The following is a 56,361-nucleotide window of genomic DNA, read 5'->3' as shown; positions in this document are numbered from 1 at the left end:
CGCGGCCGCGGTCGATCACGGCGATGCGGTCGGCGAGCTGGTCGGCCTCGTCGAGGTACTGCGTGGTGAGCAGCACGGTCGAGCCCGTCGCGACGAGGCGGCGGATGGTCTCCCACATCTGGGCGCGGGTGCGGGGGTCGAGGCCGGTGGTCGGCTCGTCCAGGAAGAGGAGCGGGGGCTGCGCGATGAGGCTCGCCGCCAGGTCGAGGCGACGCCGCATGCCGCCGGAGAAGTTCTTCAGCGGGCGCGCGGCGGCGTCGGTGAGGCTGAACTCCTCGAGCAGGTCACGGGTGCGTCGCGTCGCGGCGGCGCCCTTGAGCCCGTTGAGCCGGCAGAACAGCAGCAGGTTCTCGGTGGCGCTGAGCGTCTCGTCGACCGAGGCGTACTGGCCCGTGACGCCGATGAGCTGGCGGACGACGAACGGCTCGCGCGACACGTCGTGGCCGAAGACGGACGCCCGGCCGGCGTCGGGCCGCAGGAGCGTCGCGAGCATGCGGATCGTGGTGGTCTTCCCGGCACCGTTCGGGCCGAGGACGCCGTAGACGGAGCCGGTGGCGACCTCGAGGTCGACCCCGTCCACGGCGCGGTGGTCGCCGAAGGTCTTGACGAGGCCCTCGGCCTCGATAGCGGTGGTGGTCATGGGACCACCGTGCGGGGCGGCGCTCGCAGCGCGCTGTCACGGCGCTGTCACGCCCACCGTCACGACGCCGCGGCCTCCGTCACAGGTCAGGAGGCCGCCGACGTGGCGACGAGGACGAGTTACGGAGCCTCCCAGGGGAGCGCGGCGACCCGGCGCCGGATCTCGTCCACGCGCGTCGTCGCGTGGGGGAGGGCGGCCCCGTCGACGGACGCGACGGCGACGATGCCGATCGAGTTGACGAGGAACGCCCCGGCGAACGTCGGCACGTCGTCCAGGTGCACGGCGCCGGTCCGGGTCGACGTCGTCTCCTCGACGAGGGCGAGCCCGGTGCCGCGCAGGCGCGGCGCGTCGGGCCAGACCACGTCGCCGTCCGCCCCGAGGAAGCCGATGTTCGCGACCGTCGACTCCGCGACGGCGCCGCCGGGACCGACGAGGAGCGCGTCGTCGTACCCCTCGCGCCCGACCTGCCGCGCCCACTGCGCCTGCGCGAAGCCGCCCAGGTGCTTGAGGTGCGCGAACGGTCGCAGGTACGGCACGGAGCGCAGGCGCTGCGGGGACCGGGGCGGGAGCCGGGGCTCGCCCACCTGGACGGCGACGCGCTCCGGGTCGCGCAGCACGATGCGGACCGAGGCGTCGTCCTGACCGGCGAGCGCGTGCCGAAGGAGCCTGCGGACCCGGTCGCCGTCGAGCGGCTGCCCGAAGATCTCGCGGTGCGCGGCCTCCAGCCGCGTCAGGTGGTGGCCCAGTCCCTGAACGCCGCCGCCACGCACCTGCATGGCGGTGAAGTGGCCGTCCGTGGACGCGACCTGCTCGGCCGTCGCGGGGCGGCCGTCGACCTCGATACGCACGCCTGCACCGTAGCGCGGGCGGGCGACGGCGTCAGGCGCGGGTGCGCAGCTTCAGGACGGCGTTCGCAGTGGCCCAGGCGAGGCAGCCGGCGCCCACGAGGTGGATGCCGACGAGCAGCTCCGGCAGCCCGGTGAAGTACTGCACGTAGCCGACGAGGCCCTGCGACAGGGTGACCGCCAGCAGCAGCCACGCGGCCTTGCGTGCAGCCGCGATCCGGGGCCCGGCGGGTGCCCGGTGCAGCAGGACCAGCAGCGCCACCAGCGTGAGCAGGAACAGCCACACGCTCGCGGAGTGGGCGCGGGTCATCGTCAGCGGGTCGAGCGCGAGGCGGTAGCCGACCTCCGTGTCGCCGGAATGCGGGCCGGAGCCCGTCACGAGGACGCCGAGCGTGACGACGGGGATCAGCAGCAGGCCGAGCAGGGCTCCCGCGGTCGCGACGCCGCGACCCGCGACGCGCTGCGGAGGCCCGTCGCCCTCGCCGTGCCGGTGCAGCAGGTACGCGCTGAACCACACGAGCGCCACCGAGACGCCGAAGTGGAGGGAGACCCAGCCCGGGTGCAGGTGCAGCAGCACGACGATGCCGCCGATGACCGCCTGGGTGAGCACGCCCGCCAGGGGCACGATGCCCAGGGCCCGGTACGACTCGGACCGGCGCCGGTCGGTCCACACCAGGACCAGCACCATGACGCCGATGACGCTCAGCACGCCCGTCATGGTCCGGTTGCCGAACTCGACGAAGGAGTGGATCGAGGACGCCTCGTGGAAGACGGGCGTGAAGTGCCCCGGCTCGCACATCGGCCAGGTGGAGCAGCCGAGCCCGGAGTCGGTGAGGCGGACCGCGCCGCCCGTGCCGATGATGAGGATCTGCCCGATGACGTTCGCCAGCAGCACGCCGCGGGTCCAGGGGCGGAACCGGGCGAGACGGTCGGGGCGGTCGGTCCGGTCGGGCGTGGCGCCCGCGCCAGCCTCGGGGGCGGGCACGGCGGGGCTCGGCGAGGTCACGTGTCCACGGTATCGCCAGCCGCACGCCGCTCCGGCGCCTCCGGCGGCCTCGCGGTGTGACCTTGGCCCGGGTCGCGCAGCCGTCAGGGCGACGGCGTCACTGCCAGCGGAAGAAGCGGGCGGCGGCCCAGGAGAACAGCGCGGTCCAGGCGGCGAGCACGCCCAGCGCGAGCGCGGGCACACCGGTCCCGAGCAGCGCGCCGCGCATCGCCTCGCCGAGGGCGCCCGAGGGCAGGAAGGTCGCGAGGTGCTCGAGCGGGCCGGGGAGCTGCTCCGGGGGCACCAGCAGCCCGCCTCCCACGACCAGCAGCACGAGGACGAGGTTGGCGAGCGCCAGCACGCCCTCGGCGCGCAGCGTGCCAGCCAGCAGGAGCGCGAGCGCGGTGAAGCACGCCGTGCCGAGCAGGCCCACGCCGATCGCCGGCAGGATCCCGCCCGTGGCGGGCTGCCAGCCCAGCGCGAGGGCGACCGCGCCGACGACGACGACCTGCACCACCTCGACCGCCAGGACGCCGAGCAGCTTGCCGGCGAGCAGACCGCCGCGACCGAGCGGCGTCGTCGCCAGGAGGCGCAGCACGCCGTTGCGGCGGTCGAACGCGGTGGCGATGGCCTGCGAGGTGAACGCCGTCGAGACGCAGGCGAGGGCGAGCACGCCCGGCGTGACGAAGTCGATGCGGGCCAGGCCGCCGGTGTCGATCTCGACGACGCTCGTGCGCGTGAGGCCGAGCAGCACCAGGACCGGCAGCACGATCGTGACGAGCAGCTGCTCGCCGTTGCGCAGCACGGCCCGCGTCTCGAAGCCGGTCTGGGAGAGCACGCGCCGCCACGCCGGGGCGGCGAGGGCAGGGGCGGGGGCGCTGGCCCCCGTGGTGGTGGTCATCGCAGGTGGCGTCCCGTCAGGTCGAGGAAGACGTCCTCCAGCGTGCGCCGGCCCACGGTCAGCCGGCTCGCGAGGACGTCGTGGTCGGCGAGCCACGCGGTGAGCACCGCCAGGGTGCGCGGCCCGACAGGGCCGGCGACGACGTAGGAACCGGGCTGCGGCTCGGTGACCGTCCAGGGCCCGCGCTCGGCCGTGGCGTCGGGGGCTGTGGCGTCGAGGGCTGCTACGACGGCGGCGGGGTCGAGGCCCGCGGCGGCGTCGAAGCGCAGCGTGCGGTCGTCCTGGGCGTCGGGGTTGAGGAGCTCGGGCACCGAGCCGCTGGCGATGACGCGGCCGTGGTCGACGACGTGCACGCGGTCGGCCAGGTCCTCCGCCTCGTCCATGAGGTGCGTCGTGAGGACGACGGCGGTGCCCTCGTCGCGCAGCTCGCGCACGAGGTCCCACACGGCGTGCCGGCTCTGCGGGTCCATGCCCGCGCTCGGCTCGTCGAGGAAGACGACCTCGGGCCGCCCGACGACCGCCGTCGCGAGGGACAGCCGCTGGCGCTGGCCGCCCGACAGGCGCCGCACCGTGGTCCGGGCGAACGAGCCGAGGCCGAGACGCTCCCCGAGCTCTCCGAGGTCCCGCGGCGCCGCGTACATGGAGGCCACGTGGCGCAGCACCTCGCCGGCACGGGCGCCGGTGGGCAGCCCGCCGTCCTGCAGCATGACGCCGACCCGGGGGCGCAGGTCGCGGGCGTCGGCGACCGGGTCGAGGCCGAGCACGCGCACCGTCCCGGCGTCGGGGGAGCGCAGGCCCTCGCAGCACTCGACGGTGGTGGTCTTGCCCGCGCCGTTCGGGCCGAGCACCGCCGTGACCGCGCCCGCGTCGGCGACGAGGTCCAGACCTGCGACGACGTCGCGCCCGTCGTAGCGTTTGACCAGGCCCTGCACGTGGACGGCGGCACGGCCGGATGGCGCGATCGAGGTGGGCACCGGAAGATTCTACGGACGTCGCCCGGCCGGGCGGCGCACGGTCCTTCGACCCGAGGAGCACGACGGAGATGACCTTCTACGCGTTCACGCCGCCCCAGGACGTCGCCGCCCTGGCGCGGCGGCTCTGGTACTGGCCGGTGGTGCGGGGCGTGCTCGCGCTGCTGTTCGGTCTGCTGGCGATCTTCTGGCCGGACAAGACCCCGACGGTGCTGGTCCAGGTCTTCGGGGTGTTCGTGCTGGTGGACGGCCTCGTGAGCATCGTCGACGGGATCCGCCGCCGCGGCACGTCCGCAGGCTCGGTCAACACGGGCATCGGCATCGTGGCGCTGGTCTTCGGCGCCCTCCTGCTGCTCCTGCCGAAGGTGTTCCTCGGCGTCGTGCTCATCCTCGTGGCGATCTGGGCGCTGATCTTCGGGCTGCTGCAGCTGTTCGTCGTGCCGGCCATGCGCCGCCGCGGCGGGGCGTCGTGGGTGTGGAACCTGCTCGCCGGCCTGCTGCTGATCGCGCTCGCGGTGGTGTGCTTCGCGAACCCGTCCGACGCGATCGTGGGCCTGTCCATCGTCATCGGCGTGTTCGCTGTGGTCATCGGGATCGTGATGATCGCCCTCGGGATCAAGCTGCGCCAGCTCGGGCAGCAGGGACCCGGCGGCGGCGCAGGCGGCCGCCCGGGCGAGGTCATCGAGGGGCGCATCGTCACCGACGAGTGACGTTCGCGACATCTGCCCGGCGACACCGCCCCGTGGGCCCCCGGTGAGGCATGCCTTGCTTGACATCCTGGATTACGCAACAAGGATGTTCTCTATATCGACGTCACCGGTGGCTGAGCCATGCAGCGAGGCCCGCCCCGGCCGTCCACGAGCCGCACGGGGGTGAACGCATGCCGACGAGCACGACCGACCGCACCCCCGCGCCCCGCGCCGTCGTCGCCCCGATGGCCCTCGACGGCGCCACCGAGGCAGACGGCACCACGCGCCGCCGCGTCCTCGAGCTCGTCGCCGGCGAGGGCCCCGTGACCGCCGGCGAGCTGGCCGAGCGGCTCGGGCTCACGCCCGCGGCCGTCCGCCGGCACCTGGCGTGTCTCGAGGACGACGGCACCATCGCGGTGCACGAGGCCGGACCGTCGTCCGGCCGACGCGGGCGCCCCGCCCGGCGGTACGTCGTCAGCGCGCGCGGGCAGTCCGACCTCGCCGGGGGCTACTCCGAGCTCGCGGCCCAGGTCATGCGCTACCTGCGCGCGTCGGGCGGCACGGAAGCCGTGGCGCGGTTCGCCGCCGACCGGTACGACGCCGTCGTGGCGCGGTACGCGCCCCGTCTCACGGCCGCCGACCCGCAGGAGCGGGCGGCGCAGCTCGCCGAGCTGCTCTCGGCCGACGGCTACGCGGCCTCGGTCCGGCCGGTGAGCGGCCCGCTGCTGCCGACCGTCCAGCTGTGCCAGGGTCACTGCCCGGTGCAGCACGTCGCCGAGGAGTTCACCGAGCTGTGCGAGGCCGAGGCCCGCGCGTTCTCCGAGCTGCTCGGCACGCACGTCCAGCGCCTCGCCACGATCGCGGGAGGCGCGCATGCGTGCGTCACGAACGTCCCGATCGTCTCCAGCCCGACCTCCCCCCAGAACCTCCCCACCCCGGCCCACCGCACCCGCGGCACGCAGGAAGGAACACGATGAGCGCTCCCACCCAGGACGCCGCCCAGGCGGCATCGGTGCAGGGCACCGAGAAGCGGTCCGATGACGAGATCATCGACTCGATCGGTGCGTACGAGTACGGCTGGCGCGACAGCGACGCCGCGGGCGAGGCTGCGCAGCGCGGCCTGAACGAGGACGTCGTCAAGAACATCTCCGAGCTCAAGAACGAGCCCGAGTGGATGCGCAAGGCGCGCCTGAAGGCGCTGCGCCTCTTCGACAAGAAGCCGATGCCGAACTGGGGCGCCGACCTCACCGGGATCGACTTCGACCGGATCAAGTACTTCGTGCGCTCCACGGAGAAGCAGGCCGCCAGCTGGGAGGACCTGCCCGAGGACATCCGCGCCACCTACGACCGGCTCGGCATCCCCGAGGCGGAGAAGCAGCGCCTCGTGGCCGGAGTCGCCGCGCAGTACGAGTCCGAGGTCGTGTACCACCAGATCCGCGAGGACCTCGAGGCCCAGGGCGTCATCTTCGTGGACACGGACACGGGCCTGCGCGACTACCCGGAGCTGTTCCAGGAGTACTTCGGCACGGTCATCCCGGCGGGCGACAACAAGTTCGCCGCGCTGAACTCGGCCGTGTGGTCGGGCGGCTCGTTCGTCTACGTGCCGCCGGGCGTGCACGTGGAGATCCCGCTGCAGGCCTACTTCCGCATCAACACGGAGAACATGGGCCAGTTCGAGCGGACGCTGATCATCGCGGACGAGGGCTCCTACGTGCACTACGTCGAGGGCTGCACCGCGCCGATCTACTCGAGCGACTCGCTGCACTCCGCGGTCGTCGAGATCGTCGTGAAGAAGAACGCCCGCGTGCGCTACACGACCATCCAGAACTGGTCGAACAACGTGTACAACCTGGTGACCAAGCGCGCCACGGCCGCCGAGGGCGCCACCATGGAGTGGGTCGACGGCAACATCGGCTCCAAGGTCACGATGAAGTACCCGGCGATCTACCTGCTGGGCGAGCACGCCCGCGGCGAGACGCTGTCCATCGCCTTCGCGGGCGAGGGCCAGCACCAGGACGCCGGCTGCAAGATGGTGCACGCCGCGCCGCGCACGTCGTCGTCGATCGTGTCGAAGTCCGTCGCCCGCGGCGGCGGCCGCACGTCGTACCGCGGCCTGGTGCAGGTGCTCGAGGGCGCCAAGCACTCCGCGTCGACCGTGCTCTGCGACGCGCTGCTCGTCGACCAGATCTCCCGGTCCGACACCTACCCGTACGTCGACGTCCGCGAGGACGACGTGTCCATGGGGCACGAGGCGACGGTCTCGCGGGTGAGCGAGGACCAGCTGTTCTACCTCATGTCCCGAGGCATGGAGGAGACCGAGGCGATGGCCATGATCGTGCGCGGGTTCGTCGAGCCCATCGCGCGCGAGCTGCCCATGGAGTACGCGCTCGAGCTCAACCGCCTCATCGAGCTGCAGATGGAAGGGTCCGTCGGCTAAATGACTGCGCAGACCATGACTACCGATCACTCCCGCGCCGTGGCCGACGGCGCCCACTCCCACGGCGTCGTCCCGGCGGGCTCGCGCGCCGAGCGCAAGACGTCGTTCGACCTCGCCGACATCCCCGTGCCCACCGGGCGCGAGGAGGAGTGGCGCTTCTCGCCGGTGGCGCGGCTGCAGCCGCTGTTCGGCGAGGAGCACGGCGTCGGCGGTGTCCTCACGGGCGTCGTCGAGGCCCCCGAGGCCAAGGTCGAGATCGTCGGCAAGGACGACCCGCGCCTGGGGACGACGGGCAAGCCGGGCGACCGCACCGCCGTCACCGCGTGGAACGCCGCGACCGAGGCGACCGTCATCACCCTGCCCGCGGAGGCCGTCGCCAGCGACGGGACCTCGGTGCGCGTCGAGGGCGCGACGAAGGACCTCACGGCCCAGCACCTCCTGGTGCACGCCGAGCACCACGCCGAGGGCGTCGTCGTCATCGACCACCGCGGCGACGCGACGCTCAACCAGACCGTCGAGATCGTCGTGGACGAGGGGGCGCACCTCACGGTCGTCTCGGTCCAGGACTGGGCCGACGGCGCCGTGCACGCCTCCAGCCACCGCGCCCGCATCGGCCGTGACGCGAAGCTCAAGCACGTCGTCGTGACCTTCGGCGGCGACGTCGTGCGCATCACGCCGGACGCGACGTTCACGGGCGAGGGCGGCGAGGTCGAGATGGTCGGCCTGTACTTCGCGGACGCGGACCAGCACCAGGAGCACCGCCTGTTCGTGGACCACGCCGTGCCGCGCTGCAAGTCGCGCGTCACCTACAAGGGCGCCCTGCAGGGCGCCGGCGCGCACGTGGTGTGGGTCGGTGACGTGCTCATCCAGGCCGAGGCCGAGGGCACCGACACGTACGAGCTCAACCGCAACCTGGTCCTCACCGACGGCGCCCGCGCCGACTCGGTGCCGAACCTGGAGATCGAGACGGGCGAGATCGAGGGCGCGGGGCACGCGTCGGCGACCGGCCGCTTCGACGACGAGCAGCTCTTCTACCTCATGGCCCGCGGCATCCCCGAGGTCGACGCCCGTCGTCTCGTCGTGCGCGGCTTCTTCGCCGAGCTGATCGACGAGATCGGCGTCCCGTCGGTCGAGGAGCGCCTGCTCGCGTCGATCGAGGCCGAGCTGGAGAAGTCGATGAGCGCCATCACCGGCGTCGCGGAGTGACACGGCGATGACCTCTCAGCTGGCCTGCATGGCCGACGACCTCGCCCCCGAGGAGGCCATGCTCGTGGAGCTCGACGGCGCGGACGGGGCCCCGGTCCCGGTCGCCGTCGTGCGCGACGCCGACGGCGACTGGCACGCCCTCTCGGACATCTGCTCGCACGGACAGGTCTCCCTGTCCGACGGGGAGGTCGAGGGCTGCCTGGTCGAGTGCTGGCTGCACGGCTCGCAGTTCGACCTGCGCACCGGCAAGCCGGTCCAGCTCCCCGCGACGCAGCCCGTGCCGGTGTACCCGGTGACCGTGGACGGCGACCGCATCCTCGTGGACGTCGACGAGCGGCTCGCCGTCGCGTCCTGACCTGCCTCAGACTTTCGCAACACAGACCTGGAGACACGAAGCATGCCCACCCTGGAGATCCGCGACCTGCACGTCAGCGTCGAGACCAAGGAAGGCGCCAAGCCGATCCTGCGCGGCGTCGACCTGACCATCAACTCCGGCGAGACGCACGCCATCATGGGGCCGAACGGCTCCGGCAAGTCGACCCTCGCCTCGGCCCTCGCCGGCCACCCGAAGTACACGGTGACCTCGGGCACCGTCACGCTCGACGGCGAGGACCTCCTCGCGATGACCGTCGACGAGCGCGCCCGCGCTGGCCTGTTCCTCGCCATGCAGTACCCGGTCGAGGTGCCCGGCGTGTCCGTGGCGAACTTCCTGCGCACCGCCAAGACCGCCATCGCCGGCGAGGCCCCCGCCCTGCGCACGTGGGGCAAGGAGGTCAAGGGTGCGATGGAGAACCTCCGCATCGACTCGACCTTCGCCGAGCGCTCCGTCAACGAAGGCTTCTCCGGCGGTGAGAAGAAGCGCCACGAGATCCTGCAGATGGAGCTCTTCAAGCCGCACTTCGCGATCCTCGACGAGACCGACTCCGGCCTTGACGTCGACGCCCTGCGCGTCGTCTCGGAGGGCGTGAACCGCGCCAAGTCGAACACCGACGTCGGCGTGCTGCTCATCACGCACTACACGCGCATCCTGCGCTACATCAAGCCGGACTTCGTGCACGTCTTCGTCGACGGCAAGATCGCCGAGGAGGGCGGCCCCGAGCTCGCGGAGCAGCTCGAGGAGAACGGCTACGACAAGTACGTCGGCACCGGCGCGACGATGGCCTGACCTCCTCTCGGGGAAGTCACCAGGAGCCGTCACCAGGAGGACAGCATGACCACCACCGACACCGTGCGCCCGTCGCTCACCGCGGCGGAGCTCGCGGCCGTGCGGGCGGACTTCCCGCTGCTCGGGCGCACGGTTCGGGGCGGTCGGCCGCTCGTCTACCTGGACTCGGCCGCGACGTCGCAGAAGCCGAACGTGGTGCTCGAGGCCGAGGTCGACTTCTACGAGCAGCGCAACGCCGCCGTGCACCGCGGCGCGCACCAGCTCGCCGAGGAGGCGACCGAGGCGTTCGAGGGCGCCCGGGCCGCTGTCGCGGGCTTCGTCGGGGCCGACGAGGGCGAGATCGTCTGGACGCCGGGCGCGACCGCCGCGATCAACCTCGTGGCCTATGCGTTCTCCAACGCGACGGCCGGGCGCGGGGGAGCGGCGGCCGAGCGGTTCCGCCTGGCGCCGGGAGACGAGATCGTCGTCACCGAGGCGGAGCACCACGCCAACCTCGTGCCGTGGCAGGAGCTGTGCGCCCGCACCGGCGCCGTCCTGCGCTGGTTCGGGGTCGACGACGAGGGACGGATCGACCTGTCCGACGTCGCGAGCGTGATCACCGACCGCACCCGAGTGGTGGCGTTCGGCCACGTGTCGAACGTGACCGGAGCGATCGCCCCCGTGGTGGAGCTGGTCGCCGCCGCGAAGCGAGTCGGCGCGCTCACGGTGCTCGACGCCTGCCAGTCCGTGCCGCACCTGCCCGTGGACCTGCACGCCCTGGACGTCGACTTCGCGGCCTTCAGCGCGCACAAGATGCTCGGCCCCACGGGCGTCGGCGCGCTCTACGGCCGGCGGGAGCTGCTCGAGGCGATGCCGCCGGTCACGACCGGCGGGTCGATGGTCGAGCTGGTCACCATGGCCGAGACCACCTACGCCCCGCCGCCGCAGCGGTTCGAGGCCGGTACGCAGATGGTCGCCCAGGCCGTGGGCATGGGCTGTGCGGCGCAGTGGCTCGACGAGCTGGGCATGAACCGCGTGGCCGAGCACGAGCGCGAGCTCGCAGCCGAGCTGGTGCGCATCGAGGAGATCCCCGGCGTGCGGATCATCGGCCCGGCCGACGCGCGCGACCGGCTCGCCGTCGTGTCGTTCGTCGTCGACGGCGTGCACGCGCACGACGTCGGGCAGGTGCTCGACGACAAGGGCATCGCGGTCCGCGTGGGGCACCACTGCGCGCAGCCGCTGCACCGCCGGTTCGGCGTGGCGGCGACGGCGCGCGCGTCGGCCTCCGTGTACACGACGGCCGAGGAGATCGCGGCATTCCGGGAAGCATTGGCGGGCGTGCGCGCGTTCTTCGGTGTGGACTGACGTAGGCGGAGAGGACAGCAGTGAGCTCGCTCGAGCAGATGTACCAGCAGGTGATCCTGGACCACGCGAAGCGCCCGCACGGGCGGGGCCTCGTGGACGCGCCCGCCGACCACCGGTCGGGGGAGTCGCACCAGGTGAACCCGACCTGCGGCGACGAGATCACGCTGCGTGTGGACGTCGACGGCACCACCGTGTCCGGCGTGTCCTGGGAGGGTCAGGGCTGCTCCATCTCGCAGGCGTCCGCCTCCGTGATGACCGAGCTGGTCACCGGGCACGACCTGGCCGACGTCGCCCGCCTGGACGGCGTCTTCCACGACCTCATGGCGTCGCGGGGCAAGGGCCTCGACGACGACGAGGCGCTGGACGCCATCGGCGACGCGAGCGCGTTCACCGGCGTCTCGCAGTACCCCGCCCGCATCAAGTGCGCGCTGCTCGGCTGGGCCGCGCTCAAGGACTCGCTGGCGCGCAGCGGCGCGCTGAGCTGAAGCCGACCTGAACCTGAGCCTGAACCTGAGAGGACACGATGACCGAGAACACGACCGACGCGGCCGCCCCGCCCGCCGCGGCGCCGACGCCCACCACGGCCGCCGACGTCGAGGAGGCCCTGCGCGACGTCATCGACCCTGAGCTGGGCATCAACGTCGTCGACCTGGGCCTCGTCTACGGCATCCAGGTGGACCAGAACAACATGGCCACCATCGACATGACGCTCACGTCGGCGGCCTGCCCGCTCACGGACGTCATCGAGGACCAGGCCGGCACCGCGCTGGAGGGTCTCGTCGACGGCTTCCGCATCAACTGGGTCTGGATGCCGCCGTGGGGCCCGGAGAAGATCACCGACGACGGGCGTGAGCAGCTGCGGATGCTGGGCTTCAACGTCTGATCGCGAGTCCGCCGTGTCGGATCGGCGAAGGTCTCGCCCTACCGGGCGAGACCTTCGTGCTTTCGTCAGGCCGGCGGGTCTTGCTGGCGGGCCGACCGGTGCCGGGAGCCGACTCTGCTTCAGGCGCCGGGTCGGCGCAGCCCGCGACGGAACGTCACGGCATGGCAGGTGCGTACCCGCGATCCGTTGCTGCGGCGGGTGGACACGCCGGCAGTGAGGCCAGCCCACGGGCGAGCAGCGTCACTTCGGTCCCGACGACGACGAACGACGCGCCCGCCTCGCGGCAGGCCTCGGCGACGAGGGGGTCCGACGCGTCGACGCCGACGACGCCTCCTGCCGCGCGCACCTCGCGGACGGTCCGGAGCGCCGCAGCCACGACGTCCGGGTGGGCGTGACCAGGCCGCCCCAGGGCGGCGGCGAGGTCGGGCGCGTCGAGGAGGACGCCGGACACACCGTCCAGGGCGACGAGGTCGGCGACCGCTGCCGCGACGGCGGGGGTGCCGACCTGGACGAGCACGGTGCCGCGCCCGCCGGTCGCACGCCGTACGACGCCCGCGACCTGCTGCGCGCCGTCGACCGAGCCGACCGGGACGACGAGGTCATGGACGCCGGCCTCCAGCAGTGCGCGCAGCGTCGCGTCGTCGGCCGCCCGGACCGCCGTCGTCACCGGGTAGCCGCGCGTCGCGCGGACCTGCACGACCGCGGACTGGACCGCCGCCCTGGTGCCGCGCGGGTCGTACTCGGTGTCGACGAGCAGCAGGTCGAGGCCGGAGTCCGCGCACGTCTCGGCGAGCAGTGGGCTCCCGCCTGCCAGCCACAGCCCGGTGAGGGCACCTTCGGCTCCTGCGGCGGCGAGGCCGCCCGCACCGCCGCGGCCGTCGTCGCGCATCAGTGCAGGCCCAGGAAGGCTTCGAGGGTGGGCGGCGTGGCGTGCAGCAGCGGCTCCTGCACGGGCTCGCCCGGGAACTCGCTCGCCTCGAAGAACCAGCGTTCCGATGCCGGCATGCCCCACTGCTGCGCGCGGCGCGGGTCGCTCACGTCCCACCGGATGGCCTCGCTCTCCAGGTCGATGAACTGGTAGTGCGTGGTGAACAGCTCGATGCGGTGCTGGTCGGGATCGCGCACGTAGAGGAACAGGGCGTTGCTGATGCCGTGGCGGCCGGGGCCGCGGTCGATCTCGTGCCCCAGGCCGAGCGATCCGGTGACGTCGGCGGCGTGGATGAGCGACGTCGCGTCCGGCACCGTGTACGCGAAGTGGTGCAGGCGCGGCCCGCGCCCATTGGTGAACACGAGGTCGTGCGTGTTGCCCTTCACCTCCATCCAGGTGCCCCAGAGCTCGTCGGTGCCGTCCTCGCGGTACTGGCCCGTGTACTCCGACATCCGCATCCCCAGCCCGGTCCAGAACGCGGTGGCGCCGCGCACGTCGTGGGTGACGGCCTGGAAGTGGTCGATGCGCTGCGGTGCGCCGGCGCGGAAGTCGTGGAAGTCCGCCATCTTGCGCGGCACCAGGTCCATCGACAACGTGAGCTCGACGTGCGTGCCGACGGCGTCGCGGAAGCGCAGCGTGGGCCCCTGGTGCGGGCGCTCGACGCGCTCGTGCTCGACGCCGGTCGCGGCGAAGTGCCGCTCGGCGGCGACGACGTCGGCGTCGGTGCGCACGCGCAGGCCCAGGCAGACAGCCTTCGCCTCGGCGGCCTGCTCGAGCACGAGGCTGTGGTGGGCGTCCTCCTCGAGCCCGCGGAGGTAGACGGCGTCGTCGGTCTCCGCGGTGACGACGAGGCCGATGACGTCGCGGTAGAAGTCGCGGCTCGCGGCGAGGTCGGTGACGGCCAGCACGACGTGGCTGGCGCGCGTCAGCGTGAACGGGGGAGCGGGGGCTGCGGTCGGAAGCATGCCTCCGAGTCTGGTGACGCGAGGCGGCCGGCGGAACTACCGATGTCCTGTGGGAGGCATACACCGGACATATGACGGGATGCTCGCCTACCATCAGAGGCTATGGAGCTGCGTCACCTGCGGTACTTCACCGCCGTCGTGGAGGCCGGGTCGATCACGGCCGCGGCGGCGCGCCTGCACCTGTCGCAGCCCCCGCTGAGCGTCGCGATCTCGAAGCTCGAGGCGGACGTCGGCGTCCCGCTGCTGGTGCGCACGCCGCGCGGCGTGGAGCCCACGAGTGCGGGCCGCTACCTGCTGGACGCGGCGTCGCGCGTGCTGGGGGAGGTGGACGACATCGTCGCGGCGCTGGGCCGGTTCGGTGCGGGCACCGCGGGATCGCTGACCGTGGCCGCCGTGCCGGTGCTGATGTGGCACCGCCTGCCCGCGCTGGTGCGGGCGCACGCCGCGGCCGCGCCCGACGTCGAGGTGCGCCTCGTCGACCCGCCCCCGTGGACGGCGATCGACATGCTCCAGCAGCGCACCGTCGACGTCGCAGCGGTCATGGTCGCGGACCCGCGCCGGTTCGTCGCCCGGCACGGCGGCGTGCTCGACGTCGTCGACTGGGGCGAGGTACCGCTCGTGGCGGCGCTGCCGCCGGACACGCCCGATGCCGGCGCCGAGGGCGAGGTGCTCCCGCTGCGCGCGTTCGACGGTGAGCTCCTGCTGCTGCCGCGCCGTACCGCCGCCGTGCCCAGCCTGCCCGAGGCGGTGGAGGCGGCGCTGCGCCGGTGGGGGGTGACGCCGTCGTCGATCCGGACGGTGGAGACGATCCAGTCGGGGATCCCGCTGATCGAGGCGGGGGTGGCCCGCGCGATCCTGCCCGACCCGGACCAGGCGAGCCTCGCGCGGTTCGACCTCACCGTGCGTCCGATCGAGCCCGAGCCCGCGGGATTGCGCGCACTGGTGCTCACGCGGCCCGGCGCCGCGGCGCGCGACCCCAAGGTGGCACGCTTGCTGGAGACCATCCGCGGAACCCTGCCGGATCCTGTGTGATCTCCGATATGATTCCCGGGACGACTGACGACGGGGCGGTCCGCCCGCGCGACGACGCGACAGGGCACCGCCGACCCACCGAGGAGGCACCTGTGGCCGTGGCCGTGAGCAAGGCCGAGCAGTGCTACGAGATCCTGCGCAAGGGGATCATGGAAGGCACGTTCGCGCCCGGGCACCGGCTGGTGATCGACCAGCTCGTGCGCGACTACGGCATCAGCTCCGTGCCTTGGCGCGAGGCGGTACGCCGGTTGGAGGCCGAGGGCTGGGTCGACATCGTGCGGAACGCCGGCGCCGTCGTGAAGACGTTCGACACGGGGTCCTGGGAGCGCACCATGCAGCTGCTCGCCCGGCTCGAGGGCTACGCCACCGCGCTCTCCGCCCCGAACCTGTCGGCCGAGGACCTGGAGCGCGCCCGCATCCTCAACAAGGAGATGGCGGCCGCCCTGGCGAACTTCGAGCCCGCCCGGTTCGGTGCCCTCAACCGCGAGTTCCACCAGCTGCTGTGCTCCCGCTGCGACGACGAGCGCCTCGCCGGCCTGGTCGAGGACGAGTGGACGCGGCTCGAGCTCATCCGGCGCTCCGCGTTCTGGTACGCGCCCGGCCGCGCGCACGCGTCGCTCGCCGAGCACGACGGCCTCGTCGACCTCATCGAGGGCGGCGCCGACCCGGACATGATCGAGACCGCCGCCCGCCGGCACGAGCTCAACACCGTCGTGGCCATCGCCGAGCACGAGGCGCAGCTGGCCGAGTCCTGAGGCGCGAGATCGAGGTAGCAGACGCGAGGTCGACCCACCGTGGGTCGACCTCGCGACGGGTACCTCGATCTCGGCGCGGCGCTCAGCCGGCGTGCTGCGTGACGTAGGCGCGGCCGTAGTCGTTGCCGTGCGGGATGCGCAGGGTGGTGTGCACGTGGAAGCGCGCGGGCCGCTGGTTGCTGAGCCAGACGCCGGCGTGGTGGTCCAGCTCGGTGAGCACGACGGGGCTGTGCACGCGGAGGTAGAACGGCTGCGTCCCGTCCGTCGCGCCGTACCAGGACACGAACGTCTCGGCGCGGTGCGCGTCGACGTCGGCCATGGTCAGCGCGCGCTGCGGGGCCGCGAGCAGGAGGAAGGCGTCCTCGACGATCGCGCGGAGCGTGCCCCACTGGTCGTCGGTCAGGGCGTCGGCGCGCAGGCCCTCGTACGGCACCACCCGGTTGTCGCGGAAGGCGCCGGCGACGTGCCGCTCGTCCGCGGGGTGCAGGCGGCCCTCGGGCATCGCCGGGTCCAGCACGGACGCGTAGACGACGGCCTCGGCACGCTGGTCCGCCGTCCACGACGCCGCCAGCTCCAGTGCGAGCCGCCGGCGCACCGCGAAGAGCGGGGGGCGGGCGCCGTCGGACTCCGCGGGCTCGGCCCCGAGGAACACGGGCGCGACGACGTGCCGGCCCGCCACTGACACGAAGCTCACCGCCACGTGGTGGCCGAAGAGCTGCCAGCCCCACGCGCCGTCGGGCGAGGGCTCGCCAAACAGCGCCACCCAGTAGCTGCGCTCGTTCATGAGGTCGGGCAGGCCCACGAGGTCGCCGAGGAACGCGTTGAGACCCATCGCCTCGCGGACGCGCGCGTACCCCTCCGGGCTGAGCGAGGCCGCCACCATCGCGAGGGCGGCGTCGGCCGTCTCAGCGGGGAGCTCCTCCAGCCGCAGCCCCGTGCGGTGGATGACGAACTCCGGGTTGCTCCACGCCCGCCACTCCCGGGCGTCGACCGCGTGCGAGACGGCGTCCCGCTGCCCGTCGTCGAGCAGGCCCAGGAACCGTCGCGCGGCCGCGGAGGGCGCGGGGTCGACGTCGGCCACGGGCTCGAGGCGGTGCACGTCGCGGACCGCGCCGTCGGTGGTGATGCCGACGAACGGCGCGTCGTACAGCGCGCGCCACGACGCCAGCAGCTCCTGCACGAAGCCGGGTTCCCGCTTGCGGGCCGAGAACTCCTCGTAGCCCAGGCCGCGCCACTGCGCGAGCACCGGGTCGTCGAGCTCGTACAGGTGGTCGCGGTAGCTCTCCGTGCCGAACGTGGGCGCGTCGGCGCCCGTCGTGACGCGGGCGGTGGAGAAGAAGTCGTCGAGCTGCTCGGTCATGCCGCCTCCTGAGCCGTCGTGGCCCCGGCTGTGGCGGCGCGGGCCGTCACGGCTCGCCGTGCGGCACGCTCGGCGCGGCGCTCCTCCCGGCCCTCGGGGTGGGACGCGGGGCTCGCTGCGAGCAGGGACCGGGTGTACTCGTGTCGCGGGTGGTCGAGCACCTGCCGCGTCTCGCCCTGCTCCACGAGCTCGCCGCCGCGCAGCACTCCCACGCGGTGCGCGACGTGCCGCACGACGCCCAGGTCGTGCGTGATGAACAGGTAGCTGACGCCGCTCGCGGACTGCAGGTCGGTGAGCAGCGAGAGGATCTGGGCCTGCGTGGACAGGTCGAGGGCGCTGACCGCCTCGTCGCACACGACGAGCCGCGGTCCGAGCACGAGCGCCCGCGCGATGGCGACCCGCTGCAGCTGCCCGCCGGACATCTGGGACGGGTACCGGGTCAGGTGCTCCGTCGTGAGGCCCACCTGCTCGAAGGCCTCGGCGGCCCGACGACGCCGCTCGTCCCGGTCGCCGAGCCCGTGCCGGGCCAGCGTCTCGGTGAGCGCCCGGCCCGCCCGGTGTCGTGGGTTCAAGGACGCGGCCGGGTCCTGGTAGACGGCCTGGACGTCGCGCCGGTAGGCGAGCGGAGTGCGTCGTCCTAGCGTGGCGACGTCCTGGCCGTCCACGAGGATCGTGCCGCCGCTGACGTCCGCCAGCCGCAGGATCGCGCGGCCGGTGGTGCTCTTGCCCGAGCCGGACTCGCCGACCAGCCCGTACGTCTCGCCGGGCGCGATGGTGAAGCTGATGCCCTTGACGACGGTGAGGGCGCGTCGGCGCCACCCGGCCGCGCCGGCGACGTCGTAGTCCACGCGCAGGTCGCGGACGTCGAGCAGGGGAGCGTCGCCCTGAGCCGTGCCGGTCGCGGTGCCGGTCATGCGGTCACCTCCGCGTCGTGGTGGGAGTCGTGGTGGGAGTCGTGGTGGGTGTCGTGGGTGTCGATATCGGCGTCCGCCGTCGGGTGCGCGGCCAGCAGCGCCGCCGTGTACGGCTGCTGCGGGCGGTCGAAGAGGTCGACGACGTCCGCGACCTCGACGAGCTCGCCGCGGTACAGCACGGCCACGCGGTCGCAGGTCTCCGCGGCGACGCCGAGGTCGTGCGTGATGTTGACGATCGCCATGCCGAGGCGGTCGCGCAGGTCGAGCACGAGGTCGAGCACCTGGCTCTGCGTCGTGACGTCGAGGGCCGACGTCGCCTCGTCGAGGATGAGGAGGTCGGGCTCGCCCGCCAGCGCGATCGCGATGGCGACGCGCTGCGCCATGCCGCCGGAGAACTGGTACGGGTACTGGTCGAGCCGGCGCTGCACGTCGTTCACGCCGACGAGGTCGAGCAGCTCGGCCGCCCGGGCCCGCGCGTCGCGCCGCGACAGCGGGTGGTGCGCGCGCAGCACGTCGACGAGCTGGCGGCCCACCGTGTGCACGGGGGAGAGGTTGGCCTGCGGGTTCTGGAGGACGACGCCGAGCCCCGTCCCACGCACGGCCCGCAGCTCGCGCTCGGAGCAGCCCGCCAGCTCGGTGCCGTTCAGGCGGATCGAGCCGCCGGTCAGGCGCACGCCCGGCGGCAGCAGCCCCAGCACCGCCTTCGCAAGCATCGACTTGCCCGAGCCCGACTCGCCCAGCAGGCCGAGGATCTCGCCGCGGCGCACCCGCAGGGAGACGCCGTGCACCAGCGTGACGGTGGAGCCGTCCGGGCGGTCTGCGACGATCGTCGCGTCGCGGACGTCGAGCACGGCGGCGTCACTGCGGTCGTCGTCGGCATCGCCGTCGGCCGCGGCCCTGCCTGGTCCGACCGGGGCGGTGGCGACGGGCGGGGCATCGACCGCAGCGACGTCCGCCGTGCCGTCTGCGGCGGACGCTGCCGCGCGCACCTCCGCGAGCGTGGGCGAGGCGGGCGGCCGCTGGCGGCCGAGCAGCGCGGTGCGCCGCCGGCCGGTGGTCCGGCGGCCGGACAGTGCGTCGTTGATGCCGTCGCCGAGGAGGTTGAACGCGAGCACGGTGAGCAGGATCGCGATGCCGGGGGCCACGGCCATGAGCGGCTGGTCGGCCTGGTGCTCCGCGGCGACGCCGAGCATGCCGCCCCACGACGGCTGGTCGTCGCCCAGCCCGAGGCCGAGGAACGACAGCGCCGCCTCGACCTTGATCGCCGAGCCGAGGAAGACGGCGGCCTGCACGGCGAGCGGGCCGGCGAGATTCGGCAGCACCTGGCCGAACACGATCTGCCGCTCGCGCAGCCCGGACACGTGCGCCGACTCGACGTACAGCTTCTTGCGCTCGGTGAGCGTGATGGCCCGCGTCATGCGGGCGAAGTTCATGCAGAACACCAGCCCGATCGCGAGCACCAGCACGGCCATGCCGCGGCCCAGGATCGCGATGACGACGAACCCGACCATGAGGCCGGGCAGCGCGTCGGCGATGTCGAGCCCGCGGGAGCCGATCCGGTCGTACCAGCCGCCCTTGTACCCGAGCACGAGCCCGATCGGCACCCCGATGAGCATCGCGACGAGCACCGATCCGCCCGCCACGACCAGCGCGGTGCGGGCCCCGTAGATCAGCTGGCTGAGCAGGTCCTGGCCGAGGTCGGCGGTGCCCAGCGGGTGGTCCGCCGTCGGACCGGACAGGGGCGCGTCGAAGTCGGTGGCCTCCGGCGCGTACGGGGCGAGCAGCGGCGCCGCGACCGCGACGACCACGAGGACGGCGACCACGACGACGGCGAACAGCGTGGACGGCTGACGGCGCAGCCGGTGCCACGCCTGCGCGACGCCGCGCGCCTGCGCACCGGCGGGGGACCGGTCGGCGGGGTCGAGGATGACGGCGTTGCTCACTGGGGCCTCGCTTGCGGGTTGATGAGTCCGTAGCAGATGTCGATCACGAGGTTGACGACGATCACGAGCGTCGCGGTGACGAGCACGACGCCCTGCACGACGGGGAAGTCCTGCCCGATGACGCTGGTGAGCATGAGGCTGCCGAGCCCGGGCAGGGCGAACACCTTCTCGACGACGAAGCTCACGCCGATGAGGATCGCGAAGGTGACGCCCGTCGAGGCCAGGACGGGCACGAGGGCGTTCTTCACGCCGTAGCGGGCGATCTGCGTGCGGCGGGGCACGCCCGCCGCGGTGAGGGTGTCGGCGTACGGGGCCGACATCGAGGTGACCATCGCGGCCCGCGTCTGGCGGGCGATGATCGCGCCGCCCGTGACGCCGAGGGCGAGCGACGGCAGCACCAGGCCGCGGAGCCAGGCGAGCGGGTCCGCCGTCAACGGCGTCCAGGCGACGATCGGCACCCAGCCGAGCTGCACCGCGAAGACGGTGGTGAGCAGCAGCCCGAGCCAGAACTCGGGGATCGCGAGCCCGAGCACCGTGCCACCCGTGACCAGGCGGTCGGCGAGGGTGCCGGGGCGGGTACCGGTGAACACCCCGGCGCCCACCCCCAGCACCAGCGCCACGACGATGCCGCCCACCACGACCGACAGGGTGGCCGGGAGCCGCTGCGCGAGCAGGTCGGTCACCGGCATCCCGGCGCGGAACGACGTCCCCAGGTCCCCCGTGAGCAGCGCGCCGAACCACTCGACGAACCGCTCCAGCGGCGGCCGGTCGAGGCCCAGCTGGGCCTCGACGTGGGCGATCGCCTCGGGGGTCGCGGACGTACCGAGCATCGCGGCGGCGGGGCTGCCGGGCACGAGGTACGTCAGGGAGAACACCAGGATCGAGATGACCAGGAGCTGCGGGACGGCGAACAGCAGCCGGTAGGCGACGAGCTTGCCCATGTCAGCTCGCCGGGCGCAGCGCGCGGTAGTTCACGAGGTTGGTCTCCCACGGCTGCGTGGGCGCCTCGACGTCCGTCACGGTCGTCGTGTTCCAGGCGAGCAGCTCCTCCCCGGCCACGTGGGCGCAGGTCAGGGCCTCGTCGGAGATGATCTTCGTGACCTTCGCCCACAGGGCGTCCGCCTCGTCGCCGGTGCCGGCCGCGATGGCGGCGTCGGCGGCGGCCTTGAGCTCGTCGCTCTCGACGCCGGACGGGTTGCCCGGCGCGTCGGCGGAGAACCACGCCTTGTACCAGTCGAAGGGCGTCAGCTCGTCGTTGCCGCCGAGCCCGAGCGGGTACTTGCCGCTGTTCCACTCGGAGAAGTACTGGGGCGGCGGCGCGCTCTGCACGGTGACCTTCATGCCGATCTCGCCCATCTGCTCGGCGTAGATCTTCATCTGGTTCTCGTTGAACACGGTCGCGAGCATGTCGGCGTCGACGGGCGGGTTGCCGGCCGAGTCGTACAGCTCCTGCGCCTTCGCGGCATCGTGGGTGTATCCGGCGATGTCCGGGTCGTAGCCCTGCTCGCCCTCGGAGAAGTGCTGGGTGCGGACGGTCCAGTCCGGCTCGAGCTTGGCCAGCACCTCGGTGTCGATGGCGGTGCACGCCGCCTGGCGCACGGCGACGTCCTCGAACATCCCGCCCGGACCCCGGTCGAAGAAGATCGGGTTGTTGCGGATGGCGGGGTACGACAGGCGGTCGACGCCGGGCGTGCCGTCCAGGGTGGTGAACTGGTTGGTCTCGGTGTCGGTGAGGTCGATCTCGTCGTTGGCCAGCGCCGCCGAGGCCGCGTTGTCCTCCGGGATCGCGACGAGCTGCACCGTCTCGAAGCCCACCGGGTCGCCCCAGTAGTCCTCCGCGGGGCCGAAGACGAGCCGCGTGCCGGGCACGGACGCCGCCTCGTCGTACGCCCAGGGGCCCGTCCCGAGCGGGACCTGGGCGATGGTGCCGGCCTCGATCGCCTTCGGGCTCGCCATCGGTGCGGCCCGGGTGGTCAGCGTGGTGAGGAGGGACGGCGTCGGCTCGCTGAGGTTGAGCTTCACCGTGTGGTCGTCCACCACGTCGATCGAGGAGATCACCTGGAACGGCCCGGCGTACGGCCCGGGGGTGCTCTGCACCGTCTCGAGGTTGACCTTGACGGCCTCGGCGTCGAACGGCGTCCCGTCGTGGAACGTGACGTCGTCGCGCAGGGTGAGCGTGAGCGCGTCGTCGGTCTGCTCCCACTCCGTGGCGAGGACGGGCTCGATCTCGCCGTCCGCGCCGAGCGCGACCAGGTTCTCGTAGGGGATGCGCAGGAACCCGGCCTCCATCTCGGCGCCGGGGGCCCAGCTCTCGGGGAAGCCGCCCCAGTTGACCCGCAGGACGGAGCCGGGCACGGGGCCCGAGCCGCCGTTCGCGGCGGGGGAGGCGCCCGGGTCCTCGGCGGCACCGCCGGAGGTGCAGGCGGTGAGGCCCAGGGTGAGGAGTGCCGCGGTGGCGAGCCCGCGCACCAGGAAGGTCGGCCCGGGGCGCGACGTGGACTTCGGCGTGAACATCGACATGGTGGGGGCGCCTCCTTGCGCCGGCATGCACGGGTTCGAGGGGAGGCCTGGGCGGGGGCACCGGCGCTCGCGCCGGGCCCCGCTCGGGCGGGTCAGTCAGGCAGTCGGGTCAGATCGGGAGGTTGAACAGGCGGGCGGCGTTGCCCGCCAGGACGAGCTCGCGCTCGGCGTCGGTGATCTCCAGCTCGTTCTTGACGAACTCGACGCCCTGGCTCATCCAGCCGTAGAACACGGGGAACGAGGACCCGAACAGGTAGTGGTCGGCGCCGCCGATCGCGATCGCCGCCTCCACCTGCTGCTTGCCCCACGAGTGGGGGTGGGTCATGTCGAAGAACAGGTTGTTGTCGAGGTAGCTCTGGATCTTGTCGCCGCCCGTCGGGTCGAGGCGCGTGAGCGACTCCGCCTTGTTCGACGCGTGCGGCATGAGCAGCGCCTGGTTCGCGAACCAGTTGCCGCCGAACATGGTGTGGATGAAGCGCAGCCCGGGCATGCGGTCGAACATGCCGCTGAACAGCTCGCGCCCGACAGCGGTGGCCTGGTCGACGATGCGCCCGTACTCGCGGCGCAGGTTGGTGTAGTCGACGACCGATCGCCACTCCACCGGCAGCGGGGTGTGGTGCGCGATGACCGGGATGTCGAGCTTCTCGATCTCGCGCAGGTACGGCTCGAAGACCGGGTCGTCCAGGTAGAGCTGCCCGTAGTGGCAGGCGAGCTGGACGCCGACGGCGCCGAGGTCGATGCAGCGCTTGAGCTCGTCGATGTTCTCCTTGCCGCCCCACGGTGGCACGCACGCGGTGAAGAACAGCCGGCCGTCCGACCGCTTGACGATGTCGGCAGCGTTGTCGTTGACGGCCTTGCAGGTCTCGAGGTCGAGCCACTCCTGCCAGACGGGCACGCGCATGATGCCGTAGTCGACGCCGGCGTCGTCCATCGCGGCGAGCTTCGCCTCGGCGGAGTAGTCGCCCTCGACGTAGTTGAGGTTCTGGTGGCCCGCGGGCTTCTCCAGGATGAGGTGCTTCTTGCCGCTGGCCATCGTCTCGACGCGGGCGATCTCCCCGAAGCCGCGCGGGGCGCTGTTCAGGAAGCCGTTCAGGATCTTCTCGTTGGTGAAGAGGTCCTCGGGCAGGTGGTGGATGTTGATGTCGACGACGGTCATGTCGCTGGCTGCTCCCGTCTCTGCGGTCGTTCCCTGAAGCACATCGGCGTGCGACCCGCACCGGCGCGGTGGGCTCTTGCGTTCAGGAGGTTCACACGGCGCTCGCAGCATCGCGGGCGTCGTGCCTGTGGTACTCATGAGCGACCCGACGGATCGTCAGATCGTGTGAGAAATCATATGCAGATCCGACGAGACGGATCAACCCTCGAGGCGCGAGCACGGCGGGTGAAGGTCGTACCTTCCCCGGTTTCGTGCCGCTAACGGGCGAAAATCTCACGGCCGCAGCATCGCTCCCGGCCCCACTCCTGACGTTCCACACTTGAAATCGTGTAGGAAATGTTCCTACGATCGGCCCACGCTTCACCGTCGAGCGAGGGACCCGCACCGTTGCGGACCGTCCGCCTCCTCGACCTCTCCCGGACGACGAGGCACCAGGAAGGCGCCCGATGAACCATCTGATCTCCCGCGACGTCGAGTACACCCACGACGGCACCCGCATGATCGGCGCGCTGCGCGCGCCGGCCGGGGCCCGGAACGCGCCCGGCGTGCTGCTCCTGCACGACGCCTTCGGCCTGAGCGACGACATGCTCGCGATCGCCGAACGGCTGGCGGGCCTGGGCTACGCCGTGCTCGCCGCCGACGTGTGGGGCGAGCGGGCCCGGCCGCGCACGCAGGGCGAGATCGGCCCGCTGATCGGCGCCATGGTCGCGGACCGTCGGCGCTGGGCGGCGCGGGTCGCGGCCGCCCACACGGCCGCGGCCGAGCAGCCCGAGATCGACGACGACGCGATCGTCGCGCTCGGGTACTGCTTCGGCGGCTCCTCGGCGCTCGAGCACCTGCGCACGGGCGGTGCCGTCCGCGGCGTCGTGAGCGTGCACCCGGGCCTGGACCTGCTCGACGCCGACGCCGGCTGGGGCGCCTGCGACCCCACCGCCCGCGTGCTGCTGTGCACCGGCGCCGAGGACCCCATGGCCACCGCCGCGCAGCGCGACTCCTTGCAGCGGGCCATGACCGGCGCGGGCCTCGACTGGGAGACCGACCTCTACGGCGACACCCGGCACGCCTTCACCAGCCCGCACGCCCGGTTCTCGCCGACGCCCGAGGCGGTCGCGTACCACCCGCGCAACGCGGAGCGCGCCTGGGACGCCACGACCCGCTTCCTGCGCGAGCTCGCCCGCGACCTGAGCCCCGCCGTCGTCGGCTGACGCCGCGACCCCGAACCACCCCACCAGAGACGAGGACGTCCATGCCAGATCCCCAGCTCGACATCGCCATCGTCGGCGCCGGCCCCGCGGGCCTGGCCGCCGCGCTGCGGCTGCACCAGCGGGGCTTCCGCCCGCGCATCTACGAGACCGTGGCGGAGCTCCGGCCGCTCGGCGTCGGCATCGACGTCAAGGTGTACGGCACCAAGGAGCTCGAGGAGCTCGGCCTGCTCGAGGAGTTCCGGGCCATCTCCGTCGACGCGCGCGACTCGATCTTCTACAACAACCACGGCCAGGAGATCTACGCCGAGCGCTGCGGCGTGCACATGGGCTACCTGCACGAGCAGCGGTTCGTGCACCGCGGCCACCTGCAGATGCTGCTGTACCGCACGGTGCTCGACCGCCTCGGCGCGGACTCCGTGATGCAGGGCGTGCGCACGCTCGGCTACGCGCAGGACGGCGACGGCGTCACGCTCGACGTCGAGCACGCGGACGGCACGCGCGGCCAGGTCCGCGCGGACGTGGTGGTGGCCGCGGACGGTATCAACTCCGTGGTGCGGCGGCAGATGCACCCCGAGAGCGCCGACCCGCACTACTCGGGCATCACCATGTACCGCGGCACCACGCTCATGGAGCCGTACCGCGACGGGCACACCATCCTGCACATCGGCGCCCCGCAGATCGCGACCATGATCGTGTACCCGATCGCCGACGACTTCGAGGGCACGGGCAGGACGCTCGTGAACTGGGTGGTGGAGCGCGAGCGCGACGAGACGGTCGAGGACTGGAACGCCGTCGGCGACGTCGCCGAGATCGTGCCGCTCTTCGACACGGTGAAGCTGCCCTTCCTCGACGTGCAGCAGATGCTGCGCGACGCGCGCGAGGTCTACCTCTTCCCGTTGATCCGGCACGACCCGCTGGAGTCCTGGACCGACGGCCGCGTGGTGCTGGTCGGCGACGCCGCCCACGCCATGTACCCGCGCGGCGGCAACGGCGCCTGCCAGGCGATTGTCGACGGCGCCGTGCTCGCGGAGAAGCTCGCCACGATCGACGAGCCCGCCGCCGCGCTGAAGGCGTTCGAGGCCGAGCGGCTGCCCAAGGTCAACGGCATGGTCATGGCGCACCGAGGCGAGGGGTACGAGGTGATCCGCCGCATGGTCGCCGACCGCACGAACTGCGAGCCGTTCGAGGACATCGAGGCGGTGCTGCCGCTGGCCGAGGCCGACGAGATCTTCAGCAGGTACCACGCGATGGTCGGCCAGCCGCGACCCGGCTTCAAGGCCGGGGAGACCACCGGCTTCCGCACCGAGCACGCGCTGACCGCGGTGCGACAGGGGTGAGGGAGGACAGCATGGGCCACGAGACCCACTGTGGGACCAGTCCGGTGACCACCAGTCCGGTGACCGGTCCGGTCACCGAGGCCGACGCCGCGACCCGCGCCGAGATCCTCGCGCTCGAGGCGCGCCGGCGCGACGCCCTCGTGGCGGGGGACGTCGACGCGTTGGACGCGATGTTCGACGACGCCCTCGTGCACGTGCACGCCCCCGGGCTGGTGCACACGAAGGCGCAGCTGCTGGAGCACGTCGCCACGCGGCGCGCGTACGTCGACGTCGTCCGCGACGACCTCCGGGTGCGTCTCGTCGGCGACGTCGGCGTCGTCACCGGGCGCATCGTCAACCACATGCGCGGACCCGACGGCGCCCCGCGGGTGCTCGCCGGCGTCGTCACGCAGGTCGTCGTGCGCGGCGCCGACGGCGCCTGGCGGTTCGTCAGCTTCCAGATGACGCCCGACGGCGAGCAGGTCTGGGGCGCACTGCCGTCGGAGCAGGCCGCCGCAGGAGACTCCGAGACGAACGAGGGGGACGCACGATGAGGCTCGCACGGTTCCGCGTCACGGACGGCACCGACGGCGGGCGCGGACCCGTTCGCCTGGGGCGGGTGGACGGTGACGTCGCCGCGCCCCGGACGCTCACGATCACCGACGTCTCCGGCGTCGCGGGCGCCTCGCTGCGGGCGATCCTGCCCGACCTCGGCGCGCGGCGGGCGTCGCTCGCCGGGGCGACGGGGGAGACCTACGCCCTGTCCGACGTCGTCCTCGAGGCACCGGTCGACGACCCGCAGAAGTACCTCGGCATCGGCATGAACTACGCCGCGCACGCCGAGGAGGCGCGGCAGGCCGGCATCCCGGTGCCCACCAGCCAGCTGTGGTTCAACAAGCAGGTCTCGTGCATCGTCGGCCCGCACGCCGGCGTCGTGAAGCCCGAGGTCTCGGACGAGCTGGACTACGAGATCGAGCTCGCCGTCGTCATCGGGAAGCGGTGCAGGCACGTCGCCGCCGCCGACGCGCGCTCCGTGATCGCGGGGTACATGGTGGCGAACGACGTGTCGGTGCGCGACTGGCTGCAGAAGCGTTCGCCCACGTTCACGCTGGGCAAGTCGTTCGACACGCACGGCCCGCTCGGCCCGTGGCTGACCACGGACGACGAGGTGCAGGACCCGCTCGACCTGGGGATGCGGCTCACCGTGAACGGGGAGGTGCGCCAGGACTGGCGCACCGACGACATGATCCACGACGTCTACGAGCAGATCGCGTACCTCACCCAGGTGATGACGCTCGAGCCGGGCGACGTCCTGGCCACCGGGACGCCGTCGGGGATCGGCGCGCCGACGGGTCGCTTCCTCAAGGTCGGCGACGTCGTGCGCGCGGAGATCGAGGGCCTCGGGGCACTCGAGAACACCGTCGTCACCGAGCCGGACCAGGCGGCGTGACCGTGGGCCGCCGCACGACCGTCGACGTGCCGGGGTTCGCGCACGCGAACCCGGTGCCGGTGGCGAGCCGGATCGGGCCGTTCCTCGCCACCGGCGTGCTCACCGGGCGGGACCCGGACACGCGGGAGATGCCGGACGGCCTCGACGCGCAGTGTGCGAACGTCTTCCGGCACGTGTGCGCCGTGCTCGCCGCGGCCGGCGGCGGCCCCGGGGACATCCTCAAGCTGACGGTGCATCTCGTCGACCCCGGCGACCGCGAGGCGCTCAACCGGGAATGGACGGCCCTGTTCCCGGACCCGGCGGACCGTCCGGCCCGGCAGGTCGTGGCCGCCACCCTCGGCGGCGGCGCGCTGGTGCACGTCGACCTGCTTGCCGTGCTTGAGGAACCTCGGGGTGGGGGGCGGGTCGGCTGACCGGCATCCGCCTGCGACTTGCTCCCCTGCGACGTCGCGAAGATGACGGTTCGGCGGACGTCGCGGTCTCAGGTACGTCAGCTGTCGGGGGCCGGGCTCAGGCGAGCAGGGCGGCCGTCGCCTCCACCGTGCGCGGCACCCACCACGCCCAGTCGTGGCCTCCGGTCACGACCTGCGACGACACGTCCGCGCCACGGAGCACGAGGGCGCGGGCCAGCTCCTCAGACGCCGCGGCGCCCTCGTACCGGCCGGCCTGGAGGCGCACACGCACCCGCGGTGCGACGCGCGCCAGTGGTTCCACCAACGCACCGGGCGGGTAGCGCCAGAGTGACGGCGACTGCGCGACCGCGGCGCCGACGACGTCGGGGAAGCGCGCCACGGCGAACAGCGCGGACAGCCCGCCGAAGCTCGACCCGGCGACGACTGCGCGGCGCGGATCGACGTCGACCCGGTGACCGCCCACGCCCTCGCGTCGCAGCCGCGGCACCAGGTGCTCGCCCACCCACCGGGCGACCCCGCCGGGCACGCCGAGCACCCGGGCGCGGTCGGGCCCCGAGGCCACCATCACCGCCGCGACGGGCGGCAGCGCCCTTGCGGCGACGGCGTCCGCGAGCACGCGTGCGGTGCCGAGCCGCTCCGCGTGCGCCTCGCCGTCGAGCAGTATCAGAAGCGGCAGCGGCTCCCCGGCGGGGCGCTCGGGCGCCCACCACCAGACGCGCGGCTCGTCGGCTCGGGTCGCCAGGAACGGCGGGACGGCGGAGACATCGCCGAACCCCGCCAGCCAGGGCCGCTCGCCGGCTCCTGGCAGCCAGAGCACCGAGCTCGCCACGCCGCGGCCCGCGCCGTGGCCCCGGGGGTTGAGCGGGTCCGTCCGGCCCGGGGCGCCCGGGTCGCGCAGGCCACGGGCCCACCAGCCGGGATCCTGCCGACCGTCATGGCCGCCGTCGTGCACGAGGAAGCGGTAGCTCGCCTCCCAGTCGTCCGGGACGTCGAACGTGCCCTGCCACCAGCCGTCCGGACGGGGCGCGAGGTCGCAGACCTCCGGGCGCTGCGGCTGCCACCACCCGTTCGCGGCCAGCGCCACGGCCCGCGCCCCGGGCGCATGCAGCCGGAACGTCACGTGAGCCCTCCTGCCCGGGCGCAGCACGGCGTCCGGGCTGCGCCGTTCCCCGAGCGCTGCCGGCGGCTCCGGCGCCCGGAGCACCTCGACCGCGGCGCGCCCGGCGGGCCGGGGGAGCGGGGTCCAGTCGTCCCAGCCCGTCATACCGGCACCACCAGCGGCAGGCCGGAGACCGGGTGGTCGAGCACGCACACCTTCTGCCCGTAGACCTCGGCGACGCGCTCCTCGGTGATCACGGCGCGCGGGTCGCCGTCCGCCACGAGGCGGCCGCGGTGGAACACGGCGACGCGGTCGGCGTACCGGGCGGCGAGCGTGAGGTCGTGCAGCACGACGACGACGCACGCGCCCGCGTCGGCCAGGCGCCGGGACGTGCGCATCACCGCCTCCTGGTGGCGCAGGTCGAGCGCGGCGGTCGGCTCGTCGAGCAGCACCAGCGGCGTCTCCTGCGCGAGCACGCGCGCGAAGACCGTGCGCGCCAGCTCGCCGCCCGACAGCGTGGTGGCGTCGCGGCCCGCCAGGGCTTCGAGGTCGGCGTCGGCGAGGGCGGCGTCGACGACGGACTCGTCCCGGTCCGACGCGCGGTGCGGGATGCGGCCCATCGCGACGATCTCTCGGACGCTGAACGCGAACCGCACGTCGTGCTGCTGCACCATGACCGACCTCTGCCGCGCGAGGTCGGCGGCCTTCCAGTCGTCCGGCGCGCGCCCCGCGACGAGCAGGCGGCCCGACGTCGGCGCCCGGTCCCCGGAGACGAGGCCGAGCATCGTGGACTTGCCCGCGCCGTTGGGACCGACGAGCGCCACGACGCTGCCCGCGTGCAGCTCCAGGGACACGTCGTCGAGCAGGGTGTGCTCGCCGACACGGAACCCCACGCCTTGCGCCTGCACGACCGGGGCCTGGACGGTGGGAGTCACGAGCCCACCCCCGGCCGCTCGCGCAGCACGAGCCACAGGAAGAACGGCGCGCCGAGCGCGGACGTGAACAGGCCGATCGGCACCTCCGACGGCGGCGCGACGGTGCGCGCGGCGGTGTCCGCGAGCACGATGAGCAGGCCGCCCACCAGTGCGGACATCGGGATCAGTGCCCGGTGCGCGGGCCCGAACGCCATCCGCACGATGTGCGGCACGACCAGGCCGACGAACCCGATGATCCCGGCGAACGCCACGGTGACGGCGGTGAGCAGCGCCGTCACGACGACCAGCACCGCCCGCGCACGCGTCACGTCGAGGCCGAGGTGGCGGGCCTGCCGCTCGCCGAGGGTGAGCATGTCGAGCCGCCGGTGCATCCCGACCAGCACGCCGACGCCGGTCACCACGACGACGGCCCCGATCGCGAGCTCCGTCCAGTCCACGGAGGCGAGGGAGCCCATCTGCCAGAAGACGATGTCGCGGAGCTGGTCGTCGTCGGCCATGAAGGTGCAGAACCCGGTGACCGACGCGCACGCGGCCCCGACCGCGATGCCGACCAGCAGCAGCCGGGACGTGCCCGTGCCGCGGTCGGGCCGGGCGAGCGCGTAGATGAGGGCGGTGGCGAGCAGGCCGCCGGCGAACGCCGCGGCGGGTACCACCCAGGTGGAGCCGGCGGCGGGCAGTGCCACGATCGCCAGCACCGCCCCGGCGGACGCGCCGCCGCTCACGCCGATGACTCCCGGGTCGGCCAGCGGGTTGTTGAACAGGCTCTGCAGCGCGGCGCCCGACGCCGCGAGGGCCGCCCCGGCCAGCGCGCCGAACAGCACGCGCGGCATGCGTAGGTCCATGACGACAGTCGTGGCGAGGCGCTCGCCGCCGTCGCCCGCGCCGAAGAGCTCGTGGGCGACGACGGCGAGCACGTCGCGCGGCGCGAGCCCGATCGGGCCGATGCCGATCGAGAGGACGACGGCGACGAGCAGCAGCACGCCGCCACCGGCGAGGCCGGCGACGAGCGGCGCCCGGCGGACGGACCCGGTGCGGAGGTTCACTCCGCCGTCTCGGCGAGCGCCTGCGCGAGGGCGAGTGCACCGGCGCCGGAGGCCGGGCCGCTCACCTTGATCTGGTCGTCCGGCATGACGATCACGCGGTTCGCCTGGCCGGCGGGGGTGTCGAGCAGCGTCGGGAAGGCGGCGGCGAAGCCCTCGAGCCCGCCCCACTCCTCGAGGTCGGCGGTGCCGAGGAGCAGCACGTCGGGCTCGGTGCCCAGCAGGCCCTCGTCGCTGTAGTCGCGCGAGAACCCGCGCAGCTTCGCTTCGACGCCCACGCTGGTCACGCCCAGCGCCTCGGCGACGTCGGCCCCCGCGGTGCCCGTGCCGACGACGGCGTTCGCGCCACCCGCGCCGGACGACGTCACCTGGAGCACGCGCAGGTCGCCGAGCCCGGACGCCGTCTCGGACGCCTCGGCGAGCTGGGCGTCGACGTCGGCGGCGAGCTCCTCGCCCGCCTCGTCGACGCCGAGGTAGGACGCGACGGCGCGGATCTTGTCGCCGGTGCTCTGCTGGTCGTCGACGACGACGGCGTCGACGCCCGCCTTGCGGAACTGCGCGGCGACGTCGCCGTGGCGGGCGGTGTTGTTGCCGATGAACAGCGTGCCGCCCACCGACAGCAGGCCCTCGGTGCCGGTCTCCTGGCTGAACTCGTACTGCTCCGGTGCGTTCAGGGAGATCTCGGACGCGCTGTTGGTGGGTGCCGCGTACACGAGGTCGGCCAGCCCCAGGCCGCCGAGGATCTCCGCGACGTCGTCGCCGCCCACGATGATCTTGCTCGCGTCGGTCACGGTGACCTCCGTGCCCGTGCCGTCCACCACGTCCACGGGCAGCGCGGGCTCGGCGTCGACCGACGGCACGTCCGACCCGGCCGCGAAGGTCCAGCCGTCGGGCAGGTTCTCGGGCTCAGCGGCGTCCGCGGCGTCCGCGGCGACGTCGGCCGAGGCGGCGGGCGCGCCGTCGGAGGTGTCGGCGCCGTCCGGCGAGCAGGCGGCGAGACCGAGCGCGAGGGCGGCGACGGCGAGGGACGGGACGAGGCGGGACCGGGTGCGCACGGAGGCTCCTGGTGGACAGGCCGAGACGAACCCGGCAGCGACTAAGGCAAGGCAACCCTAATCAGTTGCTCGATGGTCGCGTAAGCCTCAGGCGAGTGGGGTGGTTCACACTCCGGCGTCATCTCCCGGGTCGTGCCGTGCTCGCGTGCGGGCGCCACGGCCTGCTTCGGAATGGGTGAGCGGCGGCTGATCCAGGCGAGGGCGTCGTCGGCGACAGCGTCCAGGTCGCGGCCACCGTGATCCGTGCATGTCGGTGGGAGTGCTCAGGGCTGGTGCGGCGCGGGCCCGGAGGAGCCGCGGAGCACCAGCTGGGTGGGCAGCCGGATCTGCTCGGGCTGCGTCGAGACCCCGGCGAACTGGTCGATGAGCAGCTCGACCGCGAGCCGGCCGGCGTGCGAGCCGGGGCCGCCCAGGGTCGTGAGGGAGGGGTGCATGTACTCGGCGGCGAAGATGTCGTCGAAGCCGATCACGCTCACGTCGTCGGGAACGCGGACGCCGCGCTGAGCGAGCCGGCGCACGACGCCGATCGCGAGCAGGTCGTTGTGGGCGACGAAGGCGGTCGCGTCGGTCCGCAGGGCGCCGTCGGCGGCGGCGCCGCCGTTGGCGACGTTCGGGGTGTAGGGGCCGACGCGGTGCGCGGTCAGGCCGTGCTCCTCGGCGCCGGCGCTGAGGGCCGCCCACCGGGCAGCGCCCATCCAGGACCCGGGCGGTCCGGCGCAGTAGGTGAAGCTCTGGTGCCCCAGAGAGGCCAGGTGCTGGAGCATCTGCCGGCACCCCGACGTGGTGTCGAGCGCGACGCTCGCCATCCCCGCGACCTCCCGGTTCAGCAGGACGACGCGCTGGCGCGCGGCCAGCTCGATGAGCTGCTCGTCGCGGAGCCGGCTCGACGCGAGCACGAACCCGTCGACCGTGGGCGCGAGGTCGCGCACCTGGCTCTCCTCGATCCGCTCCGACTCCTCGGCGTTGACGATGACGAGGGTCGCGTCGGCCGCCTTGACGCGCTGCTCGGCCCCGCGGATGAGCTCGAAGAAGTGGGGGTTGGTGATGTCCGACAGCACCATCGCGACGGTGCGGTGGCGTCCGCCGGGGAGCGCGCGGCTCTGCGGGTGGTGCTCGTAGCCAAGCTCGGCCGCCGCGGCCAGGACCCGCTCGCGGGTGGACGTGTGGACCCGTCCGGGCTTGTTGAAGGCGCGGGAGACGGTCGAGGCGGCGACGCCGGCCGCCTCCGCGACGTCGTAGATGGTCGGTCCCACTCTCGTATGGAGCCACCTTGTGGCAACTTTGGCAACTGCTTGTCGGAGTTGTCGGGCGGTTCCTAGGGTTGCCGACAGGACAGCAGCCGCACGACGACGTGCGGACGGTGCCCGTCACCCGAGGACGTGTGGCGCGGCCGACCGGGAGGAGCACGTCACGGTGGACGTGAGCGGCGCATGAGGCGCGTGGTCCGGATCCTGACCGCCCTGGAGCTGGGGATCGCCTGTCTCGCGGTGGCGACGATCTTCGTGCTCGTCCTGTACCAGGCGGTGCAACGGTTCCTGCCCGTGCCGAACGTCCTGTGGACCGGCGAGCTGTCGGAGTTCGCGCTGATCTGGCTGACGTTCGGGGCCGCGGGGGTGCTGGTGACGCGGGACGGGCACATTGCCCTCCAGCAGGTCGACAGGCTGCCGAGCCCGGCGCTGGTGCGCTCCGCGCAGGTGCTCGCCATGCTGCTGGTCGCCGCGATCGCCGCGGCGTTCGCCTGGGCCTGCTGGGACCTGGTGTCCTCCGCCGGGGCGCTCACCTCGCCGGCCCTGGGCCTCCCGATGTCGTGGGTGTACGCGATCACGCTCCTCGGGCTGGTGAGCACGACGGTCCGGGCGCTCGCGCGGGCTGTGGGCATCGCGCGCGGGCGGATCCCCCTCGCGGCCGAGGGGCCCGGGGACGTGCCGCCCGCGACGGGGGAGGTGCAGGCATGACCGTCCTGCTCCTGCTGGTGGCGATCCTCCTCCTGCTGGTCCTGCGCGTGCCGGTCGCCTTCGCCTTCCTCGGGCCGGGGCTGGCGTACCTCCTGATCGACGGCCAGTCGCTCGGCCTGCCCATGCGGCTGGTGGCGAACGCGACGGGGAACTTCGTGCTCCTCGCGGTGCCGCTGTTCGTGCTGCTGGGGGTCGTCGCGAACCACGCCGGCATCGCGGACCGGCTGTTCGACTTCGCGCTCGCCCTGCTCGGCAAGGTCCGCGGTGGGCTGGGTTACGTCAGCGTGGGCGTGAGCCTCGGCTTCTCGTGGATGAGCGGCTCGGCGGTGGCGGACGCCGCGGCGCTGAGCAAGGTGGAGGTGCCGCCCATGCTCCGGCGCGGGTACTCCCGCCGGTTCGCGATCGGCGTGGTGGGCGCCGCCGCCCTCATCGCGCCGGTCATGCCGCCCAGCATCCCGGCCGTGATCTTCGCGGGGCAGGCGCAGGTGTCCACGGGCGCGCTCTTCGCGGCGTCGGTGGTGCCGGCGCTGCTCATGGCGGCAGGCCTGTGCGTGGTCGTGTTCGTGCTGGTGCGACGCGCCCGCGGCATCGAGCACGTGGGGTTCTCCCGGGCCCGGCTCGCGCGGGCCGGCAAGCGGGTGGTGCTGCCGATCCTCGCCCCGGTGATCATCCTCGGGGGCATCCTCGGCGGGTTCTTCACCCCCACGGAGGCGGCCGCCGTCGGGGCGGCGTACATGCTGCTGCTGGGTTTCGGGTACGGCACGCTCAAGGTGCGGGACCTGCCGAGGATCCTCGTCGAGACCGCACTCACGACCGCCGCGATCATGCTGATCGTCGCGTCCGCGGCCCTGCTCGGGTACGTCCTCGCGAGGGAGCGGGTGCCCCAGGCCCTGGCCGAGCTGGTGCTGGGCCTCACGCAGGACGGCACGGTGTTCCTGCTCCTGGTGATGCTCCTGATGCTGCTGCTGGGCACCGTGGTGGACGCGACCGCCACGCTCGTGCTCGTGGTCCCGATCCTCCTGCCCATCGCCGTGCAGGTCGGGGTGGATCCCATCGTGCTCGGCGTCGTGATGATCCTCTCGCTGATGATCGGGCTGCTCACGCCCCCGGTGGGCACCGTGCTGTACGTGCTCAGCTCCACGCAGAAGGTCCCCGTCAGCGAGGTGTTCCGTGGAGCGCTGCCGTTCACCGTCCCGCTGGTGCTCTGCTGCCTTGCGGTGATCTTCGTCCCGGGCATCGCGACCTGGCTGCCCGCACAGCTGGGGCTGTGACCAGCCCCGTCCGACCTGCCGAGCCCTCGGCAGCGACCGAAAGGACCGCACCATGAACCGCACCGAACGCGCGGCCGCGGCCGTCGCCGTCGTCGTCCTGCCGTGGGGAGCGCTCACCGCGTGCAGCGACGGCGGCGGGGGAGGAACGACCGGGGGCGAGGACGTCACCCTCACGCTCGCCCACAGCTACACCGAGGACCAGCCGCAGCACGCGTGCGGGGCCCAGGTCATCAAGGAGGAGGCCGAGGCGGCCGGGGTGGGTCTCACCATCGAGATCTACCCCGACAGCCAGCTGGGTGGCGACGCCGACCGCATCGCCTCCGTGCAGGCGGGCGACGTGGACATCGACATCCAGGGGGCGTCCGCCCTGGCCGCGGTGTACGAGCCGGCGGGGGTGGTCGACGCGGCGTTCGGCTTCGACGACGCCGCGCACCTGAACCAGTTCTTCACCGACGGCTCCGCCGACCAGCTGGTCCAGGACTTCAAGGACGCCTCCGGCGGGGTGTCGATCCTCGGCGCCTGGTCGGCCGGCGCGCGGCAGTTCACGGCGAACACGGCGATCCGTGAGCCGTCCGACCTCGAAGGCTTGCGGATGCGGTTCCCCGGGTCCGGGCAGTACCTGCTGAACGCGCAGGCGCTGGGCGCCGAGGCCACGGACGTCGCGTACGAGGAGCTCTACCTGGCGCTGCAGCAGGGCGTCGTCGACGGCCAGGAGAACCCGCTCACCAACATCGACGCCACGAACCTCGTGGAGGTCCAGGACGTGCTGAGCATGTCCAGCCACCAGCAGAACTCCAACCTGATCGTCGCCGCCCCGTCCTACGACGACCTGAGCGACGAGCAGCGCGCCGCCCTGGACGACGCGGTGGCGTCGGCCGTGGAGCAGATGCCGGGCTGCGTCGAGGAGGCGGAGCAGAAGATCCTCGAGGGCTGGGAGGCGGACGGCGCCATCGAGATCGTCGACGACGTCGACAGGGACGCGTTCGCGCAGCAGACCGACGCCTGGTTCCGCGAGAACCTCGAGGGCGACTCGCTGGCCGTCTACGAGGCCATGCGGGACTCGGCGCCGTGACCGGTGCCGGCGTCGTGCCGACCTTCCGTGGCGACGTCCCCGCCGCCGAGCTGGGGTGGACGCTGACGCACGAGCACGTCTTCGTGCGGGCGCCCGAGCTCGACGCCGAGTACCCGGACCCGGAGTGGGACGCCGACGCCGCGGTGCGGACGGCCGTGCGCGGCCTGGAGGACCTGTACGAGCTCGGCGTCCGCACGCTGGTCGACCTCACGGTGCCGGGGCTCGGGCGCGACGTCGCCCTCGTGCGCCGGGTGGCCGCGCGTGTCCCGGTCCACCTTGTCGCCGCGACCGGCTGGTACACCGACGACGTCCTGCCCCAGGCCCTGCGGACACGCGGGCCGGGCCGGCCGGTGGGCGGCGCCGACCCGCTGCTCGAGATGTTCCGCCGCGACGTCACGGAGGGGATCGCGGGCACGGGCGTGCGCGCGGGGGTGGTCAAGGTGGCCTCGGGCGCGGCGGGCTTCACCGACGACGTGGCCCGCGTGTGGGCGGCCGCGGCGGCCGTCCACGCCGAGACCGGCGTCCCGGTCGTCACGCACAGCGAACCGGCGGTCCGCGGGGGCCTCGACCAGGCCCGCCTCCTGGCGGACCGGGGGGTGGATCCCGCCCGCACCGTCGTGGGCCACAGCGGCGACAGCACGGACCTGGACTACCTGCTGGCCCTGCTCGACACCGGCGTGACGTTGGGGTTCGACCGGTTCGGGATGCCGCACACCGGCGACGACGAGGCGCGGTTCGACATCCTGCTGGAGCTGCTGCGCCGGGGGTATGCCGCCCAGCTGGTGCTGTCGCAGGACAGCGCGTTCTACAGCCGGACGACGCCCCCCTCGTGGCGGCGGGAGCACGCGCCGACGTGGACCCACGACACCGTGGCGCGGAAGGTGGTGCCCCGGCTGGCCCGCGCGGGGGTGGCCCCCAGGGACGTCGAGACCATGACGGTCCACAACGCCCGGCGGATCCTGGCCCGCGACGGGGGCGCGACCGGATGAGCGCCTCGTTCCTGGTCGCGCTGCTCGGCGACGGCATCGGGCCGTCGCTGTCTCCCGCCCTGCACATGGAGGAGGCGCGCCGCCTCGGCCTGCGCTACGACTACCGGATCGTCGACCTGGCGGGCCGGGCCGACGTCGACCTCGCGGACGAGCTGCGGCGGCTCGAGGAGGCCGGCTTCGACGCGGCCAACGTCACGCACCCGTACAAGCAGGCGGTCGTCGAGCACGCGACCCGCCTGAGCCCCACCGTCCGCCGCCTGGGCTCGGCCAACCTGGTGCTCCTCGGCCAGGACGGGCGCACGGCGCACAACACCGACTGCTCCGGGTTCCGGACGGCGCTCGGGCGGTTCCTCGCCGACGGGCGGCCCGGCCGCGTCGCCGGGCGCACGGTGCTGCAGGTGGGCGCCGGCGGCGCCGGCCTGGCGACGGCCGCCGCCCTGGTCGACATGGGCGTCGACCGCATCGTGGTGCACGACGTCGACCCGAGCGCCACGCGGGCGCTGCTCGGACGGTTCGGCGGCACCTCCGGTCCGGCCCATGGCCGCCTGCTCGACGGCGGAGGCTCCCTGCACGGCTGGCTGCCCCGGGCCGACGGGGTGGTGCACGTGACGCCGGTCGGGATGGCCGCGCACCCGGGCGTCGCGTTCGACGTCGACCTGCTCCGCCCGGACGCGTGGGTGGCCGAGGTGGTCTACCGGCCGCTGGAGACGGAGCTGGTCCGGCGAGCCAGGGCCCGCGGCCTGGCGACCCTCGACGGAGGCGCGATGGCCGTGGCGCAGGCCGCCGACAGCCTGCGCCTCATCACGGGCCGCGACCCCGACGAGCCGCGCATGCGCGCCCACTTCGCACGCCTCGTCGCCACCTGAACCGCACCACTCGACCACCCCGGAACGGAGCCGGCATGCGTACGTCGATCGCCACGGTCTGTCTCAGCGGCAGCCTCGAGGACAAGCTCTACGCCTGCGCCGACGCGGGCTTCGACGGGGTGGAGATCTTCGAGCCGGACCTGGTCGTCAGCGACCGCAGCCCCGAGGAGGTCCGGGCACTCGCCGACCGCCTGGGGCTGACGCTCTTCATGTACCAGCCGTTCCGCGACTTCGAGGGCGTGAGCGAGGGGCAGCTGGAGGACAACCTGCGCCGGGCGCGCGAGCGCTTCACGACCATGCAGCGGCTCGGCGTCGACCTGATGCTGGTCTGCAGCAACGTCGCCACCGCCACGGTGGACTCCGACCGGGTGTCCGCCGAGCAGCTGCGCCGCCTGGGCGACCTGGCCGCGCGGCACGGGGCCCGGGTCGCGTTCGAGGCGCTCGCCTGGGGTCGGTACGTCGACGACTACCGGCGCTCCTGGCGGATCGTGGAGCAGACCGACCACGAGGCGGTCGGGGTGTGCCTGGACAGCTTCCACATCCTCGCCCGCGGGCACGACCCGGCCGACATCGAGAAGATCCCCGGGGAGAAGATCTTCTTCGTCCAGCTCGCGGACGCCCCGCCGCTGACGATGGACGTGCTCTCGTGGAGCCGCCACCACCGGCTGTTCCCGGGGGAGGGCGCCTGGGACCTCGGGCGGTTCGTCGCGCACGTGGCACGCGCCGGCTACGCCGGCCCGCTGTCTCTGGAGGTGTTCAACGACGTCTTCCGCCAGACCGACACCCGGCGGACCGCGGCGCACGCGCTGCGGTCGCTGGTCTGGCTGGAGGACCGCGCCGCGCGCCTGGCCGGCAGCCCGGGCACGCTGCGCCGCATCCCCGACGCCGAGGTCCCCACGGGCTACGACTACGTGGAGGTCAAGGCCGAGGACACCGGCGAGGTCGAGCGGATGCTCGAGGCGCTGGGCATGACCTTCCGCGGCCAGCACCGCACCAAGCCGGTGCGGCTGTGGTCGGCGGGGGACGCCAGGATCGTGCTCAACGAGCAGCACGCCCGCGACGAGCGCCCGCGGCTCGCCGGGATCGGGTTCGGCGTCCCGGACGCGACCGTGGTGCGCGACCGCGCCCGGGCGCTCGCGGTGCGACCTGCGGCGCGCCGCACGCAGTCCGGCGAGCTGGAGATGCCGGGCTTCGTGACGCCGAGCGGGATCGAGGTGTTCCTCAACGACCACGACGACGGGAACGAACCGGCCTGGGTGGCGGAGTTCGAGCACGGGCACCCCGCGGGGCCGAGCCAGATCCGCGGGATCGACCACGTCAACGTCTCCCACAGTCGTGAGGCCCACGACGAGGCGGTGCTCTTCTGCATCAGCGTGCTGGGGCTCCAGTCGCCGCCCGTGACGGAGGCGGCCGGCCCGCACGGGCTGGTCCGCAGCCAGGTGATGCGCACGCCCGACGGCGGGGTGCGCCTCTCCCTGAACGTCTCGCCGGCCGGCGTGTCGCACCCCGACCACGTCGCGCTCGAGTGCGACGACGTCGTGGCGGTGGCGCGTCGGGCACGCGCGAACGGGCTGTCCCCGGTGCTCGTCCCGGACAACTACTACGACGACCTGAGGGCCCGGTTCGGGCTCGACGACGCGACCCTCGCCACGCTCCGCGAGCACCAGCTCCTCTTCGACAGGTCCGCCGACGGCGAGCTCTGGCACTTCTACACGCAGCGCGTCGGGAGCCTCTGCCTCGAGCTCGTGCAACGCGTGCGGGACTACGACGCCTACGCCACCGACAACACCCCGGTGCTGCTCGCGGCGCAGGACAGGGCGGACCGCGCCGGGACGGGCCGCGAGGACGGCGGCGCGCACTGAGCCCGTCGGCGAGCCCTCGGCCACGACGCCGTGGTGCGACGGGCCCGTCGAGACCGTCACCGAGCACGCGGCGACGATCCTGACGGGCGGGGAGGTCAGGCGCGCGTGCTCCCTTCCTCGGCGGCGGCCGCGAGGGCGAGCCAGGTGTCGACGACGGTGTCGGGGTTGAGGGACACGGACTCGATGCCGCGCTCGACGAGCCACTGGGCGAAGTCGGCGTGGTCGGACGGCCCCTGGCCGCAGATGCCGATGTACTTGTGGTGGCGCCGGCAGGCGTCGATGGCGAGCCCGAGGAGCTCGCGGACCGCGGCGTCGCGCTCGTCGAAGGTCTGGGCGACGAGCGCCGAGTCGCGGTCGAGGCCGAGCGTGAGCTGGGTCAGGTCGTTGGACCCGATCGAGAAGCCGTCGACGTGCTCGAGGAACTCGTCGGCGAGCAGCGCGTTGGACGGCACCTCGCACATCATGACGACCTGGAGGTCGTTCTCGCCGCGCCGCAGCCCGTTCTCGGCGAGGAGCTCGACGACCCCCTCGGCCTCGGCGACGGTGCGCACGAACGGGATCATGACCCGCACGTTGGTGAGGCCCATGTCGTCGCGGACGCGGCGCAGCGCCTCGCACTCCAGGTCGAAGCACCCGCGGAAGTCGGGGGAGAGGTACCGGGACGCGCCCCGGTAGCCGATCATCGGGTTCTCCTCCTCGGGTTCGTACAGCGTGCCGCCGAGGAGGTTGGCGTACTCGTTCGACTTGAAGTCGCTCAGCCGCACGATGACGGGCTCGGGCGCGAACGCGGCGGCGATCGTGGACACCCCCTCGGCGACGCGCTGCACGAAGTACTCGCGCGGCGACGGGTACGCGGCCACCCGCCGGCGGACCTCGTCGCGCACGTCGTCGGGCAGCTCGGCGGTGGCGTCGTCGGCGTCGATCAGGGCACGGGGGTGGATGCCGATCTGCCGGTTGATGATGAACTCGAGACGGGCCAGCCCGACGCCGTGGTTCGGGAGCCGGGAGAAGGAGAATGCCTGGTCGGGCGTGCCGACGTTCATCATGATCTTGACGGGAGGCTCGGGCATCCGGTCGAGCTCGGTGGCCTCGTCGTCGAAGGCCAGCACCCCCTCGTAGACGCGGCCCTCGTCGCCCTCGGCGCAGGAGACGGTCACCTCCCGCCCGTCGGGCAGGTCGTGCGTCGCGGAGCCCGTCCCCACGACGGCGGGGATGCCGAGCTCGCGCGCGATGATCGCGGCGTGGCAGGTGCGCCCGCCGCGGTTCGTCACGATGGCCGCGGCGCGCTTCATGATCGGCTCCCAGTCCGGATCGGTCATGTCCGCGACGAGGACGTCGCCGGGGGCGAAGTCGTGCATCTGGTCGACGGAGGAAAGCACCCGCACGCGCCCGGCGCCGATCTTCTGCCCGATGGCGCGCCCCTCGAGCAGGACCGTGCCCCGGTCGCGGAGCGTGAACCGGTGCATGACGTTCCCCGAGTCGCGCGAGACCACGGTCTCGGGGCGCGCCTGCAGGACGTAGAGCTTCCCGTCCACCCCGTCCTTGCCCCACTCGATGTCCATGGGGCGCCCGTAGTGCTCCTCGATGACGAGGGCGACGCGGCCCAGCTCCGTGACCTCGGCGTCGGTGAGCGAGAAGAGCGCGCGCTCGGCGGGGTCCACGTCGGCGAACACCGTGCTGCCGCCGACGTGCCGGCCGGCGGCGTAGCGCATGGCCACCGCCTTCTCGCCGACGGACCGCTTGAGGATCGCCGGCCGACCGGCGCGCAGCGCAGGCTTGTAGAGGTAGAACTCGTCCGGGTTGACCGCGCCCTGCACCACGGCCTCCCCGAGCCCGTAGGAGCTGGTGACGAAGACCGCCTGGTCGAACCCCGACTCGGTGTCGACGGTGAACATGACGCCGGAGGCGCCGACGTCGGAGCGGACCATCCGCTGCACCCCGGCCGAGAGCGCGACGTCGTGCTGGTCGAACCCGTGGTGCGCCCGGTAGGCGATGGCGCGGTCGTTGTACAGGGACGCGAAGACGGACCGCACGGCGTGCAGCACGTTGTCGATGCCGCCGATGTTGAGGAAGGTCTCCTGCTGCCCGGCGAACGACGCGTCGGGCAGGTCCTCGGCGGTGGCGCTGGAGCGCACCGCCCACGTCACCTGCTCCGGGTCGGGGTCCGCGGCGACGAGCTTCGCGTACGCCGCGCGGACGTCCGCCTCGACGTCGGCCGGGAACGGCTGCTCCTCGACCCAGCCGCGTACCGCGGACCCCACTCGCGCGAGCGCAGCGACGTCGTCCGTGTCCAGGCCCTCGACGGCGGCGCGGATCCGGCCGGCGAGGTCGTCGTGCTCGAGGAACCGGCGGTAGGCCTCGGCCGTGGTGGCGAACCCGCCCGGCACGCGGACGTCGGCCGCCGCGAGCCGGGACACCATCTCGCCGAGGGAGGCGTTCTTGCCGCCCACCCGGGCCAGGTCGTCCATGCCGATCTCGTCGAACCAGAGGATGTGGGCCATCGTCGGTCCCTTCGTGGATGCGGATCGTGGGTGCGGATCGTCGTCCGCCGTCAACCTCGCAGCTTCATGGTCTGCAGGATCACGGCGGACATCTCCTCGACGCTCTTGGTGGAGGAGTTGAGGAACGGCACACGGGTGCGCCGGTAGAGGTCCTCGGCCTGGCGCAGCTCGAGCCGGCACTGGGCGAGGCTCGCGTACTGCGAGTTCGGGCGGCGCTCGTGCCGCACCTGGCTCAGGCGCAGCGGCGTCGTGGTGAGGCCGAAGCACCGCTCGGCGTAGGGCGCCACGACGGCAGGCAGGTCGTCGGTCGGGAAGTCGTCCTCGGTCAGGGGGTAGTTCGCGACGAGGAGGCCGTGCTGCAGCGCGAGGTACATCGTGGTGGGGGTCTTGCCGCAGCGCGAAGGCGCGATGATCACGACGTCGGCGAGGTCGAGCGCGCGCCGGCTCTGCCCGTCGTCGTGCTCGATGGCGTACTCGACCGCGCGCATCCGGGCGAAGTACCGCTCCAGGTCGCCGACGCCGTGGGACGGGACGAGCTGCTCGCTGGACGTCGTGCCCAGGGCCTGCTCGAGCTCCACGAGGTGCCCGCCGAGCAGGTCGATCAGAACGCCCTGCGACCGCGCGAGCTCGTCCCGGACGGCGGGCGCGCGCACCGTGGTGAAGACGATCGGGCCCAGCCCGTCCGTCGCCGACCGGTCGATCTCGGCGACCAGATCTCGCGCAGCGCGGTCGGTGTCGACGAACGGCACGGTGTGGCGGCGGAACGTGACCGTCGGGAAGTTGACGAGCAGCGCGCCGCCCAGCGTCTCGGCGGTGATGCCGGTGCCGTCCGAGACGAAGTACACGGCACGCTCGCCCGTCGGTGGCGCGTCGGACGCCGGGCCGGTCGTCGCGCGGTGTGCTGCCATCCGTCGTCACCTCCGGGTCCAGGATCGCGTCGTTCGGGCCGCCTGGCCCGCCGTGCGAGGCGGGCGCCGTCGTGCCGCACCCTACGCCATGCTGTGAATCGCCGTTAACTTCGAGCGGGTCGCCGGCGCGGCGCCGGGCCCGTGCTCTCGCGGACGACGAGCCGCACGGGCACGGTCTCGTGCGTGCCGCTGAGGTCGACGCCGTCACGCACCTGGCGCAGCAGGAGGGCGACGAGGCTGCTGCCGATGCGTGCGAAGTCCTGCTCCACGGTGGTCAGCGGCGGCCACAGGTGCTCGGCGAGGGTGATGCCGTCGAAGCCGACGACGGACACGTCGTCGGGCACGCGGCGCCCGGCCTCGTGCAGGGCGTGCAGCACGCCGGCGGCGGTCTCGTCGTTCGCGCAGAACACGGCGGTGACGTCCGGGTCGGCGGCGAGCTCGCGGCCGACGACGTACCCGGTCCGCGCGGTCCAGTCGCCGTGCAGCGGCTCGGGGACGGGCCGACCGGCCGTCTCGAGGGTGTCGCGCCAGGCGTCGGTGCGGCTGCGGGCAGGCAACGAGTCGTCCGGTCCGGCGACGTGGTGGACGGTGCGGTGGCCCAGGTCGAGCAGGTGCTGCACGGCGAGGCGCGCGCCCTCGGACTGGTCGGCGCGCACGGCGGGGTGCGTGCCGACGAAGCGCGAGTCGGACACGACCACGGGCAGCTGCGCCGGCAGGGCGAGCGTGTCCGGGGTGGCGGACTCGGCGCGCACGATGACGAGCCCGTCGATCGCCTGGTGGGAGAGGCGGGTGACGGCCGCGGAGACGTCGTCGGGGGAGGGGCTCTCGACGTCGACGATGGTGACGGTGTAGCCCTCCGCCCGGGCGGCCTCGACGACGGCCTCGACGGTGCGCGACTCGCCGGTGCGGGCCAGCTGGTGGGCGATCACCCCGAGGGTGCGGAAGCTGCCGTAGCGCAGCGCGCGGGCGGCGGTGTTGGGGGCGTAGCCGAGCTCTGCCATCGCCGCGAGCACGCGGTCGCGCGTCGCGGGCTTGACGTTGTCGAGGCCCATCGACACCCGGGAGACGGTCTGCGAGGAGACGCCGGCGAGCGCCGCGACCTCGGCCATCGAGGGCGCCGTCCGGGGGCGGGCCCGCCCCCGGGTCTGCGCGCCGGGTGCGCCGTTCGTCTCCACGGTGCCCGCCTCTCCTGTGATCTCGGGTCGGCGTCCGGGGCTTGACATCCCCGCCGCCTCGCGACACTCTAATGCGGCCAGGATGTTTACGTAAACATTCGGCTCCGTCCCCTGGGAGTTGCTTCGTGACCGCTGACGCTCCGGCAGCCTTGCCACCCACCGTGCCGCCCACCGAGCCCGCCGTGCCCGCCGTGCGCCGCAGCCGCCGGCGCTGGACGGGGTGGATGTTCGTGGGCCCCTTCATGCTGGTGTTCGCGCTGGTGTTCCTGGCCCCGATCGCCTACTCGCTCTACCTGTCCGTGTTCCGCACGCAGATGGTGGGCGGCACCACGTTCGTCGGGCTCGAGAACTACGCGCGAGCCCTGTCCGACCCGCAGTTCTGGGAGGGCCTGGGCCGCGTCAGCCTGTTCCTCCTGGTGCAGGTGCCGATCATGCTCGGCATCGCGCTGCTGGTCGCCCTGGCGATCGACAGCGGCCGCCTGTACGGCAAGAGCTTCTTCCGCATCTCGATCTTCATGCCCTACGCGGTGCCGGCCGTCGTCGCGGCCCTCATGTGGGGCTTCATGTACGGCACGCGCTTCGGCCTGGTGGGCAACATCAACGACGCCTTCGGGGTCAGCCTGCCGAACCCCCTGTCGCCGGACCTCGTCCTGGCGTCGATCGGCAACATCGTGACCTGGGAGTTCGTCGGCTACAACATGCTGATCTTCTACTCCGCGCTGCGCGTGGTGCCGCACTCGCTGTACGAGGCGGCGGAGATCGACGGCGCCGGCCAGTGGCGGGTCATCAGCGCGATCAAGCTGCCCGCCATCCGCGGCGCGCTCGTCATCGCCACGATCTTCTCGATCATCGGCAGCTTCCAGCTCTTCAACGAGCCCAGCATCCTGCAGTCGCTCGCCCCGAACGCCATCACGACGTCGTACACGCCCAACCTGTACGCCTACTCGCTGTCGTTCTCCGGCCAGCAGTACAACTACTCCGCGACCGTGGCCATCATCATGGGCCTGATCACCATGGTGATCGCCTACGTGGTGCAGCTGCGCGGCATGCGCAAGGAGGCGTGACCCGTGTCGACGCTGACCGCTACCCGGCCCGCCCCTCGGCTGCGCACCCCGCGCCACCACTCGGTGGCCCGGCCGCGCCGTAGCCCGCTGCTCACGGTGCTCACCGCCGTCGTGCTGGTGTACTCGCTGGTGCCGCTGGCCTGGCTGCTCATCAACGCGACCAAGTCGCAGGAGGACCTGTTCTCCTCGTTCGGCCTCTGGTTCGGCGACTCGTTCTCCCTGTGGGACAACATCGTCAGCACGCTGACCTACGACGACGGCGTCTTCGTGCGGTGGTTCGGCAACACCGTGCTGTACGTGGTCGTGGGCGCCGGCGGCGCGACGTTCCTCGCCATCCTGGGCGGCTACGCCCTCGCGAAGTTCGACTTCCCGGGCAAACGCGGGGTGTTCGCGCTCGTCATCGGCGCGGTGGCCGTGCCGGGCACGGCGCTCGCCGTCCCGACCTTCCTCATGTTCAGCCAGCTGGGCCTGACGAACACGCCGTGGGCCGTGATCATCCCGTCGCTGATCTCGCCGTTCGGGCTGTACCTCATGTGGACGTTCGCGGCCGAGGCCATCCCCGGCGAGCTGCTCGAGGCGGCCCGGATCGACGGGGCGGGGGAGTTCCGCACCTTCTTCCGCGTGAGCCTGCCGCTGCTCGCTCCCGGGATCGTCACGGTGCTGCTCTTCACGATGGTCGCCACCTGGAACAACTACTTCCTGCCGCTGATCATGCTGCGCGACTCGTCGTGGTACCCGCTGACCTTGGGTCTCAACGCCTGGAACGCGCAGGCTGCCACGGCGGGCGGGGAGGCGATCTTCAACCTCGTCATCACCGGCGCGCTGCTCACGATCCTGCCGCTCGTCGCCGCCTTCCTGCTGCTGCAGCGCTACTGGCAGTCCGGCCTGGCCGCCGGTTCCGTCAAGGAATGACCCCCGAACCTCCCCGCGTATCCCCGTCTGACGATGAAGTGAGGACTCCCATGAACGCACGATCCCGCCACCTGGCACGCGGTACCGCCCTCGCCGGCGTGCTCGCCCTCGGCCTGGCCGCCTGCGGCTCCGGCGACGACGGCGGCTCCGGCGGCGGCGGCGACGCCGCGCCCGTCGACACCGCCGCCGTCCTGGAGAAGGGCGGCGAGATCACCGTCTGGGCGTGGGAGCCCACGCTCGAGCAGGTCGTGAAGGACGTCGAGGAGAAGTACCCGAACGTCACGGTGAACCTGGAGAACGTCGGGACGGGCAACGACCAGTACACGGCTCTGCAGAACGCGATCGCCGCCGGCGACGGGGTGCCCGACGTCGCGCAGGTCGAGTACTACGCCGTGCCGCAGTTCGCCATCTCCGAGGCACTGGCCGACCTCGGCCCGCTCGGCGCGGACGACCTGGACGGCACGTTCAGCACCGGCCCCTGGAACTCGGTGCACAGCGGCGAGGGCGTCTACGGCCTGCCGATGGACTCCGGCCCCATGGCCCTCTTCTACAACGAGGAGGTCTTCGAGAAGTACGGCGTCGACGTGCCGACCACGTGGGACGAGTACCTCGAGGCCGCCCGCACCATCCACGAGAAGGACCCGAAGGCCTACATCGCCAACGACATCGGCGACGCCGGCTTCACCACCAGCATGATCTGGCAGGCCGGCGGCCAGCCGTACCAGGTGGACGGCACCGACGTGACGATCGACTTCGCCGGTGACGAGGGCACGCAGAAGTTCGCCGAGGTGTGGCAGCAGCTCATCGACGAGGACCTGCTGGCCCCCGTCGGCTCCTGGAGCGACGAGTGGTACCAGGGCCTCGGCAACGGCACGATCGCGTCCCTGACCATCGGCGCGTGGATGCCCGCCAACCTCGAGTCCGGCGTCCCGCAGGGCAAGGGCAAGTGGCGCGTCGCCGAGATGCCGCAGTGGGAGGCCGGGCAGCACGCCACGTCGGAGAACGGCGGCTCGTCGCTGACCGTGCCCGCCGCCAGCCAGAACGCCGAGCTCGCCTACGCCTTCGTCGACTACGCCACGCACGGCGACGGCGTGCAGGCCCGCCTCGACGGCGGCGCGTTCCCCGCCACCACGGCCGACCTCGAGTCGGACGAGTTCCGCGGTGCCGAGTCCGAGTACTTCGGCGGCCAGAAGATCAACGAGGTGCTCGCGGACTCCGCGGCCAACGTCGTCGAGGGCTGGCAGTACCTGCCGTTCCAGGTCTACGCGAACTCGATCTTCAACGACACGGTCGGCCAGGCGTACGTCTCCGGCACCACACTGACCGACGGCCTCGCGACCTGGCAGGAGCAGTCCGCCACGTACGGCAACGGCCAGGGCTTCACCGTCAACAAGTAGTCCCGACGTCCGCCCCTGGAGTGGGTCTTCCGGGCCCCGGAAGGCCCACTCCAGGGACGGACGTGCCCGACCTCCGCCCCCACCGACCCGGAGAGGTTTCCGCCCCATGCCCACGTTCGAGATCGGCGAGCGGGACTTCCTGCTCGACGGCCGCCCCGTCCAGGTGATCAGCGGCGCGTTGCACTACTTCCGCGTGCACCCCGACCAGTGGGCGGACCGGATCCGCAAGGCGCGGCTGATGGGGCTGAACACGATCGAGACGTACGTGCCGTGGAACTTCCACGCGCCGGAGCCGGGCGGGTTCGACCTCACCGGCCGTCGGGACCTGGGCCGCTTCCTGGACCTGGTCGCGGCGGAGGGGCTGCACGCGATCGTGCGCCCCGGGCCGTACATCTGCGCTGAGTGGGACGGCGGCGGGCTGCCCGCCTGGCTGTTCTCGTCGTCGGGCGCGAGCGCCGGGGTGCGGCGGCACGACCCGGCGTTCCTGGAGGCCATCGGCACGTACTACGCGCATCTGCTGCCCGTCGTCGCCGAGCGGCAGGTGACGCGCGGCGGCCCCGTGCTCATGGTGCAGGTGGAGAACGAGTACGGCGCCTACCCGGGCGTGCCGGAGGACGAGCGCGTCCGCTACCTGCGGGCGCTCGTCGACCTCACCCGGGCCCAGGGCATCGACGTCCCGCTGTTCACCTCCGACCAGGCCGACGACGAGCACCTGGCGCGCGGCGGCCTGCCCGAGCTGCACAAGACGGCGAACTTCGGCTCCCGCTCCCTGGAGCGCCTCGCCGTGCTGCGCCGGCACCAGCCCACCGGGCCGCTGATGTGCATGGAGTTCTGGGACGGCTGGTTCGACTCCTGGGGCCTCGAGCACCACGTCACCGCCCCGGAGACCACGGCGGCCGACCTGGACGACCTGCTCGGCGCGGGCGCCTCCGTCAACCTCTACATGTTCCACGGCGGCACCAACCTGGGGCTGACCAACGGTGCCAACGACAAGGGCACGTACCTGCCCATCACCACGTCGTACGACTACGACGCCCCGCTGTCCGAGCACGGCGCCCCCACGGCGAAGTTCCACGCCCTGCGGGCGGTGATCGCCAAGCACGCGCCGGTGCCCGACGAGGTGCCGCTCGAGCCCGGACCGGCGCCCGAGCTCGACGTCGTCCTCGACCGGCGGGTGCCGCTCGACGGCGTCCTGGACCGGCTGGCCGGGCCGACGTCGCGCACCTCGTCTCCGCAGCCCCCGACGATGGACGACCTGCGCCGGTGGTCCGGCTTCGTGCTGTACGGCACGCGGATCGAGGCGGACGACGCCGTCCTGGTGGTCGAGGAGGTCCGCGACCGGGCGCTCGTGGCGCTCGACGGCGACCCGGTGGGCGTGCTCGACCGCACCACCCACGCCTGGTCGCTCCCGCTGCCGCGGCGTGGCGGCACGCTGACACTGCTCGTCGAGGACCGCGGTCGCGTCAACTACGGCCCCCGGATCGGCGAGCCCAAGGGGATCGTCGGGACGGTGCGCACGGCCACCCGTGAGCTCACCGACTGGGAGGCCGTGCCCGTGCGGCTCGAGGACGCCCCGGCGCTCCTCGACGACGCCGACTGGGGGACGGCGGGCGCCGGCCAGGCCGGAACGCCCCTCGCCGGGCCGTCGCTGCACCGCGGCACGTTCGACTCCGTCGCGGGCGCCGACCACTTCCTGCGCCTGGACGGCTGGGGCCGCGGCCTCGCCTGGGTCAACGGCGAGCTGCTCGGCCGGTACTCGAGCCAAGGGCCCACCGCCACGACCTTCGTGCCCGGGCCGCTGGTCCGCGCGGAGGGCAACGAGCTCGTGGTCCTGGAGCTGCACGGCGCCGCCGCGCCCCGCGCGCGGTTCGTCGCGGCCCCGGACCTCGGCCCGACGGAGGCCTGAGGGCTCCGGCCTCCCGTTGACGCCCGGCCGGGTGCGGAAGGACCAGCGACCGCTGCCCGCCAAGACGGACGACGTCTGGCTGCTGGGCCGGGCGTGGTCCACGCCGTCCGGCTTCGTGCGCGGGGCGCGGTTCGTGCTCCGCGCGCTCCGCGGGGTCGTGACCGGGAAGCGGCTGGTGGTCATCGGGAACGCGCTCATGACGTCCTTCGGGCGCACGCTGCTCGTCGAGCGCGAGCTGCCCTTGTGGCTGTCCTCGCCGCTGGAGGACCTGGTGGTCGACGACGGTCGCGTCGTCATCGAGATCGCGCGCGACGCCGGCGCCGCCCTCGAGCTCATGGACGACGCGTGGTGGGGCGCGTCGATCGAGGCGCCGCCCGGCGGCACCCCGGCGTTCATCGTCGGGGAGCGGTCGATGCCGTTCTCGATCATGGTGGACGCGCGCGGCGAGCGGTTCGCGAACGAGTCCGAGGGCGTGGTCACCGACGCCGACGGCCGCACCCTGCGGGAGGACGGCAGCGTGATCGAGGGGCTCTACGCGGCGGGGAACACCTCCGCGTCGGTCATGGGACGCACGTATCCCGGGCCGGGCTCGACCATCGGGCCGGCGTGCGTGTTCGGGCTGCGGGCCGCGCGGCAGATGGCGGGCGACGGCGACTGACGCCATGACCGCCACCGGGCCACGTGCACGCGACGTGCCCGCGCGCCGCAGGGGCGCGGCGCGTACGGTCGTGCCAGAGACAGGCGCGGCGACGAGGAGGACCGTTGGCGGGGGAGGGCTTCCGGGCGCTGGTGCTCGAGGACGACCACGACGCCGCGGAGTTCCTGCGCATCGCCCTCGAGCGTTACGGGGGCATGGACGTCGTCGTCGCGGGGGACGCCGAGGTGGCGCTGGCGGAGCTGCGTCGGCGGCGGTTCGACGTCCTCGTCAGCGACATCCAGCTGCCCGGGCGCTCCGGCCTGGAGATCATCCCCGAGGTACGCGCGACCGATCCGACGCTGCCGGTCATGATCGTCACGGCGTACCCGACGGTGTCCCGTGCCGTCGAGGCGCTGCGCGAGGCCGCCGACGACTTCCTCGTGAAGCCCGTGACGGCCTCGCAGGTCGTGGAGCGTGCGACCGAGCTCGCCCACCGCGCCCGACGCGAGAGGGACGAGTCTCGTCAACGCGTCCTCGCGATCGGCGCGCACCCCGACGACGTTGAGATCGGCGTCGGCGGCACCTTGGCCGCCCACGCCGCGGCGGGGGACGAGATCGTCATCCTCACGCTCTCGGGCGGGGCTGTCGGGGGATCCGCGGCGGCCCGCCACGACGAGGCGGCGGCGGCCGCGGCGGTGGTGGGCGCGCGGCTGGTGCACCTCGACTTCCCCGACACCAGGCTCGACCCGGCCGACGGCCTCATCGGCGCGATCGAGGACGTCGTCGCGGAGGCCGTGCCCCATCGGATCTACACCCACAGCATTCATGACCGGCACCAGGACCACCGGGCGGTGAACGACGCCGTGCAGATCGGGGCGCGACAGGTGCCGAGCCTCTGGTGCTTCCAGAGTCCGTCGGCGACGGTGGCGTTCGCCCCGAACCGGTTCGTGGCGGTCGACGGGTTCGTCGAGACGAAGCTCCGGATGCTCGCCGCGTACGCGTCCCAGGCGCACCGGGAGTACATGCAGCCCGACGTCGTCCGGGCGACGGCCCGCTACTGGGCCCGGTTCAGCCCGGCACGCGAGGTCGAGCCGCTCGAGACCGTGCGGACCAGCGAGACGGTCGCGACCGCGAGCACGCTGCGCGCGACGGGCGCCGTCGACGGCCAGGAGGCGGCGGCGCACGGGAGCGGCGCCTGATGCTCGGCCGGCTCGTCCGGCGGGCGGACGCAGCGTACCGTCGCGTGGTCGACGCGTGGTTCGCCGACGACGCCGTGGGGCTGCGCCAGCTTCCCGTCACGGTCGCGTTCGCGGTCGTCCTCGCCTTCCTGATCTGGGGGCCGGCCGGACAGAGCACGCTCTGGACTCCGGAGCCGTCGAACCCGGCCCTCCTCGTCGTCTCGACAGTGCTCGTGGGGCTGGTCCAGGCGGTCGGCAGCCTGGGCCGGTGGAAGCAGTGGCCCAGGCCCTGGCAGCTCCTCCTGCCGTTGGTGCAGATCTTCGCGATCGGCATGCTCGAGCTCGGCTCGGGGTACAGCCTCACCGCGTTCGACGTGCTCCTCTTCATGCCGGTGGTGAGCCTGGCGCTGCAGCCCGGCGTCTGGGGGATGGTGGTGGGGCTCGGCGGAGCCGCGGTGGTGCTGCTCGCGCCGGCGATCTGGCCGATCGACGTCCCGGGCCGCGTGCCGCCCGTGGTGCACGCGTTCGTCGACCTCCTCATCCTCGGTTTCGTCGCGGTCGGCGCCCACGGGATCGTCAGCGTCGCGCGTCGTCAGGCCCGACAGCTCGGCCACGCCCGGGACGAGCTCGCCCTGGGCGCGCAACGGCTCCGCGACTCCCGGGACACGTTGCGGAGCATCCTGGACGCCGCGACGGAGCAGGGCTTCGTCGCGACGGACTTCGCCGGCCGGATCGTCTCCGTCAACCCCGGGGCCGTGCGGCTCTTCGGGCGGCCGGAGCGCGAGCTGGTCGGCGCCGACGTCTCGAGCGTCGTCGCCGCCGACGTGCTCGCCGACCGGCTGGCGTCGGCGGGGTCGGAGCGGTGGGCCCACGCGGCGAACCTCGCGGTGCTCGGTCGTGCCGCGGCGGGGGAGACCCAGGTCGACGAGTGGGAGGCGGTGCTGCCCGACGGCACCCGACGGCACGTCGAGCTCACCGTGACCGAGCGGCCCGCGCTCGGAGGCCGGGAGCCGGAGCTCCCCGAGGGGTACCTCGTCGTCGTCACCGACGTCACCGCGCGGTACGAGGAGGAGCGCACCCAGGACGAGTTCATCGGCCTCGTGAGCCACGAGCTGCGGACCCCGCTCGCGTCGATCCTGGGCTACCTCGACCTGCTGCGCCTCGAGGGCGACCGGCTCGACGAGGAGCAGCAGGGCTACCTGGCGGTCGTCGAGCGCAACGCCCGCCGGCTGCGGTCGCTGGTCGACGACCTGCTGACCAGCGCGCAGATGGCCTCGGGGAGGTATGCGCTCGCGGTGGACGAGACCGACGTCGCCCAGGTGGTGCGCGACGCCGTCACGAACGAGCTCCCGACGGCCGAGGCGGCGGGGGTCGACGTGGTCGTCGACGGCGACGCGCGGGTGCCCCTGCGCTCGGACGCCGTGCGCCTCGGGCAGGTGGTCGACAACCTGCTGAGCAACGCCGTGAAGTACAGCCACCGGGGCGGCCACGTGCGCGTCACCGTCCGCTCCGGGGCGGACCCCGGCGGGAGCCGGCTCGCGCGCCTGGTGGTGGCTGACGACGGCGCGGGCATCGCGGCGGACGAGCTGGGCCGCATCACCGAACGCTTCTACCGCTCACGGGAGACCCGCCGTCGCCGCGTGCGCGGGGTGGGCCTGGGCCTGTCCCTCGTGGACCAGATCGTGCAGGACCACGGGGGCACGATGACGTTCCGCAGCGAGCCTGGCAGCGGCACGGAGGTGGAGGTCACGCTCCCCGACGTCCCGCTGCCCGGTGTCACCCCGACGGCGAAGGGCTGACCGACGACGGGTCCGCCGACCACACCTCGCCCAGAATCGCCCAGTGGGCGTCGGACAGGTGCGACAGCGGCGTGACATTGACGTCGGTGATGCCGTGGGTGGCCGCCGCCTCGACTGTCTCGCCCATGAGGCCGGGTGCGATCGCACGGGGCGGGTCCGCGTCCGCCGACCCGGCCCACAGGCCGACGGACATCGTGAAGCGGGACATGTCGTACCCGGCCGTCTGCAGGGCGCCGGTGAGCCTCTCGACGTCCGCGGGCGTGCGGTCCGGCGGACCGACGTAGGCCCACACGACCAGGCGGTCGGCGGACCCCAGGAGGATCTCGTAGTCGTGCCCGCTGGACGGCACGCCGGCGGCCGGGTCGTCCCAGTCCACCCGGACGTCCATCGCGAGCTCGATCTGCTCGCCCCGGCCCTCGCGCACCCCGTCCAGGCCGGCACGCATGCGGGCCAGCAGCCCGGCCAGCACCTCCGACCGCCAGGTTCCCAGCTCCGGGGCGTCGTCGTCGATCTGGCCGTCGGCGTCCCGTGGCCAGTCGTCGGCCCCCGTCATCTCGCGGTAGAGGGCGAGGTCGTCGTCGCCGAAGCTGTAGTGGTTGAGGAAGAGCTCGGTGACGGCGATCCGGCTGGGGTCGTAGCGCTCACCGAGATCGGTGACGTACTCGACGAGCCGGTCGCCCACCTCGCCCGTGGCCAGCTCAGAGGCCGACGCCCGGTACGGGGAGCGACGGCCGTCGGCGGAGACGCCGGCGATCGACGGGTCTGCCTTGATCCACTCGGGAACGTACGCGTCCACGATGAGCCCGATCTCGCGCGCCGTGCCGTCGGCGGTCTCGTGGAGCGCGCGGGCCGCACGCGACAGGTGGTCGGTGCCGGGCTCGGCCGCGACCTCGGGGTGGGCAGGCCAGTCGAACGCCGTGAACTCGACCCGGCCCGCGTTGAGGTCGACGCCGGTGGCACCGACGGCGTCGAGGTGCCGGTCGATCGCGGCCCAGTCCGTGCCGGGGTCGGTCACGATGCCGAAGTCGACGCTGACGGAGTGCTCCTCCACGGGGGCGACAGCGGGTCTCATGGTCGGCGGCACGTCCTCCCACGGGCGCGCGACGAGGAGTGCCGCGCCGACGGCGGCGACCAGCACGACGACGACCGTCAGGAGCCATGGCCATCGTCGTCGACGAGGCCGCGCACCGACACCGTCCCGCTCCGGTCCAGCTTGTTCCATCGGTTCTCCGCGTTCCCGAGCTCGAGGCGTGCCGCGTCGAGCAGGACGAAGGTCATCAGCAGCGAGTAGACCGGCCACAGGGGAAGGGTCCACAGCTGCCGGAGGTCTCCGGGCGCCCGGTCGAGCAGCACCGCCAGGAGCAGCAGCGCCACCGACAGCGGGATGCCGAGGAGCAGCACCCAGCCCCACCAGTCGGCCGGCAGCCATGCGGTGCCGTCGACCGCGACGAGCACCACGAGCACGACTAGGGCGAGGACCTGGACGAACGGTGCGACGACCTGGGCGGCCGTGTTGAACACCAGGTACGGCCCGAAGGTCCCGTACCGGGGGTTGCCGACCATGTCCCGGTGCATCGCCGTCACCTGGAGCAGGCCCCGCGCCCACCGCACGCGCTGGCGCCAGAGCCCGCGCACGGTGGACGGCGACTCGGCGTACACGAGCGCGTCGGGCGCGAACGTCACGCGGAAGCCCGCGCGGTGCACCCGCCAGGTCAGCTCGAGGTCCTCGCCGAGCGTGTCGGTGCGCAGGGGGCCGACCTGCTCGAGCACGTCCCGACGGAACGCGCCGACGTTCCCCGACACGATCGGCAGACAGCCCAGCACGTCGAGGGCCCGACGCATCAGCCCCGTCCCGACGTGGCTGATCAGCGCGAGCAGCCGCGTGAGGACCCGGTCGAGGTTGACCGGTCGGTCGTTGCCGCAGACGGCGCCCACCCGCGGGTCGCGAAAGCCGCGCAGGAGGCGCGTCACGGTGTCGGGGCGGAAGAGCCCGTCTGCGTCGACGAGCACGAGCACGTCGCCGCGCGCGACAGCGATCCCGGTGTTGAGCGCTTCGCCCTTGCCCGAGTTCTCCTGGCGCCGTGCCCGCACCTGAGGGTGCTCGACGGCGAGCCGCTGCATCCGGGCGAACGTGTCGTCGGTCGAGCCGTCGTCGACGCAGACCACCTCCAGCGCGGGGTGCTCGCTGCGCAGCACGGAGCGCACGCAGTTCTCGATGACCACGGACTCGTCGAACGCGGGCACGACGACGGACACCAGCGGTGCCTCGGGGAACTCCGGCCCGCAGCCGGCGGGCCCGGGGTCGTCGCGCCGGCGCCGTGCCTCGAAGACGAGAGCCGCCGGGACGAACGCGAGACGCACCACGCCCACGACCAGCAGCGAGAGGCCGAGCACGACGACGAGCGCAGCGAGGACCGCCGTCATGCCCGGCCCGGCCACTCGTCGAGGACGGAGTCCAGCAGCTCGGGTGCCCCGGCGGAGACCGCGCCGAACCGGGCGTTGACCTCGAGCACCACGGGGGTGCCGTCGGCGAGCCGTCGGACGTCCATGTCCAGCGGGCCCACGAGCTCGAGCGCCTCGGCGGTCCGGGCGGCGAGCCTTGCGACGTCGTCCACGGCCCCGGCCGGGAGGCGGTCCACGGCGGTGGCGTTGCCGACCCGCCCCTGCTTGCGCCCGGTCTTCTCCAGGAGCACGACCACGCAGGCGCCGTCGGCGGG

At 73.2% G+C, this 56,361-nt stretch carries 53 protein-coding genes (2 of these 53 cut by a window edge); 29 read left to right on the top strand and 24 right to left on the bottom strand.

Going from position 1 to position 56,361, the window contains the following annotated elements; all coding sequences use genetic code 11:
* The 5 genes from ABZ493_RS09010 to ABZ493_RS08990 form a co-directional block, all read right to left on the bottom strand.
* Positions 1 to 640 carry the 5' portion of an ATP-binding cassette domain-containing protein gene (locus ABZ493_RS09010; protein WP_430581828.1) on the bottom strand. It extends 359 nt beyond the left edge of the window, so 640 of the gene's 999 nt are visible here — the first part of the coding sequence; its start codon is at positions 638 to 640; its stop codon lies beyond the left edge, outside the window.
* Positions 641 to 759: 119 nt separating this feature from the next.
* The gene (locus ABZ493_RS09005) at positions 760 to 1,488 is read right to left on the bottom strand and encodes an aminotransferase class IV (protein ID WP_430581827.1); all 729 of its coding nucleotides are present in this window, start codon (positions 1,486 to 1,488) and stop codon (positions 760 to 762) included.
* Positions 1,489 to 1,519: 31 nt separating this feature from the next.
* Positions 1,520 to 2,491, bottom strand: a complete 972-nt coding sequence (locus ABZ493_RS09000; RefSeq protein ID WP_430581826.1) for a COX15/CtaA family protein — start codon at positions 2,489 to 2,491, stop codon at positions 1,520 to 1,522.
* A gap of 97 nt (positions 2,492 to 2,588) precedes the next feature.
* Positions 2,589 to 3,371, bottom strand: coding sequence for an ABC transporter permease (locus ABZ493_RS08995; RefSeq protein ID WP_430581825.1), 783 nt, complete (start codon positions 3,369 to 3,371; stop codon positions 2,589 to 2,591).
* The gene (locus tag ABZ493_RS08990; RefSeq protein WP_430581824.1) at positions 3,368 to 4,345 is read right to left on the bottom strand and encodes an ABC transporter ATP-binding protein; all 978 of its coding nucleotides are present in this window, start codon (positions 4,343 to 4,345) and stop codon (positions 3,368 to 3,370) included. The genes ABZ493_RS08995 and ABZ493_RS08990 overlap by 4 nt, the downstream gene beginning before the upstream one ends.
* Before the next feature lie 68 nt (positions 4,346 to 4,413).
* Here ABZ493_RS08990 and ABZ493_RS08985 point away from each other — a divergent pair, with 68 nt between their 5' ends.
* From ABZ493_RS08985 to ABZ493_RS08945, 9 genes are all read left to right on the top strand, one after another.
* On the top strand, positions 4,414 to 5,052 hold the full coding sequence (locus tag ABZ493_RS08985; RefSeq protein ID WP_430581823.1) for a DUF308 domain-containing protein: 639 nt from the start codon (positions 4,414 to 4,416) through the stop codon (positions 5,050 to 5,052).
* A 170-nt stretch (positions 5,053 to 5,222) separates the two neighbouring features.
* Positions 5,223 to 6,008: a metalloregulator ArsR/SmtB family transcription factor gene (locus tag ABZ493_RS08980; protein WP_430581822.1), complete on the top strand. Its 786-nt coding sequence runs from the start codon at positions 5,223 to 5,225 to the stop codon at positions 6,006 to 6,008.
* Entirely contained in the window at positions 6,005 to 7,468 is a 1,464-nt protein-coding gene (gene sufB, locus ABZ493_RS08975; protein ID WP_430581821.1) for a Fe-S cluster assembly protein SufB, read from the top strand. The genes ABZ493_RS08980 and sufB overlap by 4 nt, the downstream gene beginning before the upstream one ends.
* The gene (gene sufD / locus ABZ493_RS08970) at positions 7,469 to 8,674 is read left to right on the top strand and encodes a Fe-S cluster assembly protein SufD (RefSeq protein WP_430581820.1); all 1,206 of its coding nucleotides are present in this window, start codon (positions 7,469 to 7,471) and stop codon (positions 8,672 to 8,674) included.
* Positions 8,675 to 8,681: 7 nt separating this feature from the next.
* A complete protein-coding gene (locus ABZ493_RS08965; protein WP_430551733.1) occupies positions 8,682 to 9,029 on the top strand; it encodes a non-heme iron oxygenase ferredoxin subunit in 348 nt (115 codons plus the stop codon).
* A 42-nt stretch (positions 9,030 to 9,071) separates the two neighbouring features.
* Positions 9,072 to 9,839, top strand: coding sequence for a Fe-S cluster assembly ATPase SufC (gene sufC / locus ABZ493_RS08960; protein WP_430581819.1), 768 nt, complete (start codon positions 9,072 to 9,074; stop codon positions 9,837 to 9,839).
* Positions 9,840 to 9,884: 45 nt separating this feature from the next.
* Positions 9,885 to 11,183: a cysteine desulfurase gene (locus tag ABZ493_RS08955; protein ID WP_430581818.1), complete on the top strand. Its 1,299-nt coding sequence runs from the start codon at positions 9,885 to 9,887 to the stop codon at positions 11,181 to 11,183.
* Between the two features lie 20 nt (positions 11,184 to 11,203).
* On the top strand, positions 11,204 to 11,668 hold the full coding sequence (sufU, locus tag ABZ493_RS08950; RefSeq protein WP_430581817.1) for a Fe-S cluster assembly sulfur transfer protein SufU: 465 nt from the start codon (positions 11,204 to 11,206) through the stop codon (positions 11,666 to 11,668).
* 38 nt (positions 11,669 to 11,706) lie between these two features.
* Complete coding sequence (locus ABZ493_RS08945; RefSeq protein ID WP_430581816.1) at positions 11,707 to 12,066, top strand: metal-sulfur cluster assembly factor; 360 nt, start codon at positions 11,707 to 11,709, stop codon at positions 12,064 to 12,066.
* 154 nt (positions 12,067 to 12,220) lie between these two features.
* Here the strand turns inward: ABZ493_RS08945 and ABZ493_RS08940 are convergent, their stop codons facing one another.
* Positions 12,221 to 12,955: an aldolase/citrate lyase family protein gene (locus ABZ493_RS08940; protein ID WP_430581815.1), complete on the bottom strand. Its 735-nt coding sequence runs from the start codon at positions 12,953 to 12,955 to the stop codon at positions 12,221 to 12,223.
* The gene (gene hpaD / locus ABZ493_RS08935) at positions 12,955 to 13,959 is read right to left on the bottom strand and encodes a 3,4-dihydroxyphenylacetate 2,3-dioxygenase (RefSeq protein ID WP_430581814.1); all 1,005 of its coding nucleotides are present in this window, start codon (positions 13,957 to 13,959) and stop codon (positions 12,955 to 12,957) included. The genes ABZ493_RS08940 and hpaD overlap by 1 nt, the downstream gene beginning before the upstream one ends.
* A gap of 102 nt (positions 13,960 to 14,061) precedes the next feature.
* Here hpaD and ABZ493_RS08930 point away from each other — a divergent pair, with 102 nt between their 5' ends.
* Positions 14,062 to 14,991, top strand: a complete 930-nt coding sequence (locus ABZ493_RS08930) for a LysR family transcriptional regulator (RefSeq protein WP_430581813.1) — start codon at positions 14,062 to 14,064, stop codon at positions 14,989 to 14,991.
* A 92-nt stretch (positions 14,992 to 15,083) separates the two neighbouring features.
* Positions 15,084 to 15,746 (top strand): GntR family transcriptional regulator, encoded by a 663-nt coding sequence (locus ABZ493_RS08925; protein ID WP_430581812.1) that lies wholly within the window; start codon positions 15,084 to 15,086, stop codon positions 15,744 to 15,746.
* Between the two features lie 82 nt (positions 15,747 to 15,828).
* Here the strand turns inward: ABZ493_RS08925 and ABZ493_RS08920 are convergent, their stop codons facing one another.
* The 6 genes from ABZ493_RS08920 to ABZ493_RS08895 all read right to left on the bottom strand — a co-directional run bounded on the left by ABZ493_RS08920 (position 15,829) and on the right by ABZ493_RS08895 (position 23,639).
* Entirely contained in the window at positions 15,829 to 17,106 is a 1,278-nt protein-coding gene (locus ABZ493_RS08920; protein WP_430581811.1) for a DUF3500 domain-containing protein, read from the bottom strand.
* Positions 17,103 to 18,020 carry an ATP-binding cassette domain-containing protein gene (locus tag ABZ493_RS08915; RefSeq protein ID WP_430581810.1) on the bottom strand — a complete coding sequence of 306 codons (918 nt, stop codon included), beginning with the start codon at positions 18,018 to 18,020 and terminating at the stop codon, positions 17,103 to 17,105. The genes ABZ493_RS08920 and ABZ493_RS08915 overlap by 4 nt, the downstream gene beginning before the upstream one ends.
* The gene (locus ABZ493_RS08910; RefSeq protein ID WP_430581809.1) at positions 18,017 to 19,963 is read right to left on the bottom strand and encodes a dipeptide/oligopeptide/nickel ABC transporter permease/ATP-binding protein; all 1,947 of its coding nucleotides are present in this window, start codon (positions 19,961 to 19,963) and stop codon (positions 18,017 to 18,019) included. The genes ABZ493_RS08915 and ABZ493_RS08910 overlap by 4 nt, the downstream gene beginning before the upstream one ends.
* Entirely contained in the window at positions 19,960 to 20,904 is a 945-nt protein-coding gene (locus ABZ493_RS08905) for an ABC transporter permease (RefSeq protein ID WP_430581808.1), read from the bottom strand. The genes ABZ493_RS08910 and ABZ493_RS08905 overlap by 4 nt, the downstream gene beginning before the upstream one ends.
* A gap of 1 nt (position 20,905) precedes the next feature.
* Complete coding sequence (locus ABZ493_RS08900) at positions 20,906 to 22,483, bottom strand: ABC transporter substrate-binding protein (protein WP_430581807.1); 1,578 nt, start codon at positions 22,481 to 22,483, stop codon at positions 20,906 to 20,908.
* A gap of 109 nt (positions 22,484 to 22,592) precedes the next feature.
* Positions 22,593 to 23,639 (bottom strand): amidohydrolase family protein, encoded by a 1,047-nt coding sequence (locus ABZ493_RS08895; RefSeq protein WP_430581806.1) that lies wholly within the window; start codon positions 23,637 to 23,639, stop codon positions 22,593 to 22,595.
* 446 nt (positions 23,640 to 24,085) lie between these two features.
* Between ABZ493_RS08895 and ABZ493_RS08890 the strand changes: the two genes are divergently transcribed.
* Genes ABZ493_RS08890 through ABZ493_RS08870 form a run of 5 tightly spaced genes read left to right on the top strand, consistent with a single transcriptional unit; the run spans position 24,086 to position 28,023 of the window.
* Entirely contained in the window at positions 24,086 to 24,844 is a 759-nt protein-coding gene (locus ABZ493_RS08890) for a dienelactone hydrolase family protein (RefSeq protein ID WP_430581805.1), read from the top strand.
* Positions 24,845 to 24,885: 41 nt separating this feature from the next.
* Positions 24,886 to 26,181: an FAD-dependent monooxygenase gene (locus ABZ493_RS08885; RefSeq protein ID WP_430581804.1), complete on the top strand. Its 1,296-nt coding sequence runs from the start codon at positions 24,886 to 24,888 to the stop codon at positions 26,179 to 26,181.
* A 44-nt stretch (positions 26,182 to 26,225) separates the two neighbouring features.
* A complete protein-coding gene (locus ABZ493_RS08880; protein ID WP_430581803.1) occupies positions 26,226 to 26,714 on the top strand; it encodes a nuclear transport factor 2 family protein in 489 nt (162 codons plus the stop codon).
* The gene (locus ABZ493_RS08875; protein WP_430581802.1) at positions 26,711 to 27,610 is read left to right on the top strand and encodes a fumarylacetoacetate hydrolase family protein; all 900 of its coding nucleotides are present in this window, start codon (positions 26,711 to 26,713) and stop codon (positions 27,608 to 27,610) included. The genes ABZ493_RS08880 and ABZ493_RS08875 overlap by 4 nt, the downstream gene beginning before the upstream one ends.
* Positions 27,607 to 28,023 (top strand): RidA family protein, encoded by a 417-nt coding sequence (locus tag ABZ493_RS08870; protein WP_430581801.1) that lies wholly within the window; start codon positions 27,607 to 27,609, stop codon positions 28,021 to 28,023. The genes ABZ493_RS08875 and ABZ493_RS08870 overlap by 4 nt, the downstream gene beginning before the upstream one ends.
* Positions 28,024 to 28,120: 97 nt before the next feature.
* Here the strand turns inward: ABZ493_RS08870 and ABZ493_RS08865 are convergent, their stop codons facing one another.
* From ABZ493_RS08865 to ABZ493_RS08845, 5 genes are all read right to left on the bottom strand, one after another.
* Positions 28,121 to 29,287 carry an alpha/beta hydrolase-fold protein gene (locus ABZ493_RS08865; protein WP_430581800.1) on the bottom strand — a complete coding sequence of 389 codons (1,167 nt, stop codon included), beginning with the start codon at positions 29,285 to 29,287 and terminating at the stop codon, positions 28,121 to 28,123.
* The gene (locus ABZ493_RS08860) at positions 29,284 to 30,057 is read right to left on the bottom strand and encodes a heme ABC transporter ATP-binding protein (protein ID WP_430581799.1); all 774 of its coding nucleotides are present in this window, start codon (positions 30,055 to 30,057) and stop codon (positions 29,284 to 29,286) included. The genes ABZ493_RS08865 and ABZ493_RS08860 overlap by 4 nt, the downstream gene beginning before the upstream one ends.
* Positions 30,054 to 31,100 (bottom strand): iron ABC transporter permease, encoded by a 1,047-nt coding sequence (locus ABZ493_RS08855; protein ID WP_430581798.1) that lies wholly within the window; start codon positions 31,098 to 31,100, stop codon positions 30,054 to 30,056. Before ABZ493_RS08855 ends, ABZ493_RS08860 begins: the two co-directional genes overlap by 4 nt.
* Complete coding sequence (locus tag ABZ493_RS08850) at positions 31,097 to 32,152, bottom strand: ABC transporter substrate-binding protein (protein ID WP_430581797.1); 1,056 nt, start codon at positions 32,150 to 32,152, stop codon at positions 31,097 to 31,099. The genes ABZ493_RS08855 and ABZ493_RS08850 overlap by 4 nt, the downstream gene beginning before the upstream one ends.
* A 263-nt stretch (positions 32,153 to 32,415) precedes the next feature.
* Positions 32,416 to 33,405, bottom strand: coding sequence for a LacI family DNA-binding transcriptional regulator (locus tag ABZ493_RS08845; RefSeq protein WP_430581796.1), 990 nt, complete (start codon positions 33,403 to 33,405; stop codon positions 32,416 to 32,418).
* A gap of 177 nt (positions 33,406 to 33,582) precedes the next feature.
* Here ABZ493_RS08845 and ABZ493_RS08840 point away from each other — a divergent pair, with 177 nt between their 5' ends.
* From ABZ493_RS08840 to ABZ493_RS08815, 6 genes are read left to right on the top strand one after another with little or no spacing between them, the layout of a single operon-like run.
* The gene (locus ABZ493_RS08840) at positions 33,583 to 34,107 is read left to right on the top strand and encodes a TRAP transporter small permease subunit (protein ID WP_430581795.1); all 525 of its coding nucleotides are present in this window, start codon (positions 33,583 to 33,585) and stop codon (positions 34,105 to 34,107) included.
* Positions 34,104 to 35,378: a TRAP transporter large permease gene (locus ABZ493_RS08835; protein WP_430581794.1), complete on the top strand. Its 1,275-nt coding sequence runs from the start codon at positions 34,104 to 34,106 to the stop codon at positions 35,376 to 35,378. The genes ABZ493_RS08840 and ABZ493_RS08835 overlap by 4 nt, the downstream gene beginning before the upstream one ends.
* 52 nt (positions 35,379 to 35,430) lie before the next feature.
* Positions 35,431 to 36,450, top strand: coding sequence for a DctP family TRAP transporter solute-binding subunit (locus ABZ493_RS08830; RefSeq protein WP_430581793.1), 1,020 nt, complete (start codon positions 35,431 to 35,433; stop codon positions 36,448 to 36,450).
* On the top strand, positions 36,447 to 37,439 hold the full coding sequence (locus tag ABZ493_RS08825; RefSeq protein WP_430581792.1) for a phosphotriesterase-related protein: 993 nt from the start codon (positions 36,447 to 36,449) through the stop codon (positions 37,437 to 37,439). The genes ABZ493_RS08830 and ABZ493_RS08825 overlap by 4 nt, the downstream gene beginning before the upstream one ends.
* Positions 37,436 to 38,305, top strand: a complete 870-nt coding sequence (locus ABZ493_RS08820; RefSeq protein WP_430581791.1) for a shikimate dehydrogenase — start codon at positions 37,436 to 37,438, stop codon at positions 38,303 to 38,305. Before ABZ493_RS08825 ends, ABZ493_RS08820 begins: the two co-directional genes overlap by 4 nt.
* A 35-nt stretch (positions 38,306 to 38,340) precedes the next feature.
* Entirely contained in the window at positions 38,341 to 40,167 is a 1,827-nt protein-coding gene (locus tag ABZ493_RS08815; protein WP_430581790.1) for a TIM barrel protein, read from the top strand.
* Positions 40,168 to 40,262: 95 nt separating this feature from the next.
* Here the strand turns inward: ABZ493_RS08815 and ppsA are convergent, their stop codons facing one another.
* From ppsA to ABZ493_RS08800, 3 genes are all read right to left on the bottom strand, one after another.
* Positions 40,263 to 42,668: a phosphoenolpyruvate synthase gene (gene ppsA, locus ABZ493_RS08810; RefSeq protein ID WP_430581789.1), complete on the bottom strand. Its 2,406-nt coding sequence runs from the start codon at positions 42,666 to 42,668 to the stop codon at positions 40,263 to 40,265.
* Between the two features lie 50 nt (positions 42,669 to 42,718).
* Complete coding sequence (locus ABZ493_RS08805) at positions 42,719 to 43,576, bottom strand: pyruvate, water dikinase regulatory protein (RefSeq protein ID WP_430581788.1); 858 nt, start codon at positions 43,574 to 43,576, stop codon at positions 42,719 to 42,721.
* Between the two features lie 104 nt (positions 43,577 to 43,680).
* The gene (locus tag ABZ493_RS08800; protein ID WP_430581850.1) at positions 43,681 to 44,685 is read right to left on the bottom strand and encodes a LacI family DNA-binding transcriptional regulator; all 1,005 of its coding nucleotides are present in this window, start codon (positions 44,683 to 44,685) and stop codon (positions 43,681 to 43,683) included.
* 191 nt (positions 44,686 to 44,876) lie between these two features.
* On the opposite strand from ABZ493_RS08800, the gene ABZ493_RS08795 reads away from it, so the two are divergent.
* The 7 genes from ABZ493_RS08795 to ABZ493_RS08765 all read left to right on the top strand — a co-directional run bounded on the left by ABZ493_RS08795 (position 44,877) and on the right by ABZ493_RS08765 (position 53,644).
* Complete coding sequence (locus ABZ493_RS08795) at positions 44,877 to 45,815, top strand: sugar ABC transporter permease (protein ID WP_430581787.1); 939 nt, start codon at positions 44,877 to 44,879, stop codon at positions 45,813 to 45,815.
* A 12-nt stretch (positions 45,816 to 45,827) separates the two neighbouring features.
* Positions 45,828 to 46,727 carry a carbohydrate ABC transporter permease gene (locus ABZ493_RS08790; protein WP_430581849.1) on the top strand — a complete coding sequence of 300 codons (900 nt, stop codon included), beginning with the start codon at positions 45,828 to 45,830 and terminating at the stop codon, positions 46,725 to 46,727.
* A 50-nt stretch (positions 46,728 to 46,777) separates the two neighbouring features.
* Positions 46,778 to 48,124 carry an extracellular solute-binding protein gene (locus ABZ493_RS08785; protein ID WP_430581786.1) on the top strand — a complete coding sequence of 449 codons (1,347 nt, stop codon included), beginning with the start codon at positions 46,778 to 46,780 and terminating at the stop codon, positions 48,122 to 48,124.
* Between the two features lie 106 nt (positions 48,125 to 48,230).
* Positions 48,231 to 50,030, top strand: coding sequence for a beta-galactosidase family protein (locus ABZ493_RS08780; RefSeq protein WP_430581785.1), 1,800 nt, complete (start codon positions 48,231 to 48,233; stop codon positions 50,028 to 50,030).
* 31 nt (positions 50,031 to 50,061) lie between these two features.
* Positions 50,062 to 50,688 (top strand): FAD-binding protein, encoded by a 627-nt coding sequence (locus tag ABZ493_RS08775; protein ID WP_430581784.1) that lies wholly within the window; start codon positions 50,062 to 50,064, stop codon positions 50,686 to 50,688.
* A gap of 104 nt (positions 50,689 to 50,792) precedes the next feature.
* Positions 50,793 to 51,866, top strand: coding sequence for a PIG-L family deacetylase (locus ABZ493_RS08770; RefSeq protein WP_430581783.1), 1,074 nt, complete (start codon positions 50,793 to 50,795; stop codon positions 51,864 to 51,866).
* Positions 51,867 to 51,910: 44 nt separating this feature from the next.
* Positions 51,911 to 53,644: an ATP-binding protein gene (locus ABZ493_RS08765; RefSeq protein WP_430581782.1), complete on the top strand. Its 1,734-nt coding sequence runs from the start codon at positions 51,911 to 51,913 to the stop codon at positions 53,642 to 53,644.
* Here the strand turns inward: ABZ493_RS08765 and ABZ493_RS08760 are convergent.
* The 3 genes in view from ABZ493_RS08760 to ABZ493_RS08750 are tightly spaced (at most 11 nt apart) and all read right to left on the bottom strand, a layout consistent with a single transcriptional unit that may run on beyond the window.
* Complete coding sequence (locus ABZ493_RS08760) at positions 53,622 to 54,782, bottom strand: hypothetical protein (RefSeq protein ID WP_430581781.1); 1,161 nt, start codon at positions 54,780 to 54,782, stop codon at positions 53,622 to 53,624. The genes ABZ493_RS08765 and ABZ493_RS08760 overlap by 23 nt on opposite strands.
* Before the next feature lie 11 nt (positions 54,783 to 54,793).
* Positions 54,794 to 56,068 carry a glycosyltransferase family 2 protein gene (locus ABZ493_RS08755; protein ID WP_430581780.1) on the bottom strand — a complete coding sequence of 425 codons (1,275 nt, stop codon included), beginning with the start codon at positions 56,066 to 56,068 and terminating at the stop codon, positions 54,794 to 54,796.
* Positions 56,065 to 56,361: the end of an ATP-grasp domain-containing protein gene (locus ABZ493_RS08750; RefSeq protein ID WP_430581779.1), read on the bottom strand. It continues 615 nt past the right edge of the window; the window shows 297 of its 912 coding nt (coding positions 616-912); its start codon lies beyond the right edge, outside the window; it ends in the stop codon at positions 56,065 to 56,067. Before ABZ493_RS08750 ends, ABZ493_RS08755 begins: the two co-directional genes overlap by 4 nt.

The sequence above is a fragment of the Isoptericola sp. NPDC019482 genome (assembly GCF_040632295.1).
In the GTDB taxonomy this organism is placed as follows: domain Bacteria; phylum Actinomycetota; class Actinomycetes; order Actinomycetales; family Cellulomonadaceae; genus Isoptericola.
This window is presented reverse-complemented; position numbering and strand designations above follow the sequence as displayed.

Coding starts and splice junctions, on each gene's coding strand:
- ABZ493_RS08995 (WP_430581825.1), bottom strand. CDS start 3,371: ATGACCACCACCACGGGGGCCAGCGCCCCCGCCCCTGCCCTCGCCGCC.
- ABZ493_RS08985 (WP_430581823.1), top strand. CDS start 4,414: ATGACCTTCTACGCGTTCACGCCGCCCCAGGACGTCGCCGCCCTGGCG.
- ABZ493_RS08980 (WP_430581822.1), top strand. CDS start 5,223: ATGCCGACGAGCACGACCGACCGCACCCCCGCGCCCCGCGCCGTCGTC.
- sufB (WP_430581821.1), top strand. CDS start 6,005: ATGAGCGCTCCCACCCAGGACGCCGCCCAGGCGGCATCGGTGCAGGGC.
- sufD (WP_430581820.1), top strand. CDS start 7,469: ATGACTGCGCAGACCATGACTACCGATCACTCCCGCGCCGTGGCCGAC.
- ABZ493_RS08965 (WP_430551733.1), top strand. CDS start 8,682: ATGACCTCTCAGCTGGCCTGCATGGCCGACGACCTCGCCCCCGAGGAG.
- sufC (WP_430581819.1), top strand. CDS start 9,072: ATGCCCACCCTGGAGATCCGCGACCTGCACGTCAGCGTCGAGACCAAG.
- ABZ493_RS08955 (WP_430581818.1), top strand. CDS start 9,885: ATGACCACCACCGACACCGTGCGCCCGTCGCTCACCGCGGCGGAGCTC.
- ABZ493_RS08945 (WP_430581816.1), top strand. CDS start 11,707: ATGACCGAGAACACGACCGACGCGGCCGCCCCGCCCGCCGCGGCGCCG.
- ABZ493_RS08940 (WP_430581815.1), bottom strand. CDS start 12,955: ATGCGCGACGACGGCCGCGGCGGTGCGGGCGGCCTCGCCGCCGCAGGA.
- hpaD (WP_430581814.1), bottom strand. CDS start 13,959: ATGCTTCCGACCGCAGCCCCCGCTCCCCCGTTCACGCTGACGCGCGCC.
- ABZ493_RS08930 (WP_430581813.1), top strand. CDS start 14,062: ATGGAGCTGCGTCACCTGCGGTACTTCACCGCCGTCGTGGAGGCCGGG.
- ABZ493_RS08920 (WP_430581811.1), bottom strand. CDS start 17,106: ATGACCGAGCAGCTCGACGACTTCTTCTCCACCGCCCGCGTCACGACG.
- ABZ493_RS08915 (WP_430581810.1), bottom strand. CDS start 18,020: ATGACCGGCACCGCGACCGGCACGGCTCAGGGCGACGCTCCCCTGCTC.
- ABZ493_RS08905 (WP_430581808.1), bottom strand. CDS start 20,904: ATGGGCAAGCTCGTCGCCTACCGGCTGCTGTTCGCCGTCCCGCAGCTC.
- ABZ493_RS08900 (WP_430581807.1), bottom strand. CDS start 22,483: ATGTCGATGTTCACGCCGAAGTCCACGTCGCGCCCCGGGCCGACCTTC.
- ABZ493_RS08895 (WP_430581806.1), bottom strand. CDS start 23,639: ATGACCGTCGTCGACATCAACATCCACCACCTGCCCGAGGACCTCTTC.
- ABZ493_RS08890 (WP_430581805.1), top strand. CDS start 24,086: ATGAACCATCTGATCTCCCGCGACGTCGAGTACACCCACGACGGCACC.
- ABZ493_RS08885 (WP_430581804.1), top strand. CDS start 24,886: ATGCCAGATCCCCAGCTCGACATCGCCATCGTCGGCGCCGGCCCCGCG.
- ABZ493_RS08875 (WP_430581802.1), top strand. CDS start 26,711: ATGAGGCTCGCACGGTTCCGCGTCACGGACGGCACCGACGGCGGGCGC.
- ABZ493_RS08865 (WP_430581800.1), bottom strand. CDS start 29,287: ATGACGGGCTGGGACGACTGGACCCCGCTCCCCCGGCCCGCCGGGCGC.
- ABZ493_RS08840 (WP_430581795.1), top strand. CDS start 33,583: ATGAGGCGCGTGGTCCGGATCCTGACCGCCCTGGAGCTGGGGATCGCC.
- ABZ493_RS08835 (WP_430581794.1), top strand. CDS start 34,104: ATGACCGTCCTGCTCCTGCTGGTGGCGATCCTCCTCCTGCTGGTCCTG.
- ABZ493_RS08830 (WP_430581793.1), top strand. CDS start 35,431: ATGAACCGCACCGAACGCGCGGCCGCGGCCGTCGCCGTCGTCGTCCTG.
- ABZ493_RS08820 (WP_430581791.1), top strand. CDS start 37,436: ATGAGCGCCTCGTTCCTGGTCGCGCTGCTCGGCGACGGCATCGGGCCG.
- ABZ493_RS08815 (WP_430581790.1), top strand. CDS start 38,341: ATGCGTACGTCGATCGCCACGGTCTGTCTCAGCGGCAGCCTCGAGGAC.
- ppsA (WP_430581789.1), bottom strand. CDS start 42,668: ATGGCCCACATCCTCTGGTTCGACGAGATCGGCATGGACGACCTGGCC.
- ABZ493_RS08805 (WP_430581788.1), bottom strand. CDS start 43,576: ATGGCAGCACACCGCGCGACGACCGGCCCGGCGTCCGACGCGCCACCG.
- ABZ493_RS08800 (WP_430581850.1), bottom strand. CDS start 44,685: ATGGCCGAGGTCGCGGCGCTCGCCGGCGTCTCCTCGCAGACCGTCTCC.
- ABZ493_RS08785 (WP_430581786.1), top strand. CDS start 46,778: ATGAACGCACGATCCCGCCACCTGGCACGCGGTACCGCCCTCGCCGGC.
- ABZ493_RS08780 (WP_430581785.1), top strand. CDS start 48,231: ATGCCCACGTTCGAGATCGGCGAGCGGGACTTCCTGCTCGACGGCCGC.
- ABZ493_RS08755 (WP_430581780.1), bottom strand. CDS start 56,068: ATGACGGCGGTCCTCGCTGCGCTCGTCGTCGTGCTCGGCCTCTCGCTG.